Source organism: Flavobacterium sp. 9R, assembly GCF_902506345.1.
Lineage (GTDB): Bacteria > Bacteroidota > Bacteroidia > Flavobacteriales > Flavobacteriaceae > Flavobacterium.
In genome coordinates this window covers 2,725,968-2,783,638 of record NZ_LR733413.1, presented here as the reverse complement: position 1 = coordinate 2,783,638, position 57,671 = coordinate 2,725,968, and the positions used below count along the sequence as shown (strand labels likewise).

Sequence of the window (57,671 nt, the reverse complement as noted above, 5' to 3'; positions counted from 1 at the left end):
GGAGACAAATGGCTTACTCCTTACACCGATGTAGAAATCAATAAAATGCCTGAACAAGGAATTAAAAAACTAGCGGTTGTAACCCCAGCTTTTGTAGCTGACTGTTTAGAAACGCTAGAAGAAATTGCTATGGAAGCCAATGAACAGTTCCTACATCATGGTGGAGAAGAATTTATGGCTATCCCTTGTATGAATGATGAAGATGAATGGTGTGGTGTCGTAGCCAATTGGATTAAAGAATTCAAGAAAGTTTAAATTTGTTCAAGGTTTGAAGTTGCTATAGTAACTTCAAACCTTAAACTTGAAATCAAAATAAATGGAACTCTACAACTACCTCAAATCCTTACACATCATTTTTGTAGTCACATGGTTTGCAGGATTATTTTATATCGTTCGCTTGTTCGTCTACCAAATTGAAGCCGCCGATAAACCTTCTCCCGAGAAAGAGATTTTGCAAAAACAATACAACCTTATGGCCTATCGTTTGTGGTATATCATCACTTGGCCATCAGCAATTATTACTTTTTTTGTTGCTTTTTGGTTGTTACTTTTTACTGATTTAGGCAAAAGTTGGTTGCAAATGCCTTGGATGCATGTCAAACTAGGATTTGTTTTTTTATTGTATTTGTATCATTTTAAATGCCATCAAATATTCAATCAATTACAACGCAATGAAGTAAAATACACCACCAATTATATGCGTATTTGGAATGAAGGAGCAACACTTATTTTATTTGCAGTGGTGTTTTTAGTAGTGCTCAAAAATGCTTTCAACTGGGTGTATGGAGTGATTGGTATTTTTTTATTTTCAATCATTATTATGTTGGGCTTTCGTTTTTACAAGAGAATAAGAGAGAGAAAATAGTGGTCAGGGGTCAGTTTTTAGTGATCAGTTTTCAATCTTTGCCTAATAAAATTTTGCCTGTTTGTAAGTTTAAAACCGAATTATACGTTTGCAAAATAACTGAATACTAACAGTCTGAACACTGAATACTAAAAAATTATGCTGAACAACTTCAACATATCGATGCTTTCCTTGCGTACTAGGATTTTCCTATCGATGATTGTTGTTATTGTAGTTTCAAGTGTTTTGCTCGCCTCTATTTCTATTTTACAGTTCAAAAGTGAAGCACGAGATTATCATCAAGAACGTTTAGAGCGAAAGGAAACTGCCATAAAAGAGCATATTAATTATGTGCTGTCAACTACCACTTATCCGTTGACGCCTAAAAATTTAGATTTAATTTTTAAAGATAAAATTCACGAATTATCCCAAATTCACAACATCGAAATCAATGTTTATAGCCTAGACGGTCATCTTTTAAAATCATCGAAAGAGTCCTTTTCTATCGATAAAATGGCGCCGCCTATTCCAAAATACATTCTGAAACTGGTTCGTTCCTCCATTGATAAACGTTTTGTCGACATCAAAACTGTCGACGGAGTCAAAAATCGTTCGTCGTACAGCCAAATCAAAGACGACAAATTCAAACCGCTTGGCGTATTAAATTTACCTTATGTTGAAGATGATAGTTTTTATCAGAAAGAGCTGAATAGTTTCCTCATTAGATTAGGTCAAGTCTATTCTTTTATGCTGATTGTTGCTTTTGCCTTGGCGTATTTCTTGGCTACTTATATCACCAAATCGTTGAAAACCATCGCCGACAAAATGAGCGAAACGAATATTGAGCAGAAAAACGAAAAAATTGTTTTGGACGCCAATAGCCGTGAAATTAATTTGTTGATTCGTTCTTACAACGAAATGGTCGATAAATTAGAGAAAAGTGCCCTTAAACTGGCGCAAAGCGAAAGAGAAGAAGCTTGGCGAGAAATGGCAAAACAAGTAGCGCATGAAATCAAAAATCCGTTGACACCTATGCGATTAACGGTACAAAGTTTCCAAAGAAAATTTGACCCTACTACACCAGATGTCAAACAAAAACTCAATGAATATTCCGAAACCTTAATTCAGCAAATTGATATTATGAGTGCTGTGGCTTCGGCTTTTTCGAACTTTGCCTCTATGCCAGCCCAACAAAACGAAACACTAAATGTGGTGGAAGTAGTCGAACTGGCTTTGGATATTTTCAATGAAGATTATATTGTTTTTGAGAGTCAGTACCCTTCCATTATTTCAAGTATGGACCGCTCACAACTCATCCGTGTGATTACCAATTTGGTTAAAAATGCCATACAAGCCATTCCAGAAAATCAGGAAGAAAAAGCCATCAAAGTGGTCGTAAAAAGAGAACACAACCAAGTCATCATTTTGGTTCAAGACAACGGAGTAGGCATCGCAGAGCAAACAGTGCCCAAAATATTCGAACCCAAATTTACTACCAAAACAAGCGGTATGGGACTCGGTCTAGGAATTATCAAAAACATCATAGAAAATTACAACGGAACAATTACCTTTGATACACAATTAGGAAAAGGGACTACTTTTAAAGTGACTTTGCCTATAATTCAATTATAAAAAAATAGCGTTATGAATTACGAAAATATTTTAATCGAACTAGAAAACAATATTGCAATCCTTACCATCAATAGACCTTCGAAGTTAAATGCTTTGAATATTGACACTATAAACGACCTGCACAAAGCCATAAAAACACTGGGAAAAAACAAAGAAATTCAAGTGATACTCATTACAGGAAGTGGAGAAAAAGCTTTTGTAGCTGGCGCCGATATTTCTGAATTTGCTCATTTTACCATTGCCGAAGGTGCTCAACTGGCTAGCGAAGGACAAGAAAAATTATTCGATTTAATCGAAAATTTAAAAACACCAGTAATCGCTGCTATCAATGGTTTTGCCTTGGGTGGTGGGTTAGAATTGGCTATGTCTTGTCATTTCAGAGTTGCTTCAGACAATGCCAAAATGGGACTTCCAGAAGTTTCCTTAGGAGTAATTCCAGGATATGGAGGAACACAACGTTTACCACAACTCATTGGAAAAGGTCGTGCTATGGAATTGATTATGACCGCCAGCATGATTGACGCAGAGACAGCCAAAAATTATGGATTGGTAAATCATGTAGTACCTCAAGCAGAATTGTTGGATTTTACCAAAGGAATCGCTCAAAAAATCATGAAAAACTCTCCTTTTGCCATTGGTCGAGCTATAAAAGCCATCAACGCCAATTATAAAGACGGTAAAAATGGTTTCGAAACGGAAATCAAAAACTTTGGTAAATGCTTCGGAACAGCAGATTTTAAAGAAGGAACCACCGCATTCTTAGAAAAAAGAAAAGCCAATTTTACAGGGAAGTAACAAGTAAGCAGTGGTCAGGTTTTAGTAATCAGTTTGCTAAAACAAGTCTTTTTTGACATTCAAATATCATATTATTATATTTTTTTTGATATTCAAATATCATATTATTATATTTTTTTGATATTCAAATATCATATTATTATATTTTTTTGATATTTGAATATCAAATTATGGTATATTTGTGCTTTCAAAAGGATTACAAATGATACAAAGAACCCAACAACCTGCCATTGATTCTTTACTTTTCAAAGGAAAAGCCATATTAGTATTTGGTGCACGACAAGTAGGCAAAACCTCTTTGATCAAAAACACGGTCAAAAGTCATCCCTATTTATGGCTAAATGGCGATGAACCCGATACCCAATTGCTATTAGAAAATATCACCTCCGACCGACTAAAAGCGCTAATAGGAAATAACACTATGTTAATAATTGACGAGGCTCAAATGATTCACAATATTGGGCTTTTGATTAAAAGAATGGTGGACAATTTTCCAGAAATTCAAGTCATCGCTTCGGGTAGTAGTGCTTTTGAACTAGCAGACAAAACCAAAGAATCCATGATGGGAAGAAAAGAAGAGTTACAACTCTTCCCATTAAACTTTGCCGAATTAGTAAAGCATACTAATTTTGTTGAGGAAACCCGTTTGATACCTCATCGATTAGTATTTGGTTATTATCCTGAAGTAGTAAATCATCCTGGTCAGGAAGAAAAGATACTCAATGATTTAGTTGATGGTTTTCTATACAAAGACATTCTAAATTTAGATGGCATAAAAAAATCAGCCACTTTACAACGATTAGTTCAAATGTTAGCTTACAGAATTGGTAGCGAAATTAATTACAGTTCTTTGGCAAATGAATTAGGAATAAGTCGCCTGACCGTTGAAAAGTACATTGATATATTAGAAAAAAATTTCATTGTTTTTAGCTTACACGCTTTCAGCAAAAACCAAGATAATGAGCTTAAAAAAGGGCGAAAAGTCTATTTTTGGGACAATGGTCTCCGCAATCGAATCATCAAAAATTTCAATCCCATAGAACTTCGTGACGATGTAGGTGCACTTTGGGAAAACTTTATAATTAGCGAAAGAAAGAAAAAATTGATTTATGAAAATCAGTTCAAAGACACTTATTTTTGGCGCAATACACAACAAGCCGAAATCGATTATTTGGAACTAAAAAATACCGAAATTGAAGCTTTTGAAATTAAATACAATCCTAATCAAAAAGTACGATTTACAAAATCTTTCACCGAAAAGTACCATCCAAAAACAACAGCAGTCATTCACAGTCAAAATTTTTGGGATTACATCCTTTAATCTTTTTAATCTATAAAACACTACAACCTATGTCCTTCCAACCTGTATTTGCTGAATTCTGGCAAAAAGTAATCGAGAGTATCGAAGATCGCACTTTTGCTAAATTGACTTTGGCCAAAACCATTGGGGATACCGAGTTAAGAAACATTTATGCTCGTCCCATTATAACCGCCCAAAACACTTTAGAATTTTCAATAATTGCGCGCTATAAAACCGAAGAAATAGAAAGCTTCCATTCGTTGGAAGAAGCCTTTTTGGTATTGAGTCCGTATATGAATAATCCATTTTTGACGGCCTTACTTTTTACTTCAGAAATGGATTTGACATTCAAATTGAACAAAAAGAGAATAGGAAGTTTAACAGAAACTGCTCCTACGTTTAAAAATGCATCAGATGTTATGCTTGAATTAAAAGCTGGTGAAAATAAGTAATATTTTTCACTTTTTTCAGAAGATCTATAGCTACTGCATACTAAAAACTGCCAACTGAACACTAGACTTCCCCTTCCCACTCGGCATAAAACTGAGACAAGAAGTTTTCCATATATTTATGCCTTTTCGCTGCTAATACTGCACCGGTTTTCGTATTCATTTTATCAGCGAGCAACAATAATTTCTCGTAAAAATGATTGATAGTTGGCGCTTGACTTGACTTATATTCTTCCTTCGTCATATGCAAATTGGGAGCAATCTCAGGATTGTACAATGCTCTGTTTTTGAATCCTCCATAATTAAACGCTCTGGCAATTCCAATAGCGCCAATCGCATCCAAACGATCGGCATCTTGCACAATATCCAATTCGATTGAAGAGAACTTGCGCTTGGTTTTGCCGCCTTTAAATGAAATATTTTCAATGATTTGCACTACATGCAGAATTACTTCTTCGGCTACGTGTTGCGATTCCAAAAAATTCCTCGCCGTTCTTGGACCTATGGTCTCGTCTCCTCCATGAAATTTACTATCTGCAATATCATGCAATAAAGCGCCTAACTGAACGACAAGTGTATCACAAGACTCCGATTTGGCTATGAGCAAAGCATTTTTATACACCCTTTCTATATGAAACCAATCGTGTCCTCCCTCTGCATCGGCAAGTGTTTGTTTTACAAAAAGAATCGTATCGTGAATTAGTTTAGCGGTATTCATTTGGGGTATTTTTTTTATAAAAAAACTGATTTTAGAGGGTATATCCTCAAAAATCAGTTCTCTTTATGATCTTACTTTCAATCTAAAATAGTTCAAAATTAAGGATTACAATCTTGCAGGTTCTACCCATTTAAAGATATAAGACTCAGTTGGAATTACCAAACGTTCAGAAATTTTAGCCATTCTTGATGGTAATTTCATTAAATAATCTCTAGCTTTTTCTGCTTCGCTAGTTAATCCACCAATCTTATCGATTTCCCATTTATCGATTAATTTTTGCATGATATCCACATAATCATTCGCAGTATAGACACCTATACGCTGAGCAGAATCAGAAAATTGTTCGAAAGCAGAACTTATTTTTTGCCCAGATTCTCTCAAGAAATGAGCCGGCATCACAATTTTTTGCTTCATCATGTATTGAAAAGCCAACATCATTTCGCTAGGATCTACTTTGAAAATTTGGTCAACAAACTCGCTGTAAGCCAAATGATGACGCATTTCGTCGCCTGCAATCATTTTACAAAGTTTAGACAATTTTTTATCACCATATTCCTTTGCTAATTGCGACACACGGTTGTGAGAAACATAAGTAGCTAATTCTTGAAAACTAGTATATACAAAGTTCTTATACGGATCAGTACCCGTACCGATATCAAAACCATCGTTGATTAAGTGTTGTGTCGTAACCTCAACTTCGCGCATGTTTACACGCCCTGATAAGTACAAATATTTGTTCAATAAATCTCCATGACGGTTCTCTTCACCCGTCCATTGGCGAATCCATTTAGACCAACCATTGCGCTCTTGATTATCTACTCCTTCTACTTCCATCAACCAAGATTCATAAGTTGGCAAAGCTTCTTCTGTAATGGTATCTCCTACAAGAGCTACCCAGAAATCATAAGGTAAATCTTTAGCAATTTCTCTTAATTCTCTTACTTCATCTAAGAAAGTATCGCTCTCAGAATTAGGCAAGAAATCAGAAGGTTGCCATATTTTTTCTACCGGAATTAGAAATTGATCTACAAAACTGTCGACGTTTTTTTCTAAAAACTGCATCACTTCTAATCGGATGTTTTTTATTGACATGGTATTTATTTATTAAAATTGAATTTTACTTACTACTGCGGCTTCTGTTTTTTGAATCAGCTCCTCAAAGGCATAGTCTTTAACCGCCATAGGTTCATGAATCGTAAACGTTAAACGATTTCCTAAGCCCATCGGAAAAGCACCAAAACGCACCATCTTCCAAGAATTATTTATGGATATTGGCACCACATAAGCAGAAGGCGCATACTTGCATAATATTTTTAATCCGCTTTGTGCAAACTCTTTTGGTTTTCCAGTTTTACTTCGTGTTCCTTCAGGGAAAATAACGGCTGAACGGGTATTTTTTTCTATATATTCTGACAAGCCCTTGATCGTTGGAATGGCTTGTTTCGGATCCTTTCTATCAATCAATACTGAACCACCGTGTCGTAAATTATAAGACACACTCGGAATTCCGCTTCCTAACTCTTTTTTACTAACAAACTTGCAATGATAACGACGCATGTACCATATAATTGCTATAATGTCATACATGCTTTGATGATTGGCTACAACAATCAGAGGAACATTTTTAGGTATGCTATTCAAATTCTCAAATCGGTAAGTAGTGCCCAATATATTAGTACATTTTACCAAAAAGAAGTTCAAATAATCGACACTTTTTTTGTGGGCTTGGTAACCAAATACATTAAAACAAATCCATTGAATAGGATGAAAAATTACCAAACAAAGCCCAAAACACAAATAGTAAATTACGGAAAAGGGGTACGAAATTATTTTTTGCATGCTATTGAAATAAAGGGTCAAAAGTACGAATTAAATTTTTTAATGCGATTTAAATCCTAAACAATAATCCATTTAGGGTTTAATTGTACCTTTGCTTCCTAATTTCCTTCCTTTTTTTTATTAAATGGATTTCAGTTACCCAAAAGAAGAAAAGCTAAAAAGCAAAATTACCATCGGATTATTATTCACCGAAGGGAAATCGGTATCGAAATATCCTTTGCGATTGGTATATTGCCAAGAGAAAAAAGAAACCACACAGCAAATAAAAATGGGTGTTTCGGTTTCTAAAAAATACTTCAAGAAAGCCGTAGATCGCAATTACTTCAAACGCGTACTCAGAGAAACTTATCGATTAAACAAACATTTACTGATTCCGCATTTGGATGAACCCTATGCTTTTATGTTTTTTTACCAAACCAAAGAGCGTTTATCTTTCGATGAAATCAATACAAAAACGATTCAATTGTTTGAAAAATTTGTAGCACAACAAGCTCAAAAAAAAGCAAACGAAGCTAAAATTACCGATTCGAAAAGCACAGAATTGTCCTAAAAAAACGTATTCCCTTAATTATTCCTGTTTTATTACTAATTTAGAGGTCTATTTATAAACCAACACTTTCCTTATGAACGCATTTTTTCAAAAAAAATACATCATTCCTGTTTTGGCTTCAGCCTTTTTGTTTGTTGGGGTAAGTTTCAAAAATGATTTTTTTGAAATTGCGAAGCAAATAGAAATTTTTACCACGCTTTTTAAAGAAGTCAACTCTAATTATGTAGATGAGACCAATCCAGGTGATTTGATGGATAAGGCCATCAAAGGGATGTTAGCGAGTTTGGATCCCTACACCAATTACTTTAATGAAGCAGATGTGGTGAAGTTCAAAATCAACAACACGGGTGAATATACTGGAATTGGTGCGTTAATCAGTCGTAAGGAAGACCAATTGATTATCAAAGAACCCTATAAAAATTTTCCTGCCGACAAAGCGGGTCTCAAAGCAGGAGATGCTATTATCCAAATTGGAGATGTAGTTTTGAAAGACTTCAAAGACGATGCGTCACAATTGCTCAAAGGTTCTAAAAACACTAAGATTGACATTAAATATATTCGTCAAGGAAAAACACTTAGCACCCAATTGGTTTTGGATGAAGTGGAAATCAAATCGGTTCCTTTTTTCGGAAAAATTGATGCGAAAACCGGTTACATTGTTTTGACTCATTTCACCAAAAAAGCCTCCTCAGAAGTAAAAGATGCCTTGGAACAACTCAAAAAAGAAGGCGCCGAACGCATCGTTTTGGACTTAAGAGACAATCCTGGTGGACTGTTGAATGAAGCGGTGAATATTTGCAATCTCTTTGTACCTAAAAACGAAACCATAGTAACTACCAAATCGAAAGTAGAAAAATACAACAACACCTATAAAACGACTCGAGAACCAGTAGATTTGAACATCCCCTTGGTCATCATTGTAAACGGAAAAAGTGCGTCGGCGTCCGAAATTGTGGCAGGTGCTTTGCAAGATTTGGATCGTGCGGTGGTTTTAGGCAGTCGCAGTTTTGGAAAAGGATTGGTTCAGCGTCCTATCGATATGTCTTTTGGAACACAAGTAAAAGTAACTATTTCTCGTTACTACACGCCTTCTGGTCGTTGCATACAAGCTTTAGACTACACCCGAAAAGATAAAAATGGAGTAGCTACACGTACAGAAGAAAAAAATTATAATGCCTTTAAAACCAGAAAAGGAAGAACCGTATACGACGGAGGAGGCATTCAGCCTGATATTGAATTATCAGAAACACAAGTAAGCGCAGTGGCCAATGCAGTAGTGAGAAACGAGGCTATCTTTGATTATGCCACTACGTATTATTACAAAAATCCTAGTTTAGGTAATACTATCCCAACTATCACAGATGCGGATTACACTGATTTCAAACAATTTTTGAAAAACAAAAAATTCAATTTGGATACTGAAACCGAAGTAAATTTGAAAAAGACTTTGGCTGCTGCCAAAAAAGAAAAAATAGACGAAACCATTACTGCGGAATACCAACAATTACTGAATGCTATCCAGAAAAGTGAATGGAACGCTTTGGACAAAAATCAAAAAGAAATTAAAAATTTATTGCTAGACGAAATTATCAAACGCTACCAATACCAAGAAGGATTGTACCAATACTACATCAAAAGCAATCCCGAGATCAAAAAGGCTGTAAGTGTGTTGACTACTTCTGCGGAGTACAATAGTATTTTGAAGTTGTAAGAGAACGCAGTAAAAATTAGCATCAATTCTTAAACATATTAGACGTATAAGTATTCAAGTCAATGTCTGAAATTTTTGAACCATATAAGAAATTTAAGGTCGTATAAGTTAGTTTTAATGTCCTTTAAATTCTTCTCTTAATGTTTTAGAAAACAAAAAACTAGTTTAAAACAACTCTAATGTCAGTTCGAGCGCAGTCGAGAACCATTACTGCATCTCGACTGCGCTCGATGTGACAAAAAATAGAAATCTAAAAATCATAATTTACTTGATTACCCTCTTTTCATCTCGATATGCGGAATATCATCTTCTAAATACATCTCACTAATAGCCACAAAACCATGGCTTTCGTAGAACTTTTTCAAGTACAATTGAGCGCCAATCGTAATCACTGTTTCGTTAAAATGAGTTGCAATTCCTGCGATAGCGTTTTGCATCAATTCATGACCCCATTTTTTATCTCGATACCTAGCATCGACAACTACTCGACCTATTGAGGCTTCGGGAAAACTAATCCCTGGAGGTAGTAATCTAGCATGCGCTACAACTTTATCTTCATACGTTCCAAAAAGGTGTAGGGCTTTTTTATCTTTTCCGTCCAAATCCAAATAGACGCAATTTTGTTCAACTACAAAAATTTCACTTCTCAATCTTAAAATATCATACAGCTCATGAACAGTCAACGCCTCGAAGGATTTAATTTCCCATTGTAAACTCATAACAACTTTTATTTTTTTCTTTTAATTATTTGAACCGATTTAATAATCGATTCTAACTCAAACATAACATCTCTTTTTTCGTCAGCGGGTGAGTAACAAAAACCTTCTAGGACCATAATTCGGTTGTACTCTTTGTCAAAAATCACATAATTGATGAAAGGTCCAGACATAAAATCATTTTTTAATTCCCAAGTTCCTTTAGATTCAAAAGTGGGACGATTATCTAATTTTATTTTGAACAAATACGGTGCATAACCTTCACCTGTAATCATTGGAGTTTGAGCTTCGCGCCCTTTGATGTATAGCTTCCCAATGGAATCACGCATTCGAATAATTGAGGCAATGGGATTTTTGGTTTTTATAGTATTCAGAGGAACTTGATAGAGCAACAGACTCATACTCCCGCTCACAATTTCTTTTTTTAACCAAATGAATCGAGGTTTTTGAACCGCATATTCAAAATCTGAAGGTACATCCAGACGAATATGAAATTTGTTCTCTATAATTTTGGGATTCAATAACGACTCCTTATTGATTTTTTGATTGGCTTGAATTTCGCCTTCTTTAATCATCTGAATCATTTCGGGACTGTGCTTTTCTAATAAATACAAAAGCGTATCATTCGTAGTTCCCGTAAGATGAAAAACGGTTTGTGGCGTAGCGTATTGGTCTTTCTTGATTTCAAAACCAGTAGTTGCTCCTTTTTTAACCACCACAAGGGTACGGCTATCCGTGATGAAACCTTCTACTAATTTATCAGGATATTGGTTGATGGTAAATAAAGGTTCTTCCTGAGGTAGTCCAAAAACGGGTGCAGCAAGTTTGTTTCTAAGCGAATCACCCACTTCCCCATTCCATAAAGCGTCATTCATAATCACGGCAATCGTATTGATTTTACCAACCGATTCACGTAATAATGGTTCTTGTTTTTTCCCACAAGAAAACAAGAATAACGAAACTAAAAGGTATAAAAAATGGGCTTTATTCATAATTTTTATCTTATAAAATAAAACCCAAATGTAGCCCAATTTATTGTATTATCCGTTTATTTTCAACTTCATTCCGGGTTTTAAATCTTGACTGGTAATGCCATTCCATTTCTCTAAATCAGAAATAGTAACTCCAGGATATTTTTTGGAAATGCTGAAAAGGGAATCTCCTTTTTTCACATAATAATCATTCGTAGGATTTTTGGCTTTTGCCGTTGGAAACAATTCCTTCTTCTTAAATGAATCAGCTGTAGCGTTATTGGTAATGATTGCAATTTCATTTTTGGCAACAATCAACGCTGTTCCAACAGGTACTTTTTGTTTTGAAATAGCATTCCAAGCTATCAGATTAGCCGATGTTGTTCCAAATTTCTTGGCAATAGTTCCTAAATTATCCCCTTCTTGAACCGTATACGTAATGTCTTTAACTTCGGGTTTTGGCACTTCTTGAACGGCAACAGCTTGGCTAACTCCAACCTGAAAACTCATTCCAGGTTTCAAATTGCTGGCTGTAGTAGGATTCCAAGAACGCAAATCTTCTACTGAAACATTGTATTTACGAGCGATTATATTCAAATTGTCACCTTTCTGGACGACATATTGTGCAGTATTTGGTGCAACTAACAACGAATCTAACTGCGTTTCTTTAGCTTTTTCTGCGGATTTAACTCCAGCAACAGCAGTACTAGCAACAGCCATTGGGTTGGTTTCAACTCCAGGACGGGACGTTTTAATTTTTAATATTTTACCTAATGCAACCGAATTCCCTTTGATTCCATTCCAACGTTTAAGATCTGCTACGGCAACTTTATAATCGGCAGCCACTGTATTTAAATTATCCCCTTTTTTTATTTTATACCATTCATTGATAGTAGCCACATCCGAAGAATCTGAAGCTTTTCCTCTAGACGCTAAAGCAGATTTCGACCATTGCAAAGGTTGTCTTCGTTGGTAATTGTCATAAGCGGCGTAAGCATAGATTTTGTCTTCATTGGAAGTAAAAACGGCAATTTTGTTTTGTGGCAATCGTAAATAATTGGGTTGATCGCCATAAACAGGAATAACATTCATTTTATACGAAGGATTCAACAATTGCAATTCGACTACAGGAATGTCGATTAAATCCGCAATTTGTTTGAAAGAGATTTCTTTTTGAATACGAATCGTATCCGTTTGGAAGTGTTTGAAAGTGGCACGTTCTGGTTTAATGCCGTGCTCTTTATGATATTCATACAAGTACATCGTAGCTAAAAAAGCGGGAACATAACCTTGAGTTTCTTGTGGTAAATGTTTTTTAATATCCCAAAATGTTTGCTGTCCGCCCGATCGTCTTATCGCCTTAGTCACATTTCCTGGACCTGAATTATACGATGCTAATACCAAATCCCAGTCGTTGAATAAAGGGTACATATTGGCCATATATTGTGCCGCTGCTTCAGAAGATTTCAACGGATCAGATCGCTCATCAACATACGAATCGATTCGTAAATTATATTGTTTTCCGGTATGATACATGAACTGCCAAAGTCCTGTTGCACCAACTCTAGAAACCGCTTTTGGGTTCAAGGCAGATTCTACTATTGCTAAATATTTTATTTCTAAAGGAATGTTCTTTTTCGCCAAAGCTTCTTCGAAAATAGGGAAGTAATATTCTGAAGTAGCCATTAAACGAGCGAAAGCTTTTTTTCTATTTTTCAAAAAGGATTTAATCAAATTTTCTAATCCTTGATTGTATTCAATATGAAACGGAGACTTGGCATCCATAGCCGCTAGGCGCTGTTTTAACAACTCTGTGGGCAATTCAAAATCAACGTTTTGATCGGTGTTTAGGGTTTGGATATCTTTGGTTAAGTCATTATAAATATCCAAATTCGTTAGTTCTTTCATCCATAAACTATCGACTTGTTCTGTCGTAGTATGACGTACAAAAGTTTGTTTGATTGAATCTAAATAGGAAAGAGGTATAGGAGAAGGTTGAATCGATTTAACTTCAGCGACTTGCTGCGAGAAAGCAGCAAACGAGATGAGGAACAATAAGCTTAGTGTGGCATTTTTAAGACTCATATAATTTGATTTCAATGTGCTTTATTTCAGCTGATTAACCAATTGACTTTGCAAAATTACTTGGTTAAAACTAAAAAAAACCATAAATATTGTTAAATATACAATATTTATGGTTTTTAAGCCCATTTTACTTTAAAAAAATATGTTAAAGTAGGATTATTCAAATAGTAATGCAATTTTAAAAATCGCAAACTTTTTGATTATTCTAAAATCGCTGCAATTCCTGGTAAGGTTCTTCCTTCCAACATTTCTAGCATTGCTCCACCTCCAGTAGAAACATAACTTACTTTGTGTTCAAAACCAAATTGTTTTACAGCAGCCACAGAATCACCTCCACCAACTAATGAAAAAGCACCATTAGCAGTAGCCTCTGCAATATAATCACCTAAAGCAATAGTTCCTTTGGCAAATGTTGGCATTTCAAAAACTCCTAATGGTCCATTCCAAAGAATAGTTTTAGAAGCCAAGATTACTTCTTTAAAGATAGCTAATGATTTTGGTCCCGCGTCTAAACCTTGCCATCCATCTGGAATGTGTTTAACATCTACTACTTGTGTATTGGCTTTATTAGAGAAATCATCAGCCGCAACTACATCTACAGGAATATGAATTTGTACCCCTTTTTCTTTAGCCAAACGCAAAATTTCAAGAGCCAAATCTTGCTTGTCATCTTCACAAATAGAATCACCAACAGATCCTCCTAAGGCTTTCACAAAAGTAAAAGTCATACCTCCACCAATAATCATGTGGTCAACTTTATCTAAGATATTTTCGATAACTGTAATTTTAGAGGAAACTTTAGATCCTCCCAAAACAGCAGTTACAGGTTTTTCACTGTTCTTTAATACTTTATTCAAGCTTTCAATTTCTTTGGCCAACAGCGTTCCAAAACATTTACTAGTTGGAAAAAATTGAGCAATAATAGTAGTAGAAGCATGAGCACGGTGTGCTGTTCCAAAAGCATCATTTACATAGATATCTCCAAGGTCTGCTAATTTTTTAGCGAAATCAACATCGCCAGCTTCTTCTTCTTTATAAAAACGTAAATTCTCTAACAGCAACACTTGACCAGGTTGTAAAGCCGCAGCTGCAGTAGTAGCAGGTTCTCCAATGCAATCTGTAGCAAATTGAACAGGCACGCCCAAAACTTCAGAAGTTTTAGCTACTATATGACGTAACGAATATTTATCTTCAGCTCCTTTTGGTCTTCCTAAGTGTGACATTAAAATAACGCTTCCACCGTCAGCTAAAATTTTATCAATGGTAGGCTTTGCAGCTTCAATTCTATTGGCATCCGTTACATTAAAATTTTCATCTAAAGGCACATTAAAATCAACACGGATAATTGCTTTTTTATCTTTGAAATTGAAATCGTTTAAAGTTTTCATTATATATATGTATTTAATTTAAAAATGTATATCGTCTCACAAAGATACACTATTTTGGGATTTTGATTTGTAGTGCCTACTATTAAAAAATAGCTAATTAATAACGAAATCGATGTAAATTTATAAATAACACAACTAAACGGTTAAAAAAATTAAGGAATAATGGTTTGGAAAGTGTCAGTTCTCGGTTGTCGGTTCTCGGTTGTCAGTTGTGAGTTGTCGGTCGTCAGTTGTCAGTTTTGGGTTGTGGGTTATTCGATTAACAAACAAAAAAAGCCCTTTCCAAAAAAATGAAAAGGGCTCTAGTAGTATATTATTTGTAAAACTATTCGTGAACTGGATTTTGGGTACAAGGACAGTTACTCAATCCTTGGAAGAAATCAAATCCTAAGGTAACCATATGCGTTCCTGAATTGTAGGCAGCTAACTCATTCATCGTAATTTGGTAAGCATACCCAAAATAAAATCCTGATTTTTTAAAACCTACCATTGGCCCTACATTCAAAGGTTTTCCAACTTGATCATTCAAAAAACGATAGGAAGCTCCAACCCAGTAGTAGTCATCATAGTTGTTATATTTTCTATATTTAACGTTGATGTCGGTGCTAGATCTTCTATCCGACTCAAAATATTGAAAGTACATAGAAGGCTCAATCTCACCACGATTATATCCTCCATCGCTAAAAACATAACCAGTATACACTTGATAATTACGTAACAAATCCGGTTCAAGTGCAATAAATTTATCCAAATCCTTTGGCAAAATATTACTTGCATTAAAACTCACGTAAAATTTATTCAAACGATACAACAAACTGACGTCAAAGTTATTGTTGGAGGTGAAACGGTTATTATTGATAGAAGGATCAGGATTGGTAGGCGATAAATCATCTATATCAATTTTGAAATTGTTGATGTTGAATGACAAACCAAAAGACAAATATTGTTTGGAGTAATAATCCAAAATAATATGATGCGCAAAAGAAGCTTTAGCTCCTGTTTGACGCGTGTTTCCGTTTTTATCATTATACATGGAAATTCCAACACCTGATTGATCGGCAATTCTAAAATCAGCATAAACAGATTGGTTGTTTGGTGCATCTTTAATTCCGACCCATTGTGTCAATCCATTCAATCGAATTCTAAAATTATCTCCAATCCCTGCATAAGTTGGCGAAATCACAAAAGGGTTATCGGCCAAATATTGTGTCCAAACAGGCAAATTCAATTCTTGAGTGTGTCCGGCCACACCTACCAAAAGCAACAATGCAATTATACTCTTTTTCATAATATAGTAGATTCTTAGTTGGTATTGTAACGACGCTGTTGGGGCACAGCATCGTTACTACCTGTTATTTTGGATTACTTCCTTCTATCGTTATTTCCGTTATCTCATTAAAGTAAAGTGACCTACAAATTCACGATCGTCTTGAACATTTTTCAATTTCAATACATACCAATAATCACCAGTTGGCAACTCAAGGCTGTTGTATTTACCGTCCCAACCTTGGCCTTCTCTTAACGTGGCTACTTTTCTACCGTAACGGTCAAAAATGCCTATCGTTAAGTCTTTGTAATTGATAGTATTCGTTGGCGTCCAAGTATCATTATTACCGTCACCGTTTGGTGTAAACACATTCGGAATTTCGATATCAATGAATTCGAAATAACGTGTCGCTGTAGCTTCACAACCATTAGCATCTCTAACAATCACAGTGTAATCACCAGATTTATAGTAAATCAATTTATTGTTTGTGCTAAAGGTATTTCCACCATCGAATGAGTATTGGTAATTACCAGCACCACCCGTAGCCGTAGCCACTATCTCGTTCAATCCACCATCTGACAATGTTAAGGCCAAAGGCGTAAATCCAAGAACTTCAAACTGAATTGTAGTTTTCTCACAACCATTAGAATGTCTAGCCGTAATGGTATGGAAACCAGGTGCAAGATTACTGAAAATATTGCTCGCTTGGAATACTGTTGAACCGTCAAGAGCATAATCTACATCAGCTGGATTGGTAATACTCGCATCTACCGTTACAGTAACTGTACTACTTGGCGAATTGTTATCACAACCATAGGCTACAGTAGCTTTTGGATCTAAATTAACGGATTCGTCTAGCGCTACAATCCATTCCGCGGTACAGCCATTAGCATCTTTGATATACACTGTATGTTCACCTCCTGACAAACCAGTGAAGTTGAATACCGTTTGTGATAAAGCACCAGTTACATAAGTACCATTGATATCATCAAGAACTACACTATAAGGCGCTACACCACCAGTGATGTTGACATCGAAGGCAGCATTGTTATCACCAGCACATAGTTCTTGAACTTCTGAACCTGCTACGGTGTTTACAAAAATTGGTTGAGGCTCGGTAATTTCTTCCGATAAAAGAATGAAACAACCATTTACATCTTGTACAATAATCTGATACGTTCCTGGTGCTAATTGATCAAACACTCCTGTATCAAAGAACTGATCCAATCTTGGAGAAATGGCAAACTTAATTACCCCTGTTCCTCCTGAAGCCGTTACTGTTATAATACCATTGGCGGCACCATTACAAGTTACTGGAGTAACTACAGTAGTAGCCGTAACTGGCAATAAAGGTTCTGTAATAGTAACCACACCAGTGGAAGTCACAGTACAATCTTGACTATCAACTCTTACTTGATACGTACCAGCTGGTAACTGAGTAAAATTACCAGGTGTTAACTGTGTTGGAGCTGGAACAATTGGATTTCCTGTACCGTCCAATAAAGTATACACATAATTGCCTAAACCTCCTGTTGCGGTAGCCACAATCACACCATTGGTATCTCCATTACAATTGATCTTCGCATTTTGAACATCCAAAGCTACTTGTAAAGTTGGAACTGGTTCAACCTTGATATCATTAGAAACGACACTAATACAACCGTTCACATCGCGAACGAAATAACGGTACGTGCCAACAGCTGCATTGAAAGTAATGGTGTTTCCTCCCATTGGGAACCAACCAGAAGTTGGAACTCTACTGTACTCATACGCTCCTGTACCACCAGTAGCGCTAAGTGTTATAGTCGCTTGCGTTGTACAAGTTGGTGTTGTAGCCAATACTAAACTTGCCACAACCTCAGTTGGCTCATTAATTACGATCGGTGCCGAAGTCGTTCCACAACCCCATCCATCTGTTACCGTTACCGTGTAGGTTCCTGCACCTAAATTATTGAACACATTTCCACTTTGTGGTCCTGAGCTAATCATTGGCGTAGCCGAAGTCGTATTCAAAGTATATAAGTAATTCGACCCTTGACCACCTGTTGGAACACTTACTGTTATACTCGCATTGGTATCTCTAATACAAGCTACCAAAGTAGTACTTGGTGTTGCTGTAAAGGCTATAGGCGTTGGGTTATTCAATACTACTGTAGTAAATACTTCACAATCTTTTGAATCTCGCACTTTCACGGTGTACGATCCTGCTGTTAAAGCATTAAAATTGGATACCGTAGACCATGGTGTAACCACAGTAGCACCATTTTCTAATTGGAACTCATAACCACCTGGCCATCCACCAGTAGCAGTAGCCGAAATAGAACCATCATTATTACCTGTTAGACAAGTAATTTCAGTATGGGTTTCTGAAATCGCTAAGATTTCACTTGGACCTGTAATCGTAAAGTTTTTGCTAACGGTACAGAATGGCGTGTTGGTCAATACAGCAGTTATGGTATATGTTCCTGCAGCTAAATTGATCAAGTTAATTGGTCCTGCTGAAGTAGCCGTACCCGCACTTGGTGTAGGTCCTGTAACCGTATACGTAAACGGTCCTGCATTATCTACTGGAGTAGGAACTCTATCAATTAAAGTCACTCTCGCACTTCCGTTAGTATCACCTAAACAAGTCACATCTACAACATTATCGATTGTCAAGTCGAAAGTGTCTGGGTTATTCACGTAGTGTACTCCGATGATTTCACAATTCGTATCTAAGTTTCTCACTGTGATTTCGTAGTTACCTACTGGCAAGTTAGTAAAGATACCTGTTGCATTAGTTACTGCTGGATAAACACTTCCTTTAATCACCGTTGGTGGCGTAGTTGTATCATCATAAGTAACATCAACCAACGTATATTGTAAATTGGTTGCTGGTCCACCTATAGTTGTAGCCGTAACGGTAATGTTCTCTAAATTAGTACAAGTAATTGCTTGATCTACTACCACATTCACTTGATCCAATTGGATATAAGGAGCAATGTCAATTGAAGCCGTTGACGTTCCGATACATCCTTTATCGTCATATACATTTACGATATAAGAACCTCCTAAAAGATCCGCTTCGGTGTAGACATTGTTACTTCCAAATTGAACTTGAGTACCATTTTTGATAAACTCATAATTCAAGTACGTACCTGAACCACCTGTAACTAAAGTTGGATCTACCGTAATCGTAGCTAAGTTACCTGTGTTACCAGCTGTACAAGCAAATTGAACTACTGTTGGAGCTGGCACTACAATTGGTGCAGACTGGGTAACATCTATAGTTTGTGAAACTGTACACAATCTTCCAGAAGTAACCGTAACAGTATACGTACCTGCTTCCAAGCCACTGAATAAAGGAGAAGGTTGCGTTCCTGTTAAAGGAATGGTCACCGCTATTCCACCTACAGTAGTGCCTGATAATGCATAAGTATAAATTGGATTATTATTTACCGTCAACGTTGAAGGAGCCATATTAGCTGTAATGGTACCATCATTTCCTCCGTCACAAGTTACTGGAGTAGCAACTGGAACAAAATCAATAGCTGTATTAGGCAATAACATAATCACGTCGACAGATTTAACACAAGTTGTTGTGATATCTCGTACATAGAAAGTATAAGGAGTCACACTTGCTGCTAAGCCTCCAAATACATTTGAAGACACATAGGTAGTACCATTACTACTATACTCATAGTTGGATGGTATTGATCCTCCACTAGCTGTTAGGGTCACTACACCGTCTGCATTTAAGCAAGTAGATAATGTGGTAACGTCTGCTTGTAATTGTAAAGGTTCTAAAATTGTTACTGGTGCAGTTGTTTTTGCAATACAACCATTAGCATCTCTTACCCAAACATCATAATCACCAGGCGCAGTAACAGTTAATGAAGACGAAGATTGGAAACTATTGCCATCCAAACTGTATTCTAACGTACCTACACCACCTGCACCCACTGCAATGATCGTGTAACCCGTTGGAGACGGACATTGACTAACAGCACTTGCTGTAACTGTTGGCAATGGATCTAATGAAATTGGCACTGTTACAAAACGGAAACATCCGTTAGTGTCTTTTACATACACATCGATTAGATCTGGGGTTATAGCTGCAGCTGACGTTGCAATTGTAATGGTTTTTGAAGGTGAGTAGAACCCTATTGGACTTGTTCCAGTAGGCACAAAAGCAAATTCAAAGCCTGGCGTTCCGCCCACAATAGTAGTATCATCAACAGTAAGTACTGCTCCTGTAGTGTTACAATTCTGATTTTTAACGTTAACACTAAGATTAGTCAAATCTAAAGCCGCTGGCTCAGTTATGATAACAACATTAGAAGTACCAGGACAACTTGGATACGCCGTTTGAGTAACCACTACGGTATAATCATTTCCTGCAACTAAACCGTGAGGAAGTACCAATGGATTAGTCGTTGTGTTTCCTGAGCCTGTAAAAGCTGTAGGAACCCCACCTTTTAAAATGGTATAAGTATATGGACCGGAATAGTTGCCAATATTAATTTCAATTGCACCTGTTGCATTTGTAGTACAATCTACATTCGCAGCAGCACTAGCTGTTACGGTCATTGTATTGAATACTGGAACGGTGTACGCATTTGAAACAATACTACAACCTGTTGTATTATCCGTTATTTTAAATTCATAAAAACTTCCTATTAGTGTAGCAGGATAAGTGAATGAAGTAGCACCAGGGGTAATTGGTGTTATCGCACCATATGCTCCTCCATCAATAGCAACTTGATAACTGAAATTTGTAGGTGTTGCACCACCAGTAATCGCTACATTAATAATTTCTGTAGGCGTGTTGCAATCTGCTTGAGTACCTAAACTCGCTACAGCCGACACTAATTTAGGGAATGCATTGATTGTAATCACGATATCGTCAGTACAGCCATTCGCATCTTTAGCATAAAATGTTAGGTTTTGTGTAGCACCTGTATCTATAACATCAAAAGTATTGGTTGATGACCAGTTGACATTATCTCTACTGAAAGTGTAATCAGCAAGAGCTGTTCCTGCTCCACCACTTGCCCCAAGAGTCACCACCGTTACGTTTGGTGTATTGGTTGGAGAACAAGTAAAGGCAGATAAAGAAGTCAAAGAAGCTACAACTGGAGATGGGTTAATAATATTCTCTGAACCATTGAAAAGGCAAAGTTTAGCATCTCTAACAATATAATTGACTGTTACCGCAGCAAGTCCAGTAAATTCATTAGAATCTTGCCAAGTCGTTCCTCCATCAATACTATACTCATAAGGTAGAACCCCTCCAGTAGCCGTAATTTTGATAGAACCATCTGCTAAACCTACACAAGTTGGTTGCGTTACCACAGTAGTTGCAGTTGGATTAACTATAGCTGCGATATCTACAACCGTGCTTTCAACTGTACAATTATTTAAATCCGTAATTCTAAATTGATAAGTACCCGCTGTAGTGACAGGGTATGTTAAAACTCTATCGTCATTAGCAAAATTAACCGGAGCTAAATATGGCGCGCCATTGATAGATACTTCATATCTAAAATCAGGCGTAGCATCCGATGCAGTAAATAATCCATCTGATACCGTCACTGTAATTAACCCATCTGGCGAAGTCGTACAATCCAGCTCTTTGGTACGCTCTGCAATTACTGATAATTTTTTATGTAATGTTAAAGCTGGACTATTAGAAGGACAACCATTGGCATCGTATACAACAATATTTTGAGGTCCTGAACTCAATCCAGAAACAGTATAAGGGAAAGATCCCACATTTTGTGGTGATCCACCATTTACCGAAATAGTATAAGGACCTACACCTGGTGAAGTTAAGTCTACATCAAGTGAGAATGCTCCTTCAGCAGCACAATTAACCACATTTGATATAGCAATAACAGGTGAAGGATCTAGTATAACATTTACTGGTTCACCAACAATACAATCTCTACTATCTTTAACCCAAACGTAATAACTTCCTGATTCTACATTAAATGTACTAGGTGAATTCCATAAAGGATCACCTACTAATGGAGCCGTACTTGAATTATTAAGTATAAAACTATACGGCGCAGTACCTCCATTTGCCACTCCAACAATTTGACCAGCATTAGTATTACAATTGTCATTTTTAGTTGCAGAAGCATTTAAATCTAAAAGTACTGGAGACTCTGTTATGGTAAAAACAGCAGATGCACTTGTACAACCTGGATTTGAACCGCCAACTTCAGTAAACGTAATATAGTACTGCCCTGGCGTTAAGCCTGGCGAAGTTGTTATAGTTGACGGCGCTGGTGTTACTACTGATCCTGTAATTCCGGTAGTAGCATTGGTTTGGTTCCTAAATATTTCCCAATTAACGGCTGTTGCATTATAATTATTTAGAGTAAAGGTTACGCTACCAGTAGCAGTACCTGTACAAGTTACATTATTCGCAATAATAGGATTAGAAGTTAATGTAGTTACTGGAGGCACAGGACCTGCAGCTTTTTCAAAATAGTAACAACCTGTTATATTGTCCCTAACCACAAAGGTATACACCACACCTGGAGTAAGGTTTGTGAAAGTTCTTCGCATATTATTTGGTGAAGTAGCACCATCTGGAGCTAAAAAAATACTACTATACGGAAATGCAGCTAAATCGAAAATACCAAACTCATAATTTGGTGTTGGAGGAACAACCAAAGGATTAATACTCACAATGATTGTAGCTCCATTTGTACAGTCGGCTGTAGTAAGTAGATTTATATCCAAATCCTCCGGTGGAGAAAGTACTTGTATACCAGTCGTTGTCTTAGAGCAGCCTGTATTATCCGAAACAATTACTTCATAATTACCAAATCCTAAGTTAGGAAATGTATGACTGGCACCTGTAGGGTCTGAATGTGTTAAAACTACACCTGTTGTAAGGTTTCTCAGAGTATAATTGAAAGGCGCATTACCGTTTGTAATTGTATTAACTGTAATTGAACCAGCTACAATTGCCGCAGAACAAGTCATATTAACCGGGGTAACAGTATAAATTATCTCAGTAGGTTGATTCACAATTGCAAATCCTGGGTATAAACATCCTTTACTATCTCTTACAACATAAGGATAACCAAGACCTGTAGAAGCAGCGAGATTAGAATAAGTAGAAACAGTAGAAAAACCAGAACCATTGAAACTAAATTCAAATGGTGCTACACCTGCCGAAGGATTTATAGTTACCACACCATTTCCTGATTGATAACATGTCAAATCTGTTATCGATGTTGTAGCAGCAACTGGAGTTGGTGTATTAGTATTTACAGTATTAGTAACTCTTGTACAACCATTAGCATCGGTAATTTCAAATTGATATGAAGTTCCCGTTAAAGATGTAGCAGTGTAATTCAATGTTGATGAGCCTGCAGTTGGGAAAGGAATTACTGGACCAGAAAAACCTGTTCCACCAATATTCACTCTATATCCAAAATCTGCTTTACCACCTGTAACATCAACTCTAACAGTAGCTTCTGCTGGTGTTGAACAAGTAATATCTTTAGTTCTAACAGCGGTTGCTGCTAATACTTGATTTACGGTAACAACTTCAGTATCTGTACAACCAAAAGCATCTCTTACAGTAATGGTGTACGTTCCAGGCGCAACGGTAAACGTATCTAGTAAAGCACCAGTTGGAGCGACACCTGTATTGATAGAATAGGTATAAGTACCTGAACCACCCGTTGCAGTAGCCACGATTTGGAAAGAACTTCCTGTGGCAGTACATTGTCCATTTACAGTTGCACTAACTATAGGAGTCGTGTAAGGTGCAATTGTGAAATTTATTGAACGGGAACAACCATTTGCATCTGTAACAGAAGCGGTATAATCACCAGCTGCCAGATTGTTAAAAGTTCTAGTACTTTGTGTTACTGGAGCCACTACTGGTGCAGTTCCTGTAACGGTATAACTATTAGATCCCCATCCACCAGCGGTATTGATGGTGATACTTGCTGTAGCTTTAGTACAAGTAATAGGTGAAATAGTTGGAGGGGTAATAGCCAAAGCTGCACTTGGTGCTGCTACTGTTGCAGAAGCCGTTGCACTACAATTGGTCGTAGTATTGGTAATTGCTAAGATATGAGGCCCAGCAGCTAAACCGCTAATTGTAATATCAAATGTACTCCCTGTTGCTGGATAAGTACCTGTACTTGCAGGTAAAACACCATCTATAGTATAAGAATAAGGAGTATTGTTGCCAAATCCGCTAACAGTATATCTAATAGATCCGTTGTTATCACCAACGCACACTACATTGCTCACCACTACTCCACTTGCAGAAAGTGTTGGTAATACTGGTACAGTTTTGGTCGTAGAGAAAAGACAATTTTTAGCATCTCTTACTTCAAAACGATAAGTAACTCCAGGGTCTAAATTGGTAAAAGTAGCGCTAGACTGAAACAGCGTTACTGCAGCAGCCGGAGCACTAATTCTATATTCTAATGGTAAAGAACCGCCCGTGACGCTATTAATTGTGATGTCTGTTTTATTTGCAGGACAGGTAACTGGGGTATTAGTAAACGTCATTGCCGTTGGAGGCGTCAAAGCATCAATTACCATAGCTGGAGAAGAAGTACGTGAACATCCTTTAGCATCGGTAACGGTTACCGTATAGCTTCCTGCTACGCTCAAATTAGGGAAAATTCCAGTGGTATTGGTAGCAACGGTTGTTTCTACCGCCAAAACGGTTCTTTTCAAAACATAAGTAAATCCACCATTTCCATTCGAAGCCAAAGCCGTAATGGTACCGTTAGTCGTACAAGTATAAGGGGTTGTTATACTAGCTGAAAGGGTTATTGGAGTAGGTTCAAAAACAACAGCTGTACCATCATAAATACATCCTTTTCTGTCTCTGATTTGATAAGGGTACGAAGTTCCAGCCACAGATCCAGACAATGAACCATAGGTTGCTGTCCCAGAAAATCCTAAATTATTAAAATTATAAGTAAAAGGAGCTGCTCCAGTAAGTGCTTGCAAAGTCACACTACCATTGTTTAATGTCTCACAAGTTTCATTAGTTACTACTGCATTACCCGTCACAGCAACTTTTGCATTGATGGTAGCAGAAGTGGTGGTTTTACAACCAATAGCATCAGTAATTTCAAATTGATACGTACCTGAAGCCCCTGTAGTATAGGTAAAAGTAGTTGCAGTCCCTAAAGGTCCAACAAGTGTTCCTGTTGTTTGTCCCGACGTTAGTACCACAGTAAATGGTGTCGTTCCACCAGATATGGTTCCAGAGATAATCGCTTGGTCATTTGGGGCTGGATCACAATCCAAATCAGTTGTTACTTGCGCATTTGCGGTAACTTTTGCATTAATCACTTGTTGCACTGTATCAAAAGAACAACCATTATTATCGGTTACTCTAAAGACATAATTACCTGTTACAGCAGCCGTATGGGTAAAAGATAGTGTAGTAAACGTCGCGCTAGAAGCACTAAAAGCTCCACCGTTCAAACGGGTTTGGTAACTGTAAGGTGCAGTGCCTCCTGTAATAGACACATTGATTTGCGCACCAGTAGTCGGATCAAAACAAAGTGCTGTACTAGGAACAACTGCCGCAGTTAATGCTGGTGGTGCAGTTACACTTACACTTACACCAACAGGAATTTGGCAATTATTTGCATCACGAACAAAAACAGTATAGCTTCCTGAAGGAACATTGGTAAATACGCCACCATTATTACTATAAGCTGTAACTACATTTATTCCGTCTGACTGACGTAATTCATATTGATAGGCTGGTGTTCCGCCACCGCCAATAGCAGTAATAGTAGCTCCAGTGGTACAAGTAGGTTGTGTAGTAACTGAAGCACTTAATGTCACAGCAGCTGGTGCACTAATGTTTACATCAAATGGTTTAGCACAAGCCGCAACTGCAGAACCTACAGGGCGAACAATTACTTTATACAATGCGCCTGCCAAGTTAGTAACTGTTACAGGAGAAGTAAATAAAGCAGTACTCCATGTGGCTCCGTTATTGGTAGAATATTGGTAACCAGTAGTCGTATCAAAATTAGTAGCACTAATGGTTATTTCACCATTGGTTAAACCATTACACGTTACATTTTTGGTACCAGAAATTTGTGCGGTAAAAGCTTTACCAGTATCAATAGTAAGAGGAAAACTTTTAGAAGAAATACAACTTTTTGGAAGTTGAAAAACATTAATATCATCTATCAATACATCATTACCATTAATTATCGTACTATTGGAACGTACTAAAAAGGTTAAATCTGTATTATTTCCTGGATTTATCGTTAAATTGTAATTTTCCCATTTTTGACTTTTTGGAATGCTACCAGTATTTACACTTGCTCCTACCTGCACAGCTGTTGGCAAACCGTAGTCTTTCCATAATTGGATCGTCAAGTCAGGATCTCCTAAAGTAGGTCTACTTGCAACAATTAAATTGAGTGCCCAAATAGATACTCTTACATCTTGATTAGGGATAACATTTTTAATTGGCTTGCTATATAAAACTCCACCTATACCGGCTGTACCTCCAACGTTTACACAAAGAAAACGCCCTAATGGATCTGAAGGGACAGTATGATCTTTAGGATTCCTTATCCAAGCTCCACCAAAATTAGTTCGAATAGAGCTGGCAACAGCATACTCACCATCATTAATCCATTCATCTTTATTACATGCATACGATGGATTCAAATGAGTTGTTGTTTCATCAGCAAAACAATAAGCTGGGTTAATACCGGGCGATGTGGTGTATGTTCCTTTTCCAAAATCTTCAAATAATAAATTACTAAAAGTAGGAACGGAATTTAATTTATATTCTACTGAAATAGAATATGAACCTGAAGGAACATTAACAAAAACATTATTGGGTACATTGGTATTTTTAACACCATCCAAATAGTAATCAAAAGTATAAGAGGCATTAGGTGGATTAGCAACTGTAACGGTACTTGTAGCTGTTCCATCACAATTAAAATCAATTAATGGTGTAGCGTTAATTACAGGTTCAGCTGGTTCTGGGTCTAAAGTAACTGGTGCACTAAAAATACAACCGTTAGCATCTCTTACATACAAAGTATACGTTCCTGGTGCTTTGTATGCATCGTTAACCGTGGTCCAATCAGAAGCATTAGCTGGATTATTAAAATTATATTCATAAGGAGGAACACCTCCTTGTGGATTAGTGATACGTACCTTTCCTTCACGTGCAGGACCACAACCCGCCAATTCTGATACCCCTGCAGAAGCAGTTAGTGCAGCAGCAGGTTCTGTAATGGTAATATCAGGTTGTGTTTCAAAGCAGTCTACACCACTTAAAGTGTATCTTAAAATTGGTTTATAGGTACCTGGGGCTAAGCTAGAAAAAGTTCCATTGGCAACATACGTTACACCATTGTCAATACTATATGCCAAAGTATATCCATTAGCATTGGTCACGTTAAAAGTAATTACTCCTGATTTAGCTCCGTAGCATAACACATCTGTTTTAGCAATGGTAAATACTGGTTTTGGGTTGGCATCGATTCTTTGAGATATCGTTACCTCGCAACCATTACCATCAACCACTCTAATAGAGTAAGTACCCGCAGTAGTAACTACAATCTTTGGATCTGTCTGAGCCGTTGTAGACCCGTTTATAAAATAATTAAATGGAGCAGTGCCATTATTTGGTGTAACAGTAATTTCTCCATCGCTACAAGTTAAGGGTTTCGTAATAGAGGCCACAGCAGTTAGGGCAGCTGGGGCAATAATTTCGGCAACTCCATTGTAGCTACAACCATCTAAAGTGGTTACTGTATAGGTGTAAGACCCAGCATCTTTATTCAGAAATTCGTATTCTGAAGCCGTACTATTAATCACCTTTTCAATAGAAACTCCTCCTTTGAATAGTTCATAAGTATATTGTGCTCCGTTATAAGCAGTACCATATACTTTTATACTTCCTTTTGAATCATGACATAATGGTTGTGTTACGGTAGGCGCAATAGGATCAAAATCGATTTTATAAATCGAGATACCCACTACTTTAAAAGGGCAAGGGTTGGTAGCAACACCTACTTGTCTAATATAAACCGTATAAGTACCAGCAGTTGCAATACTAAAAGTATTATTGGATGTATAGCCTGAATTTTCAGATAAGCTATATTCGTATCCTGTTCCACTAATTCCACCAATTGTAATACTTCCATTATTACCGCAAATAATGTCTTTCTTAGAAACTGTAGGTTTTAAACCATTCTCGTATACATTAAAATAAAAACGACTAAAACAACCTCCAAAAGACATAGAGACACGGTATTGCCCTGCAGTGTTAGCTACGAAAGTAGCACCAGGAGGACCTGCTTGTGTCCAAGTACAAGTTGGGTCTTCATTAGCACATAAGTCCGACAGATTAGGATCAGCCACACAAGTAGTGGTTTCCCAAGTAATATTGGTAGCACCCAAATCAGATAAATCAATGTCTACTTTATCATCTTCCGTACATAAAAAAATCTTAGGTAATACTGAGCCGTCATTTGGACATACTGGAATCAAGTCAGTAACGGCATCTTTATTATCGGCATATTTAATTAATGGATTAAATTTTGCATCATATCCCTGAACAGTAATCACTTCCTCCAAATCCACACAAGGTGGAGTTGCGGTATTTTTAACGTAATAGGTTCCGGGTTGTGTAACAGTAATCGCTTGAGTAGTTCCTATCACTGGAACCCCTGTAGGACTGGTAGACCAAGAATAAGAGGCATACCCCCCACTTGCTGATATGGTCAAAGGGTCGCCACACAATACTGCATTTCTAGCTTTACAGTCGTCTACCCCCACTAAAAAATTAGTTGATTCTGGCACGCTTATATTACAGGCAGAAAAAGAAGAATAACTATCTTCACCAAATCCCAATCCTCCATTGGTATTGATTTCTCCGGTATATTTTGATTTTGCGGTGTTTTTAATAATATTATTACATGGCTCGGTTAAATTAGCACAAGTAGGTACTACTTGTACTTTAAAACGAATTGGGACACTAAGATTTCCATTCTTTTGAACTAAGTTATCCGGAATGGTAAATGTAATTGTACGGGTTGTTGCATTGTAAGTATGAGTAACACCAGTCGGCACTTGCTCAATATCTGTTGGATAATTAAAAATAGTATTAGCAGGCAATTGATCCGTTATGGTAAAACTTTTGGCATTATCATTCCCAACATTTTGAAATTGAAGTTCATACTTCAAAATATCTCCTAATTTTACAGGAGTATTTGAGGCTAGTTGATTATTGTCGTCAAAAACCTGCTTGGTCACAATAATTTTTGGTTCAATAACTTCAACTGCAAGTGCAGTAAAAAACAAATAATACCAATCTGCTCCAGTACTTAAGGTAATATTTGCACCTGTTTCACCATTTTTAATTGTAGTATTGCTTCCACCACCATTTTTAAGCTCAACTACCCCAGTATCAAAACCAAAAGTATTTAAACTATTTGGAACTCTATCTGTAAAGTTAACATCTAAGTTATTAATTGAACTATTAAAAATATTAGGAGTCAAAGGCGCACGTGGTTTTAAATTTGTTGTCACAGTTGATACACTTTCTGCAACAGAACCTGCAATTGTATTTCCAACTATAGCCATATTATCGCTTGCATCTCTATTGTCTCCTTCTAATGCTGTAAATGCTATCTTGGCCTTAACAGGGCCAGAAGGTATAGTCTTAAATCCATTAATAGGGAATGTAAATGCAGGATCTCCACCCTTAATTCTAGCAAAACCATCAAAAGATGTGATAAACTTACTTGGCTGTTTAGGATCTTCATATACCACAAAAAGAGACCAACCCGCTGAATGACCTGCAGACGTACTTTGACCTCCTTCAGAAGAAGCCACATTCCCAACAGTATAACTTACTGGCCCACCTGCTTGTACATAACTCGTTACATCAAGCATACAAGCATAAGGATTTCTTGCTGACTGTGCAGTTGCAGGACTCATAGCTCCAGTACCTCCAGAAGTACCAACGTAGTCATAGATTACATTACCTGTTAATTCAACATAACTCCCTGTACCAACTTTAAATCTTACTTTATTAATCTTAGAACGATCAGCACCCGAAGCAGAACCATTTGTTGCTGATATTGAATAAGTACCTGACCAATATAGCGCAGCGTATACTATTTTATAACAGCTTTGACTAGCTGCAGGTATCGTTAGTTTTGCACTACTAGAGTTAAAATTATTACCTCCATCTGGATCAATATTGATCCACTTCATATTAGTATTCTCGTTATATATTGAAGAGGATCCTTGAATATTATAGGGGTCGTTAGCTCTGTTCCCATTCGTTCCAAAATCTCTATTCAAAATATTATTTCCAATAACTAATATATCTCCTTTGAGAGTTTCATCATATCTTTTACCAAAAGACTTTAATACCTGCCCATACGACCCTTGTGCCATAAAAAGCAAAATTCCTACCATAGCAAAAGCATTGGATAGGAATCTTTTTTTATTAGTTGGCTCAAAAAGCATGGCAACAAAAATAGTCTTGAAGAAAATACACGTCTTTTTAGAAAAGAGTGTTAGGAGATTCAAATGTGGCATTTTCAAAATAGTAGGTTTTTTCATGGTTTTGGCATTGTATTTTACCTCTTTACTCCATTCTTTTTGGGGAGAAAAAAATGGAGTGAAAGAAAGTCCTATTTATAATTTTGTTCCAATATATATTGTATAATCGTTATCCCTTCAAGATTCCATTCTTGATAACAACTTTCCCGTTTTTAATTCCTCTTAGCATTAGTTTTCCACTTTTACAATTACCATTTTACTAGTAGATGGATTACTTGCTTTTGTTTTCATTTCTTGCTGTGCTTCTTGCAAATTATCGAACATTGTACTGTAGATATAATAACTACTAGTGTTGGCGTCATAATAGAAAGCCACATTTTTCATTCCTGAAGCAACGGCTTTCGTTAAGAAGGCGTCACGTTTAGCAATATCTTTATGTACCGCCATAATCATGTAATAGCCACTTGGTGTATTCGATACACGCTTCATAATTTGCATGTTCGATTGCTCTTCACCAAAATCAAAATCACTTTCTTTAAGTGGTGTTGCACTTACTTTGGTGGTTTCTTTAATACGTTTCAAAGTAGCTTGATCTTGCGCCAATCGATCGGTATCATTCAACGAATTCGCACGTTTGATTCTACGTTTTTTCTCAATCTCAACTGCTACTTTAATATTCTCTAAAGTTTGAACCAATTTGCTATTGCTTTGAACACTAGCTGCTTGTTCCGCTTTTAATTGATCAATCGATTTTAAGTAACTTACACTCAAAGCATCCGTTGCGCTAGCTCCTTTTTTGATACGATCATCAAACAAGTTCTTGATTTTTGCGATGTTATCCTCTTGCATTTTGTTCAAGGCCGCGATTTGAGATTTCAACGATTCGATAGCTGCATTATCGTTAGAGGTGCTCTTAATTTCTTGTGGCTCTCTCACAATTCCTTGCTCACTCAAATCATTTTCCTCTTTCATGTCTCGCAACTCTTTCGCTTTATTGGCTACTTTTTGATCCAACTGTGCGATTAACGATTGTTGCATTTTGCTAGATTCCTCAGCTTGTTTCGCTAAATTATCTATTGCTTTGGCACTTTCATCTTTAACTAAAGGAGCCGCTGCCGCTAATTTAGCCAAACGTATTTTCTCTGCTTCTGCATCCGCTATAGCTTTAGCATCCGCTGCTAATTTCGCTAGACGTAAACGTTCTGTCTCAGCATCCGCTTTGGCTTTAGCTTCAGCTGCTGCTTTTTGTGCGGCTTCTGCTTCTGCTTTGGCTTTAGCATCTGCTGCTAGTTTCTCTTGACGCAAACGTTCTGCTTCTGCATCTGCTTTGGCTTTCGCATCAGCTGCTGCTTTTTGTGCGGCTTCTGCATCTGCTTTGGCTTTTGCATCGGCTGCTGCTTTTTGTGCAGCTTCAGCGTCTGCTTTAGCTTTCGCATCGGCTGCTAATTTCTCTTGACGCAAACGTTCTGCCTCAGCATCCGCTTTAGCTTTCGCATCGGCTACTGCTTTTTGTTGTGCTTCAGCGTCTGCTTTCGCTTTTGCATCCGCAGCTAATTTCTCTTGACGCAAACGTTCTGCTTCAGCATCAGCTTTAGCTTTAGCTTTCGCATCAGCTGCTGCTTTTTGCTGAGCTTCTGCATCTGCTTTCGCTTTTGCATCCGCAGCTAATTTCTCTTGACGCAAACGTTCTGCTTCAGCATCCGCTTTAGCTTTCGCATCGGCTGCTGCTTTTTGTTGTGCTTCTGCATCTGCTTTAGCTTTAGCATCTGCAGCTAATTTCTCTTGACGTAAACGCTCTGCTTCAGCATCGGCTTTCGCTTTCGCATCGGCTGCTGCTTTTTGTGCGGCTTCAGCATCTGCTTTAGCTTTAGCATCTGCAGCTAGTTTCTCTTGACGTAAACGTTCTGCCTCAGCATCCGCTTTAGCTTTCGCATCGGCTGCTGCTTTTTGCTGTGCTTCTGCGTCGGCTTTTACTTTTGCATCCGCAGCTAATTTCGCTAAACGAGCTTTCTCTGCTGCTGCTTTTTGTGCTGCTTCTGCATCCGCTTTAGCTTTCGCATCAGCTGCTAATTTAGCCTGACGTTGACGCTCTAATTCAGCTGATTTCTGTTGTGCTTCAGCATCTGCTTTTACTTTTGCATCTGCTGCAAGTTTAGCTAAACGAGCTTTCTCTGCTGCTGCTTTTTGTGCTGCTGTTGGTACGGCTGCTTTAGCTTTTGCTTCAGCATCAGCTTTGGCTTTCGCCTCTGACGCTAATCGTTCTTTGTTCAATCGCTCTTTTTCAAGAGCTGCTTTTTGTTGGGCTTCAGCATCTGCTTTGGCTTTAGCATCTGCAGTTAATTTCGCTTTGGCATCAGCCTCTGCTTTCGCTTTAGCATCAGCTATTTCTTTTAATTTAGCCAAACGCATTTGTTCTCTAGCTGCTTGAGCTTCTTTTCTTGCTGCTTCTAAATTAGCTTTATCCACAGGGGATAATAATGTACTTTGTTTAGGCTGAATAGTAGAAGGTTTAGAAGGTGCTTCACTTGGTTTAATTAAAGCGCCTTCTTCCTCATCATCTCCATAATAATATGTTTTGTTTTTGAACTTATATGCTAAAACAATGTCATGTGAAGAACCAAAGGCATCAAAACCTCCCATTCCTTTCTCAAAATTATATTCAATAGATATACTTGAAGTAATGTTCATACCTATACCTGCAGAAATGCCATATAATGTATTATAGCCTGCCTGTGCCCAAACACCCATCGGAATGGAAAACATGGCTAATCCAGAAAGAACCGTTTTGTCTTTTTTAAATTCAGATCGAACTAAAGTTGAAAATTTACTTTTATCAAAAAAGCCATAAGTGTCCAAATAACCTGTGTACATAATATGTGCTTGAACCGCTTTTTCAGGATCATCCTGAAGCATATTAGAGGTACTAAAATTATAACTTACAATATTATTTAAAGCTAGACCAAAATCAAAAAAAGTAGTACCATAGTTAATACCAGGACTAACAGTCAAAAGAAAATTGGAAGGAATATTGTTTAAAGAAGGATCCGCTACACCATTTGCAATAACTTTTCCAGCATCTAATCCGCTTTTATAAGCACTTAAATTAAGTCCAAAAGTCAGATTGCTATCTTGTTCTAAAACTACATTATGAGCAAAGTTTGCCAAAGCACCAAAAGTAGTAAGCACACCGTAATTTTGCTTAAAAACACCCAAACCTATACCTTCATTTTCTAAAAATCGGCCTGAATAACTAGCAAAATAAGTAGTGGGAGCATTATCAAATTGTACCCACTGTCTTTTACTAAATATACTAGCGATAGTACTTTGTTCACGTACAAAACTAAAAGTAGGGTTTACTACAAAACGATTGTACTTTAAAGAAGTACGAATAGGTAGTGTAAACGAAACAACCCCATCCTCAGCTTGTACAGCTTGAGCATAGAGTTCGTGGTGTATACCATAAAAAAAAGCAATGAATAGTAAAATTTTCTTCATATTATTTTATCACAGTTATTGATCCTTTTTTTACCTTTTTATCTGGTGTTGTGATAATATAATAATAAATGGGATTCACGTTTTTAAAATCAATAGGGCTGGTGATTGTAGGCCAATCATTTTGATAATCTTTGGTTTGCAAAACAACTTCTCCTAAGGCACTTACTATCATTACCTCGGTATCTGTTCCACTCACATAGTCTAAAGGTAAAATCCAAGTATCGTTTATAAAATCTCCATTCGGACTAATGATATTTGGAATATTAGGTACATCTGGAAATGGATTAGGATCTGTAGTATAGGTTACTTCAAAAGCCAACTCTTTCGTTACAGTACAACTTCCTGGTTGAGTAATCGCGACTTTATAACTCCCTTTTGTGGTAACAGTATAGGTGTTCGTAGCAACATTAGGAATTTGTGCTCCATTAAAAAACCATTGATAAGTTGGATTAACAGCAGCAGTTGTAACAATAACATCAAGATTTTCGCCTGGTACGATTGCATTAGTAGCATTGACATTTAAACTACTTGAAAACGTGATTTCTTGCAAATCTATACTTGCATTCGCATCACAACTTCCAAAGCTAACTTTTACACTATATTGTCCAGGAGTTGTCACTGAATAGGTTTGATTAGTTGCATTGGCAATAGCAATATTGTCCTTATACCATTGATAAGTATTCCCTTTGGTAACCGACAAAACTGTTGGGCCTTGACTAGTACAAAAAGGATTACCCAAACTAGAGGTAATAATTGCTGTTGCTCCAGAACTAGCTGAAGTTACGGTAACACGATTGGAATAGGAGTCAGAAGTACACGTTCCATAATTGGTCTCTGCATAATAAACTCCGGGAGTGGTTACTGTATAAGTGCCTCCTGTTGCAGAAGCCACTTTGGTTGGCACCACAGTTGGTCCATTGTCTCTAAACCAATTAAAGGTAAGTCCTGGGTATTTTAAAGGAGAATCATTGGTTCCTGTTCCCGGATTATCAATCGAAAGTACATACGAACCTCCAGAACAAAATACCACGTTAGAGATACTGTTGTTGATGGTAAATTGACTGTCCTGTGGCTTGTAGTAAGCTGGAAAAGGATTTGAAAGCTGACTGGTCGCTGCTGGTGAAGTACTACGAATACGCAATCTGTAAGCTTCTCCACTAGTCGTAACTGGAACTGAAAAAGTAATTTTGGCAGGCGAAGTCGTTATAGCTCCCGCCACAGAAGTATGGACTACTGTAGGGGTAGCAAAACTTCCACTACCATCAGACATCTCCACAATAAATTGATTGGACGCATTAATTCCGCTAGTTGGCGTGAAACTAAAGTTAACATCAAAAGTATTGAATGATGGATTTGCACAAATCTGAGTGAATGGGAAAGTAGGTTTTCCGATTACTATTTGTGCCTGAAGTTTATTTAAAAATGGGGTTGAACCTATTACTAAATAAAAAAAAAATTGTACCAAAAAAAAGACCTTATTGTACCTTTTCATGCTTAAATCTGGGGGTTTTTACAAGGTTTTTAAATAAAAAAAAATAAAAACTTCGGTTGTTGGGGGGCAACCAAAGTCATTATTTTTAAAAACAATCTAGTTGTTATTTGAAGCTGTTATTTTTGAAATTCTTAATCTGAAATCAGGTCTTTTCTCATTTGAGAAATCAATAAATGCCTCAGCATTATGCTTTTTATCATATACATTAAAGAAAGCACTATTACCATACCAATTCTCTAATTCTTCATTTTCAGGATTAAATTCGGTGAAAATATTTCCTTTACAGAAGTTAATGTACAATTGTTCTAATTTAATTTTTTTCAAGTTTGGTGCAGTAACTTCCATTTTTGCATCCAAAACTACCGCAGGATTGAAACCTGAAATGACACTTTTCTTCAATTCTAAAAAGGTGTTTTCGGCTACACGTACTGCATCTTTAATTAAACCATTTTGCATATCAGCTGCTAAATCTTCACTATCATTAACGAATGTAAGATTTGTAGCCACTACATTTGTTTGTTTTTTATTAAAATCAACTTCACTTTTTTGTTCATAAGAAGCTAGGTCAAAACATCTTGAGGCAGAAGTATTGCTAGAAATATAAGAAGAACGAATTGCCAATGAATTATCTATTTTACATTGAACACCATAATTGAATTTGTAGTCAATTCCGTTGGCTTTCAATGAAACCATTTTATTCATTACTACATCTCCACCATATACTTCAAAGGAATCACCTGCAGAAAAACTGACCATTACATTTTCAATGACAGTTTTGTTTCCAACACCTCCTAAAAACAACCCATTAAAGTTACCGCTTCCTCGTACTTTTTTACCTGCATACTCAATACGTACGTAACGCAAAATTCCAGATGAAGCAGCAGGATTGTCACCACCGTAAACCGTCAGAGCATTATCTAAATCGTAATTGACTGAAGCTACGCCACCAAATTTATTGATTGGAGCATCCCCTAAAATTACTATACCTCCCCAATCACCAGCCTTTTTAACACTGCGATTAGAAGTAAAAACAATAGGATCAGTTTCTAGACCTTCAGCATTGATTGATGCCCCTTTAGTAATTACTAATGCTGCACCTGACTGAAAATCACCAATAATCACCGTACCTGGCTCGATTGTCAAGACCGCATTGTTATCTACATACACTGCACCTTGTAAAAGATAAACATTTCTTTTTAACAACTTGGTGTTGGTAGAAATATTTCCAGCTAAGATTTGATTTGGCTCTCCATAATCTACTTTTGCGGGCTTGAACTCAGTCCAATTGCTCAACCAATTTGTAGAACCTATGATACCTTTTTCTTGTTGTGCCTTAGCACCACAAAAAACTAATAGCAACAAAGATAAAAATTGAATACTTTTTTTCATAAGGTTAAGATTTAGGGTGGATATTTTTTTCACTCCTATTAAGTGACACAAATTTAAAACATTGTCTAAATGAAATAAATCTGTGCTCTTTGAACACTTCTAGTTTTCACCTAGAGTATTCAATGATTTTAAAGTTTCTTCATAAAACAAAATGGCAGAAATTAAATTTCCTTTATCTGCATAAGGAACCATTTTTCTTTGGAATTCAACTGTAACATCCAAGAAAGAACTCATACTGTCTGCCTGTGCAGTTAATGCTTTACTATTGGTAGCATCATCAGGAATCCCTAAATCAGTTAATGTAACTCCTGGCTTAGTTACTAAAGCTATGTAGGGTAAAGTTTTTACCAAAACTTTAATTCTTTCAATGTACAACTCTAAAAGAGGCCCTTTTTGCAAATTTTCCAACTCTGGTTTTGTGTGATACTTCTTAACTAGAGCTGTTCTACTAATAATACTTTGTGGTATTTTAGTTTGAGCTGATGCAAAACCTACCACAAAAAATAATACTAATCCAAAAAAAATAATTTTCCCTTTCATGTCTTTCTTTTTTGTTAATTAAAATGTTAATAACAAAAATAACGAAATTAACTTAACTCACAACTTTTTACGATAATTTTATGAATAAAAAATAGTACAGATTGAAAAAAAACGTGTATTTCATCGATAAAAAAGAACTTTAAGACCTTAATTAACAGGTGTTTGTACGTAATACACATAATAAGATTTAATAAGATTGTTGCTTAAAAATACTTAAATTTTAACATCTTAAAAATGTTAATAACAGTAAATATTTACAAATATAAAAAGCTGATTTACAAGTCCAATTCGATTCTATTTAAAGATTACTATATAAAATTTCGGTCTCTATCAATTTCTATTATCTTTGCTTTATGCAATTTTCATCTATACTAGGACAGCAACCCATTAAAGCACATTTGATCAAAAGTGCAGACACCGGCAGAATTCCTCATGCTCAATTATTTATAGGGCCTGAAGGATGCGGTACTTTATCAATAGCAATTGCCTATGCACAATATATTTTGTGTTCCAATACAAATGGTGAGAATACAAACGGAAATGAAAGTTGTAATTTGAAATTTCAAAATTTAGCCCATCCAGATCTTCATTTCATATATCCAACAGTAAGTACCGAAGAGGTTAAAAGCAAGCCCAAAAGTATTGATTTCATAACAGAATGGAGAGAATTTGTTACTAAAAATCCATACGGCAATCTTTTGGACTGGTATTCTTTTTTAGGCGTACAAAACAAACAAGGCGAAATTAGAGTAGATGATGCTCAAGAAATTCTTAAATCTTTGGCTCTAAAATCGTATGAAGGCGGACACAAAGTAATGATAGTTTGGATGGCAGATAAAATGAATACTGCTGCAGCCAATAAATTATTAAAGCTTTTAGAAGAACCACCTGAGAAAACAATTTTTTTATTAATAACTGAGAATGAAGAAGCAATAATTTCTACTATTCGCTCTAGATGTCAAGCCATTCATTTCAATGGCGTTCCTGAAGAGGTTATTATGGACACATTAATAAATCAACATAAATTAGATCAAAAATCAGCACAAAATCTAGCACATCAAGCACAAGGAAACTATAATAAAGCCTTGCATCTATTGCATCAAGATGGTGATGATTTGGTTTTTGAGGAATGGTTTGTTGTTTGGGTTAGAGCCGCTTTTAAAGCAAAAGGGAATGCTGCTGCAATTCAAGATTTAATACAATGGAGCGAACAGATTGCGCAACTAGGCAGGGAAAAACAAAAAAAATTTTTAGAATACTGTATTGAATTTTTCAGACAAGCTTTGCTACTCAATTATCAAGCCCAACAATTAGTTTATTTTGAACCTAAAGTAGAAAAGTTTAAATTAGAAAATTTCGCTCCTTTCATTCATAGTAATAATATCAATGATATTTTCACTACACTTTCAGATGCATTGTATCACATTGAAAGAAATGGTAATGCAAAAATCATTTTAACCGATGTATCTATTCAATTAACTCGATTATTTCATAAAAAATAACTATTATGCACAATACAGCCTCACTTCTATTATTAGTTTTTTTGGCCATTACTTTCATCCAATCAGCATATGATAAAATATTTTATTGGAAAGATAATGTTAGCTGGCTTAAAGAACATTTCTCTAAAACAGCTTTAAAAAATCAAGTGCCATTAGCGCTTGCACACGTATTATTCCTTGAATTGATTTCAGGAATTTTATGTATCGTTGGCAGTATAGAACTGTACTTAACCAATGGAAAACTTTACGGATATTACGGCGCCTTATTTTCTAGTATTACGCTATTAATGTTACTGTTCGGCCAACGTTTAGCAAAAGATTATGACGGAGCAAGAACAATAGTAATCTATTTCATCCCATCAGTCATAGCCGTATACTGGCTTAATTAATTCAACACAATTTTATTTTTACTTATATGATTCCAAAACATCCATCAGAATCTCTAACCATTTTAACCGACCTAGTTTTACCAAGCGAAACAAATCCTCTAAACAACCTCTTTGGTGGAGAATTATTAGCCCGTATGGATCGCGCGGCCAGTATTGCTGCACGCCGACATTCTAGAAGAATAGTGGTAACAGCTTCTGTAAATCACGTCGCCTTCAATAGAGCAGTTCCTATTGGCAGCGTAGTTACCGTTGAAGCGAAAATCTCTAGATCATTCAAAAGTTCAATGGAAATATATATAGATGTTTGGATTGAAGATCGAGAATCCGGCCAACGCAATAAAGCAAATGAAGGTATCTACACATTTGTAGCCGTTGACGATACTGGAAGACCCGTAGAAGTTGCTCCAATTATTCCAGAAACAGAATTAGAGAAACAACGATTTGATGCCGCTTTGAGAAGAAAACAATTAAGTTTGGTACTCGCAGGAAAAATGAATCCTCATGATGCTACAGAATTAAAAGCCTTATTCAGTTAATAAATAGTAGTATTGTTTTTTTTGATTGGAATATTAAAAGACAGCTTTACTAGCATAAAAAAAAAGTGTATTTTTACCTAAACACTCGTTATTACCTTAAATAGTAGTAACCTATACGCCTATAATTAGTTATAAACCCAAAAATTTAGATGAAAGAAAAGATGAGTTCAGACAAAGAAGCCAAATTAAAAGCGTTACAATTAACGCTTGACAAATTAGATAAAACCTACGGAAAAGGCACTGTAATGAAGATGGGCGATAAGGCCATTGAAGAAGTGGAAACAATTTCTTCAGGTTCATTAGGTGTAGACTTAGCCTTGGGAGTTAACGGATATCCAAAAGGAAGGATTATCGAAATTTTTGGACCTGAATCTTCAGGTAAAACCACACTAACATTACACGCCATAGCTGAAGCACAAAAAGCTGGTGGAATTGCAGCTTTTATAGATGCAGAACATGCTTTTGACAGAAATTATGCTGAAAAACTGGGAGTTGATATTGAAAACCTTATCATTTCTCAACCTGACAACGGGGAACAAGCGCTTGAAATTGCTGAGAATTTAATTCGTTCTGGTGCAATTGACATTGTAGTAATTGACTCTGTTGCTGCCTTGACTCCAAAAAGTGAGATTGAAGGCGAAATGGGAGATTCAAAAATGGGTTTACATGCTCGTTTGATGTCACAAGCCTTAAGAAAGTTAACAGGAACCATTAGCAAAACACATTGTACTGTGTTTTTCATCAACCAATTAAGAGAGAAAATTGGTGTAATGTTTGGTAACCCAGAAACAACAACAGGTGGTAATGCTTTGAAATTTTATGCTTCCGTTCGTTTAGACATTCGTCGTTCTACTCAAATTAAAGACGGGGAAAATGTTTTAGGAAACCGAACCAAAGTTAAAATTGTAAAAAACAAAGTTGCACCACCGTTCAAAGTAGCAGAGTTTGATATTATGTATGGTGAAGGGATTTCTAAAACTGGAGAAATTCTAGATCTTGCTGTTGAATTCGAAATTATTAAAAAAGCGGGTTCTTGGTTTAGCTATGGCGAAACAAAATTAGGTCAAGGTCGCGATGCTGTAAAAACACTCATCAAAGATAATCCAGAATTAGCAGACGAATTAGAAATAAAAATAAAAGCACATATCAAAGAATTGGCTAGCGAATAGTTACTTCTAAAAACAATAAAGCTATTTACTCGTGATACCTTCATCGAATAAATAGCTTTTTTTATACCATAAAAGTAAAAAAACTAAAGTATAAACTTACTTTTAAACTCGCTGAGAATTGGATAAAAAAAAATAATTTGTCCAGATTACAGAATATTGAAAAAACAAGCGGGTTTGTGCTTAAGAAAAATCATTCAAAAATAGCTTAACTACTGAAATTAAGTAACTTCTTGAGTATTACAGAACGTGTTTTTTCTTTTATCTCTTTACGTAAATCACTATTCAACCCTTTTGTTACAATAATTGAATGGATATGTGCCCTCATCAATCCTGGACTCCCACTAAAAAAAGTATAAGAAAAACGTTTTTTATTATCTGGGAAAGTTATCGGTAAAATAGGAATTTGATGTTCAATAGCTAGTCGAAATGCCCCATCTTTAAATTCGTCCAAAACTATAGACTCATCATCAGGCACACCTCCTTCAGGAAAAATACACACACTTAATCCTCTTTTAATCCTTTGTTGAGCAGCTTCAAAAACATCTCTTCTACTTTTGGCTGAACCACGATCAACAAGAATACAAGTACGTTTATAAAAAAATCCAAACAAAGGAATTTTCACCAATTCCTGTTTACCCACAAAAACAAATGGATTTTTAATAATTGCTAACATCAACATGATATCTACCATCGATGTATGATTGGCTACAATCATGTAACTCGTTTTTGCCTCTAAAACAGGTTCTTGATTTACTTTATAACTAAAACCCATTCCGAACAAAATAACCTTTGCCCAAATACGAGCCATCTTAAAAAAATAAGGATACCCACTTTCTGTAAGAATGGAAATAACCAAAAAAGGAAACATTATCAAGATAGGAATGGCCATCAGAATGTAAAACCAAATCCTCCAAACTATCCAAAAAAATACTTTAAAAATTCTCATGGTTTCAAAAGTAAGGAATTTTGAATACCAATTGTAAAAAAAATCAAGCAAGAAAAGTTAAATCAAATATTATTTTGGAGACAACCAAGGTTTTGGATTGACATAATGTACGTTCTGACATAAAGTGAATTTCAAAATGGTCTTGCCGTCAGAATTGGTACGAATGGTTCCCAAACTTTGCTTTGTAGTTACTTTATCTCCCTTGCTTACATTAATAGTACTCAAGTTTTGGTACACGGTAAAATAATCTCCATGCTGAATCATAACCGCTTTGTTATTTGAAATAGCAATAACCGAAAATACTTCTCCTGCAAAAACAGCTCTTGCATGAGCGCCATTATAAGTCGCAATAGACAATCCGCTATTTTGGATGGTTAGGCTTTTGTAAACCGGGTGAGCTTGCGTACCAAAACCTAAGAAAACAGTTCCTTTATCAACTGGCCAAGGCAATCTACCTTTGTTAGCTTTAAAATTATCAGAAACCAATTTACTTTCTGAGGTCAATTCCATTACTGTAGATGAAACAGGAGCAATAGCTACAACTTTGGATGGATTGTCTTTAACAGGAACCACAATTTCTTTCGCTTTAGCATCTTTCTTACCGCCACTTTTGGCTTTTTCTGCCAATGCTTTTTCCTTAGCCAATCTATCAGCAGAAGCCTTCTCTTTGGCCAACTTGTCTTTGAGCGCTTTTTCTTTTGCAGCTCTTGCTAAAGCCGCTTTTCTATTGGCTTCGGCTATGGCTTTACGAATCAATCGATCAATTTCTCTATCAATAGCACGAGCTTGTTGTTGTTTCTTTTTAATGTCCGCTACAATTTTACTTTTGTCTTTTTGAAGCAAAAGCACAATCTTTTGTTGTTCGTTTTTAGCCACCTCCAATGACTTTTTATCTTTTTCATTTTCGGCAATAAGGCGTTCTTTTTGAATTTTTTGAGCTTTCAACTGTTCATAATAGCTCATTAATTCTTTTGATTTGTGTTCAATTTCTTTGCCTTGTGTTTTGCGATAACTCGCATATTGCTTCATGTATTGAAGTCTTTTATAGGCTTGCAAAAAACTAGAAGACGACAGTATAAACATCGCCTTACTCTCTTCTGAACGACTCTTGTAGGATTTGAGAATCATCTCAGCATAATCTACTTTTAGCAAATTCAATTCATTGTCCAAACGGTCAATTTTCAACTCGTTCGCCTGCATATCATTGCTCAACAATTGCGTTTGTTTCTCGGTAGTTTGAATTAAAGTCTCTTTGAGTTTTATTTTTTTCGTCTGCAAATCCATTACTTCAACGGCCGTTTTTTCTTTCTTTTTTACGGTCAGTAACTTCTTTTCGTTATCAATAATCTCTTTTTGAATCTTAGCTTTTCGGAGTTCTAGATTTTCCTGTTGGGATTTTTGAGCAAATACAAAAGTGGTAAAACCAAGTAATACTAAACTAAAAAGAGACTTAGGCATGTAGCTTTATTTTTTTTGCAAAAATAGTTATTTCTAAAGTAGAATTAAAAAAAGCACTATCTAATCTTAAGAGAAAATAGTGCTTTTAGTATAACTTAAAAATTGATTACATATTGTACAACCAACTTGCTGGATTATTATAGGTAGCATTTTGAGAGATGGTAAATTTAAGTACCGTCTTCCCTTCGCTATTGGTTCTAATTTTTCCTAAATTTTGTTTAATCCCCACTTTATCTCCTTTAGAAACCGATACAGAACTCAAGTTTTGGTAGACCGTAAAACAATCTCCGTGCTGAATCATTACCGCTTTATTTACTGGAGAAAGCACGATAATATTAGTTACTTCACCGGCAAAAACAGATCGTGCATAAGCTCCTGATTCTGTAGTAATCTCTACACCACTATTGTTGATTACAAGAGTTGGATAGACTGGATGAGGCTGTTTACCATATCCCAAGGAGACAAAGCCTTTTTCTACTGGCCAAGGTAACTTGCCCTTGTTTGCCCTAAAGTTATCGGCCAAAATTTTAGCCTCAGCTGTTAATGCTATTCTTGAGGACGAGCCACCTGTCGCCGTTCCGTCCTTAGCCGCTTTTCTATTAGCCTCGGCAATGGCTTCTCTAATCAATCGATCTATCTGACGGTCTATGGCTTTGGTTTCGGATTGTTTTTTACGAATCGCAGCCATAATTTTGTTTTTATCTTTCTTGATAGCATTGACCAAACGCAATTGTTCTTTCTTCTGTTTTTCTAATGCTAAGCGCTCTTTTTCTCTTTCGGCAATAATCTTTTGCTTTTCCTTTTTCTGAATAGCTAAACGGCCGTTATAGTCTTGCAATTCGAGTGATTTGGATTTAATTTCTTCTCCTTGCATTTTGCGGAAACTCGAATATTGCTTCATATATTGCGCTCGCTTGTAGGCTTGCAAGAAATTTTCTGAAGACAACAAAAACATTGCTCTACTCTCTTCAGATCTGCTTTTATAGGATTTGACAATCATTCGAGCATAATCTTCTTTGAGTATTTCTAATTCTTTTTTAAGTTTATTGATTTTAACTTGGTTAATGTACATATCATTTCCTAAAACCTTGGCTTGCTTTTCAGTGGTCTTAATTAACTTTTCTTGCAATTTGATTTTGTTGGCTTGCAACATTACCACCGTTACTGCCGATTTTTCTTTTTTCTTAACGGATTGTAATTGCTTCTCATTTTCCCTAATTTCTTGTTGAATCTGGGCTTTGCGTTGTTCTAATTTTTCTTGCTGCGATTCCTGCCCCCAAACCAATGAAGTCAAACACAAGAAAAGTATACTTAGGAGAAATTTTGGCATATCAAAAATGTTTTGATTCAAATTTACTTAATTAAAATTCTTTTATACCCACTTGGGACACTATATGGAAAAGAAAGTGCTTCGTTTACTGTTATGGTGTTATAATTGAGTTTAATTTCGGTTTTCCCTTTGGGCTGTAGCGCTACTATTTGAACATTAGAAGGTAAAGCTACATTTGTATGTTGCTCAAAATTACCATAAGCAACTTCTATACTTCTACCCTCTTTGGCTTGGGCAATTTCTTGCTTCTGAAGAACGAATTTTAAGGCATCAATAAAAAAAGATTTTTGGGTATTCTCATTAGACAAATCTTCTAGTTTATACTTTTGATCTGGCTCAAGGGTTTCTTTATATTTACCTTTCGTCAAATCGTCTATGGCTTGTCCTACCAACAAATTTTGAATTTTTGAATAATCCAAATCGGTTCCAAGCCATTGGCTCAAACCTTTAAAATCGCCTTCAAAATAACTCCCATTAATTTTTTCGTAATAACTTACTCCTTCTGGAGTAATTAATGCTTTGGCCATAGTAATTCCCAAAAAACGAACACTCACTAATATTTGTTCATCTTTTTTTATCTTAATTTCTGCCGTAACATTTTGTGACATCTTTTCATCAGCGTAATTCGCGCTAGATTTGATGTACAAAGTCGAAAAATCATTTTTGTTTTGGTATAATTTTTCGATGACAGAACTAGTAGTATTCTTGTTTTCTTTTGGTACAGCCATCACCACACCCGACTTAGATTTACAAGAAATCAGTGTTATGAGAACAAAAAGTAATCCGTATTTCTTCATTATTTCTTTTCTTTTACTAATTGATTGGCTTTGGAAAAAAAGAAGTCTTTTTTAGCCATATCTCCAAGACCATTGAATGTTTCGCCTAATTGAATATAAAAATTAGCTTCTAAAACTGGATTTTCAATCACATAATCTATTCCAGTTTCTAACACATCTTTTGCTTTTTTAAATTGTTGTAATTGGTTGTATCCCAAACCAGCATAATAATAAAAATGAGGTTGCGACGGATAACGTTCTAACAAGGATTGTGCCTTTTTGGACAACACCTCAAATTGTTTCATTTCGGTGTAAGACTGTAGCAACAAGATAGGCGTTTCTAGTGGCAAATTAGGATCTGTGGCTAATGCCTTTTCATAATATTTTGCTGCTTTTTCCCATTGTTTTTTGTTGTAATAAAAATTACCAACTTCTTTGGCAACAGGAACCGTTGGATCGGCCTCCAACATTGTAATTGCTTTTTCTAAATCAGCATCGTATTGTGGATTTTTTCCAGCGAAAAGTAAAAACTCATTCAATACCCGATGCTTTATTTTAGTGTCGATTTTTTTACTCGCCAAAACTACATTCATCGATTGAACCGCTTTCGGTCCGTCATTTTTTTCTATATGAAATTTAAACAAACTCACTTGCGCCCACTCCGAAGTAGGAATTTCTCGTTCTAACTTTTTGGCTACTTCGAGCATTTTTTCTACTTCATTATTTTTGGAGTAGCGATAGATCAAGTCAATATAATTGGATTCCTCTTTTGGAAATTTTTCAATCTGTCCAATCAAATGCTCAATTTCAGTATTCTGATATTTCCCTTGCGATAAAATTCGTGCTTTATAGGCTTCTCGTTGATCTGTTTTTCCAACCGACTCATTCAATTGGTTGATTAATTCCAAAGCTTTGTCGTATTGGTTCGTAGCCATATACAAAGTCACCAAATCTTCTTTAAAATTTGGATCCAATGGAATTAACTTTTGGAGCACCAAAATACCTTGAGTATACGATTTAGTGGCATACGTCACATCGTACATTCCAACCCAAAACCATTTATTTTTAGGGTCGATGCTGGTTGCTTTTTCGAAAGAAGCATAAGCACTTTCATAATTTTTTAACGCTAAATAGTTTTTGCCCAACTCATAATGGACAGCGGCATCATCGGGTTGCGACTTCAAGCATTTTTCAAGAGATACAATAGCTTTATCATAATTCTCGATTCCCTTTTGCTTTAATGCTTCGTAAAAAGAATCTTGAAATTCGTTGGTAGCCATAGCAATCTCTTCCGGTTCAGCTTGTGCCTGAACGAAAGTTGGAATTCCAAAGAATCCCATAACTAAGATTGCTACAATGCTACGATTCATTTTACTTTATTTTTTATTCTAAAACCGAATAATCTCCAATACTTATGCTTGTGAAATTCCCATCATAGGTGACGTGATTTCCAATCATCGCATTATCTAAAGTTGCGTTTTTGATATGAGCGTGCGTTTGAATCAAACTGTTTTTTATGGTTGAATCAAAAACGTGGCAAGCTTTTCCTAAAGATACATTAGGTCCAATAGTTACGTTCGATAAAACAACATTCTCCCCAATAAAACAAGGAGGAATAATAGTAGCATTCTCTAATTTTGCTGAAGGATCAATCAAATTAACACCATCTTGCTGCAAGAATCCAAGCATACGACCATTGGTCTCAACAGTTACGTTTTTGTTTCCACAATCCATCCATTCGTCTACACTTCCGGTTTTGAAAACTTTACCATTGGCCATCATTCCTTTGATACCGTCGTTGATTTGGTATTCACCTCCATTTTGGATGTTGTTGTCCAAAACGTTTTGCAATTGTTGTTTTAAAACTTCCACTTGTTTGAAATAGTAAATTCCGATAACGGCTAAGTCACTCACAAACTCTTTTGGTTTTTCTACCAATTCTACAATTTCATTTTGAGCATTTAGTTTTACTACACCATAGGCTTCTGGCTCATCCACTTGTTTTACCCAAATTACAGCATCGGCTTCTGAATCTAACTCAAAATCGGCACGAATTAAGGTGTCCGCGTAAGCAATTACAGCTGGCCCAGATAACGATTCTTTGGCACACATAATAGCGTGACCAGTTCCCAACGGTAAATCCTGACGGTAAATAGAAGCTTTCGCGCCTAATTCTTGGGCTAATTCTTGTAAACTTGACACGACATCGTCTCCAAAAAAGGCTTCGTCTCCTAAAATAAAAGCAATCTCTTCTATCGGTTGTTTTAAAATTTTGGCAATATCTTCTACTAATCTATGTACGATTGGTTTACCTGCAACGGGAATTAATGGTTTTGGAACGGTTAAAGAATGTGGTCTTAAACGAGACCCACGTCCCGCCATTGGTACTATTATTTTCATTATATTTTGTATTAAGATTTTAGAATTAAGTATTAAGTCAAAACAAAATACTCTTCAGATTATTTTTTACTAGCTTTTGTTCAAACACTTTCTTTGAAGACTGCGAACTGAATACTAAAAGCTGAACACTGTTTACTATTTTACTCCTGTGCTACCAAATCCTCCTGCACCTCTTGTGGTCTCAGATAATTCGTTGACTGCGACCCACTCGGCGCGTTCGTGTTTGGCGATTACTAATTGAGCGATGCGTTCTCCATTTTGGATTACAAATGTCTCATTGGATAAATTTACTAAAATCACACCAATTTCCCCTCTATAATCGGCATCAATTGTTCCTGGAGCATTGAGAACGGTGATTCCGTTTTTGGCTGCCAAGCCACTACGAGGTCTTACTTGTGCTTCGTAACCTATGGGTAATTCAATAAACAAACCTGTTTTCACGATAGCTCTTTCTAAAGGTAGCAAGGTAATGGGTTCGGTTATATTCGCCCGCAAATCCATTCCCGCAGAAGCGATGGTTTCGTAATGAGGTAATTCGTGTGCGGATGTATTGATGATGTTGATAGTCATTTTTTTAAATCTAAAAGTCTTGATTACTACTTGGCCCTAGCCCTGATGGAAGCGGCATCCTGTGGTCCTGGGGTTCAGGACCACAGATATAGCGTACAGCAGGAAATAGCTCCTTTTTATTTTTTTCGTTTAATAATATTTAAAATTGTGGTTTTCTCATTGTGATAAATGAAATAAAGAAACGCAAGCAATAACGGGATTCCTACGAAATAATTCTCTCTAAATCCGTAAAAAGAAATCACCGAAAACACAATAGAGATCCCTAAATAAGCACCTATTTTTTCCATATCATAAGGAATAGGATAGTGTTTTTTGCCCAAAATATAGGAAATCAACATCATACTTCCATAAGCCGAAATCGTAGCAATGGCGGAGCCGTAATAGCTAAATGTTGGAATCAAGATATAGTTTAGAAGCAAGGTCAAAAGTGCACCAACTATCGAAATATATGCTCCAATAATTGTCTTGTCCGTTAACTTATACCAAACCGAAAGATTGTTGTAAATCCCTAAAAAGAAGTTGGCCAAGATAATCAACGGAACCACTTTCATGGCTTCCCAATACGATTCTTCCTTTAGTAATAAAAATTTTAAAATATCAGCAAAAACGATTACTCCCAAAAGAATCAAAGAACCAAAAATGACAAAATATTTGGTAATCATCGCATAGGTTTGTGGGGCGTTTTCATTACTAGAATGACTGAAGAAAAACGGTTCAATACCTAATCGAAAAGCTGTGGCAAAAAGTACCATAAAAAGCCCTAATTTATAACAGGCAGAATAAGCTCCTACTTCGGATTTGGCAATGTTGTCCGGCAACCAATAGCCTAATAAAATTTTATCGAAATGTTCGTTTACCGCAAAAGCAATTCCTGCAATTAAGATTGGCAAACCGTAGCGCATCATTTTTTTCCAAAGTACCGCATCAAAATTACGTTTTAAGGAAACATAATTAGGTGAAAGTACTACAAAAGTGAGCAAACTCGCTAACAAATTAGAAACGAAAATGTAGCCAATTTCGAAATTATCGATATACATATTCCCCAAAAGAGAGTCTGGATTATCGGCATAAATTATAGGTAAAACCAATAAGAAATACAGGTTCAGTGCTAAGTTTACGACTACATTCCCTATTTTGATAATAGCATACATCATAGGGCGTTTGTTAGCCCTTAATTTTGAAAAAGGAATAATCACCAAGGCATCTAAAACCAAAATCCAAATGGTAAACGTAATGTACTGCACATCTACATGAGCCCATGAGGCTAAGGTGTTTCTAAAAATCAAAGCACCAAACAAAAACAAAATGGAAGACCAAAAAATAGAAATAGTACTTGTGGCAATGACATTTTCTTTGTCGGTTTCGGCACTGTAGAAACGGAAAAAGGCGGTTTCCATACCGTACGATAAAATTACGTTGAAAAAAACCATCCATGAGAGAACGATAGAAACTTCGCCATACTCTGCTGTTGGTAAAATTCCAGTGTACAAGCGCACCAATAAAAAACTGAGCATACGAGGTAAAACAGTTGCTAATCCGTATATCGCAGTTTGTTTGAATAGACTTTTATATAATCCCAAAGTAGTTTGGTTTTGATTTGACTTAAGAAAACAAAAATAGCGAATTCACGGTTGACTTAATAAAAAAATTTAACCATAAGGATTACGGTTTTATTTAAACATTGAAGCCATTGAAGTCTTTTTGGGATAGCAACTGTTATTTGAACCATATAAGGTCATATAAGAATAGTAGCCGTTTGATTTGGTGTTAAATTTAACTACAAAGTGCGCAAAGGGAATTCACTTTTATTAAAACCTCTCTTAGATGACCTTATATGGTTTAAAGTTTTATGAAAGCCCGTCTTCGTTGATGATTTTCAGAAAATGAAAGCCTTTTGGTACATACCCTTGGTTGTAATAAAAACGATGCGCATTGAAGTTTCCTGTAAATGCATCCAAAACAATCATCGTGCAGTTCGTGGCTTTGGCTTTAGCATCAATATAATCGGTCATCATTTTTCCAATACCTTTGGCACGATGGTCGGGATGCACTACAAAATTATCGATTTCGATATACTTCCCAGACCATAATTTATACCCTTGCCAAAAACCCGTAATTCCTAAACAAACTTCGCCTTCAAAAACAGCAAGCTGTTTATAGTTATGCGGAATCATTTCGGCAAGATAAGTATCGTATTTTTCAATAGTAAAAGTGGGGTACAAATGACGCATCATATCAATACGAGCTAGCATCTCTTCTTTAGTGCTCAATTCTCTAAGTTGAATTTCCATAGGTAATTTTAAAAGTGTAAAATTAGAGAAAAAAGGGATGAGATGGAAAGATGTTGGAAGGTGAATTTTGGGAAAATCTAATCGAAATTTTTGAATTTAATAGTTCTCAAGTATAAATTTTTACTAAAATCACAGCATATAACTTAAATTCACATAAATAGATTTCATTTTAAATATTTGATTTATAGTTGTTTAAAAAATACAATTCTCGGAATTCGCGGAATTACGACACGGAATTCCGCGAATTCCGACAACAACTGTTTGCACAACAACAATTAGTCCCCTAGTTTTGAGTTCAGGAAAGTGAAACCGTTTTTAGTAAGACGTTACACAAAGTGCTTTGCTTTTCAAAAACATAGTAGCTACAATTTTTGAGATACTAATTCTCAAACAAAATCAATTCAAAAATTAATAATACAAACGCAAAAACATGAAAAAAACCTTAATAAAACCATTAGCATGGTTAACTTGTATAGCCATTCTTACCAGTAGCTGTAGTAGTGAAGAACCTACAACACCGCAAACACAAAATACAATAAACAAAGAAATTCCTTTTTCATCAATAAAAATGGACGAAAATGGTCAATTAAAAATGAAATTTGCTGAATCACTTGCTAATGCATTAGTAGCGAATAAAGATTTACGCAGACTCGTAAAAGAAGAAGCCCTAAAACAATTTGACAAGGATTATGATGTAATGTACCAATTGGTCAAAAAAAAAAGCCTCACTCCAATAGATTATAACGGAAAAAATAATGGAAAGATTGACAAAAGCATTCTTAGCAAATCTTCTCAAGCCACTACTTTTAGACAAGCACTACTTCCCTTTTTTAAAAATGAAGCAGAGTTACTTGAAATTGAACAAAAAATACCGCTATTAACCATCTTTGTCCCAGATTTGCCGCTAGGCACCTTCTCAGCGGAAACATGGGATGTTAATGATGAAAATCAGGTTCCAGATGTAGCCCTTCGTTTAAATACCACAAATGACGTTCCTGTAATTGGCAAAGATGGGAATAATTACGTGATTGAGGCTGAATTAACGCCAGGATTTCCTATTATTGTAATTAAAGAAAATGAAAGAGTAAGAGTGAAAAAAAACAGTAACAATAAAACAGCAAAACTAGCCACAGTTGGTTTCGAAGATTTTGAGTATATTGATGATAATTTTGATCCTGATGCTAACTGGGTGCCCACTCCAATAATAAATTATACAAACATATCTGACCCATTATTAGTTGACGCATATTCTATTTGGAACGGTAATGATGGTTGGCAAAGGGACTACATTTATCACGGATTAAAACAAGGAGTACTGCAAGGGCCACTAAATAGAAATTATTCAGAACATATTGCAACATTTAAGTTACAAGGTGATCCTAAGGTCGCTTTCAACTATATTTCAGTGAATAGTACGCCAGGTGAAATTGATCCACAGCAAAATAATGAGTACAGATTAGGTGGGTCGGGATGGACTGACGGAGCTTTTGAATTTAATGTATATTGTTACCTTGGATCTAAACCTAATGCAGCAGGAGAAGCTAAAATCAAAAGCTTCGGTTTTAAACCTGACGATTTATTTGTAATGACTCATACCAAATTTACAAGAGGATCATGGCCTTCTAAAAAAACTTGGTTCAGAACTGAAATTGTTACCACCAAAGAAGTAAATTTTCGTGACCCAAAATATGGTCAGAAAGTGGAAATTTATCCGTGGGATCTTTCAATATACGGTGCTGATTGGGAATTTAAATTTGAAGAATTTGATGCAACTGTGCTACAAAAAATAGGCGAATCTGTAGATACTAAAATAGCTGTAAATGTCAATGGTGAAATGTCAGGAAGTATTTTTGAAATTATTAAAGTGGGACTAAAATGGGGCGTTTCTAAAGAAGTAACAAAAACAAATACATACAATTTAGAATTTACAACATCGAGTAATCCTTTAGGGAGTTCAATAATTTCATTTTATAATAACGCTGTAAATAAAAATCCGACTACTGGAGCATTAATTCCACGAACCTACACAACTGGACGTGTTGAGTTTAGTGTAATACCAATACGTGTACAATGGTAAAAAAAACAAACTTAATCCCTTCTCAAAGCGATAGCTTTGGGAAGGGGCTTTTAAAAATAGTTTTAGTATTTGCTTCCTTTTTTATAGCTTCCTGCAACGATGATGCAGTTGAAGCTCCAACAGACCGATTGTTTACAATACAACTAGGAGATAAAAATTACAAAGTAATCAATAAATCGGTTGGTGCAATAAAAGATTGTGAAAGACTTTCCATCGGATTTGGTTACGATCAGCCTGATGGATGGTTTTTTATTAATTTTGATATACTAAAAAACGGAGCATTACATAAAGCAACACTTGTAGATTTTGCTATCAGGGGAGGTGACAATAGGTTTGAAACAGCAGATTTTAACCCTGTTGCATTACTAAAAATTACAAATTTTAAATATGACGAAGCTACAAACTACGTGCATTTTGAATATAGTGGCGAAGTAATTCAAGTTCAATATAATCCTAGTGATTCAAATAAAACTTTCCCTCGAAGGTACATTCAAGGCGTGGTTACGATTACGAATCTTGATAACTACAAATGTAATACTTTTTTGCCTACTGCTCAATTTGAAACGCCTTCTCTAACCTTTATTGGCACTAGAGCCAATGCAACACATGACCCTAGTTTAAGTAGTAATCCTTATATACATCGTTTTTATTCTAACAACGGTTATAGAATGTTTTTTAAACTAAAAGACGATTTTTGGAGTTTGGAAAAAGGCAAGATCTACAATTTTGATCAAAATACAGTTGAGAACAGAATAGACTTTCAATATTACATAGGCCAATTGAGAGCAACACAAACTTTTGATTATGACGAGAATGATTGGAAAAAATACCAGACAGCAGGTAGTTATACCATTCAGGAGCATAAAATAGTAAACGGAATAAAAGTAACCAAAGGCGTAATGAATCTACAAGTGTATGACAATGGTGCATTAATTCATACTATAGTTAACGGTACCTTTGAAGGTAGTAGCTTCTAATTCTTTTTGCAAAAACTAATGAAATATTCTTCCCCAAAAACTTACGCAACTGGAAGAATAGAATTTGAGATAAGCCCCATACGTGTACAATGGTAACAAAAAACACAATACCCTCTCAAAGTAGATACTTCGAGAGGTTTTTAATCAAGACAATTCCATTGTTTATATTTCTATTATTATTTTCCTGTACTGATGACGAAGATGCAATTGTAGTAAATCAATCTGTTGATGTTTTAATAGACAATAAACAATTTCAACTTATAAACAATGATTTTTTGATAGTTGAAAATTGTAACGATTTATTCATTGACTTTATCTATGATAAACCTGAGAATCATTTTATGATGAGTTTCATTCTATCAAAAAAAGGTGAATTGAAACATATCAGTTTATTGGATTTCAGAAGAAGTAGTAGTTTTTATCGAACTCCCGATTTTAATCCTCTACGATTAATGGCTATAACGAATTTTAAATATGATGATATAAAAAAGTCTATATTTTTCGATTTTAATGGTGAGCTGATAAAAACAATTAACGGGATCCAAGATATGGATACCCCTAAAGAAAAATTAAAAATTAAGGGAACCGTTAATACTAATAACATCAAAACTGAAGAGTGTTCTATCTTTATTCCTGATTTGACCTTTGAAATTCCTGAATTAAAATTTGTTACAACCAAAATAAACGCAAGTTTTAATCCCAATATCAGCACTAATAGCTATATTTTTCGTTATTATTCCAACAATGGGTATAGGATTTTGATAAAATCGAAAAACGATTTATGGAATTTGGACAAGGGGGTGTATCCTTTTAACGAAAATAGCGCAGAAAACAGAATCGATTTAGAACAATATATAGGTATAATTAGGGCCAGCGATTCAGGAACTTATAGTAGAGATATTGACTGGAAAAAATATCAAACTGCTGGTAGCTACACAATACTTGAACACGTTATCATAAATGGGCAAAAAGTAACAAAAGGCGAAATGAATCTAAAGGTTTATGACAATGGAGTTTTAATACACACTATAACCAAGGGTAAGTTTGAAGTAACAGGATTCAATTAAAAAAATCTATTGTATTATAAATAAAAAGGGGTTGATTCTAAAAATCAAGCCCTTTTTTTTAATCATTTTTCATCTCCTGAGTTTTATAAAATCGATACAAATGGTCGTATATCAGGAGCTCGTATTGCCGTTGGCGTGACGTAAACTGTCGATTAACCATCATGTGGATATGACTGCTTAAAAAATCAAAAAGAGGAATCTCCAACTGAATCTTTATCTTGGAGCTTAACAAAGCAGTTGCTGTCATTTTAGTTGCTATGAAAGGAGTTAGCACTCCAAATGGCGCGTCTGTTTTGCCTAATAGCAAGCCTGTAATTGCTACTTCACGGTTACGGTATTGTTTATCTAGCTCCTTATTTGTTACTGCATCGGCATTAAATTCTTTTTTGAAATTCAATTGCAACTGGCGCATCAGTTCGTGTTTTTCAGCTATGGACAACTGAAAACTTTCTAAAAAAAGATGAATTGTAAACAGCCCAAACAACAGTTGTGTTGCTACCTCAAAATTGGGTTTGTGCTTTAAATACGCTACTATCAACTCACTATGATACCCAAACAAAGTCTCCGAATCCACCATAGTACTTTCTCCGTACCGCTCCAATTCCCGTTGATAGGTATCCGTTTGTACTTTCCAAACTAAATGGCTCACCATCAACGCCTCAAAAACAGGATGGAAGGCACTTATAATGGTAGCTATTGCTTCTGGCTGAGTCACCAAAAAGCGAAGACGAAGATGCGAATCAGGGTCGTTATACCGAATAAAAAACCATTTTTCGATTACCTTTTGAGCTTTTAACTGTTCAATTACAGGAGCAAATTCTTGCAATAAAAGTAAGTCCGCTGTTTGTACACCAGTATAAATTTTATAATACAACCATTCACTGCCTAAGCAAAACTCCCTTTTCATGTTACTTTTTCTTTATAAAAGGATAAAATAATCTGATTGGTATACCTTTCTTCTGCTGCATTACTAACCGCTGCATTCTCCATAAACAGAAACTCTTCCAATATAATTTGGGGTTGTTTTTTTACCGCATTAATCAATAATTTTGCACCTAGCTCTTTATCAAAATCTAATAGCAAGGTATTATCAAATTGTATCCAATTCACCCATCTTGGTAACTGTCTTTCCTTTTTCCATTTTGTAAATACCTCAAAAAAAACAGCTTCAGGTTGCTGTGTTAAAAAGGAAATTTCATCGGCAGTAACTACCCATTTAGCTTTACTAAGTATTACCTTTTTATAAACGACCCTAGGAAAATAAGAATAATGAGAAAGGAGTACGCCCCAATCAAAACTATAAATAGGTTTATCATTTTGACCATGCAAATCACACAAGAAATGATACAAGGGTAAGGATTTACTAGCATAGTTGTGCGCATTCGATAAACAAGGTATTACTGTTTTATTATGTTTTTTCGAGCGCAAAATAACGGTATTGTTTTGAATCGATACCATCAAATCATCAAGACCAATCTGATACGCTTCGCTTACACCTGAATGTGACAAATATGGAATTTCATAAAGACGCAAAGGCGGTCTTTTTAAAATATTTCCGGTTCTTGATTCTGGAATATGAACGACCTCTGCTTTAATTTGATTCGAATCATACGCTTGTTCCTTAGCCACAATTTCTGTTGTCAAAGTAGCGATAGCTTCATTTCCATTACAAAAACGACCCAGTATCTTCGCTGCACTCACATTACCAGAAGATTCCAAAACCACTACATCCTCCTTTAACAATTCAATCATCACTGAAAAAGTAGTAGGCGCCTCTTTCCAATTGCAATCAAAATCAGGAAAATCTTTTTCTGTGAGTTCTAAGAAGGTTTGCTTTTGTTGCACACTCGTTTGCAATTTTTGCTCCAATATTCGATCATACGCAGACCACGTTTGGATTTCAGTTTTGTTTTTATTTGTAAAATGAAAGGATTCCAAAAGCTCGTGTGTATCATTTCGCTGATTCGATACTGGATAACCTAACCCAATTTCGGTATCTAGGACCAAAGCCAACGGCATTTCCTTTCCCTCATAACGACGTAAAAATGATTTTATGAATCCTTCTAGTGTTTGACTTTTATGCTTTTTTTGTATGCCATTAAGAAACGCCAAAGCTTCGAGCGTTTGACGATATACTTTTGGATGTATTGTGTTTATACTAGCCGAAGTCGTCAAATCTGTTTGAAAAAGATACTTTTCATCAAAAGTCACATTGGCTTCCGTCAGTACATTTTTTATAGTAGTATAAGTAGTAATTGAAGGAACAAGTGTATCGTCTAAACTTTCTATTTGGTGTTTAAGCCTTTGGAAAAAAGTTGTTGTTTTTTCAAAATTTGGAACACGCTCTAGTATCGTATGTATTCTATCCCATTCTTTTTCTGTGGTTAAAGCACCGTCCAAATCGCTCACTAAAAACTGAAAATCAATCAATTGATTTACAAAGAATCTAGCATCTTCCCAC

Annotated in this window: 39 protein-coding genes (2 of these 39 cut by a window edge); 15 read left to right on the top strand and 24 right to left on the bottom strand. The window is 35.9% G+C overall.

The genetic code is table 11. The features are described 5' to 3' along the window. The 6 genes from hemH to FLAVO9AF_RS12330 form a co-directional block, all read left to right on the top strand. Positions 1–255, top strand: the final stretch of a protein-coding gene (gene hemH / locus FLAVO9AF_RS12355; protein ID WP_159689184.1) for a ferrochelatase. Its footprint begins 762 nt before the window's first position; 255 of the gene's 1,017 nt are visible here — the last part of the coding sequence; the start codon falls outside the window, past its left edge; its stop codon occupies positions 253–255. Between the two features lie 61 nt (positions 256–316). Further along, the gene (locus FLAVO9AF_RS12350) at positions 317–865 is read left to right on the top strand and encodes a CopD family protein (RefSeq protein WP_159689181.1); all 549 of its coding nucleotides are present in this window, start codon (positions 317–319) and stop codon (positions 863–865) included. Between the two features lie 138 nt (positions 866–1,003). Next, positions 1,004–2,476, top strand: coding sequence for a PAS domain-containing sensor histidine kinase (locus tag FLAVO9AF_RS12345; RefSeq protein WP_236552319.1), 1,473 nt, complete (start codon positions 1,004–1,006; stop codon positions 2,474–2,476). A gap of 12 nt (positions 2,477–2,488) precedes the next feature. Beyond that, complete coding sequence (locus FLAVO9AF_RS12340) at positions 2,489–3,271, top strand: enoyl-CoA hydratase/isomerase family protein (RefSeq protein ID WP_159689179.1); 783 nt, start codon at positions 2,489–2,491, stop codon at positions 3,269–3,271. Between the two features lie 202 nt (positions 3,272–3,473). Next, complete coding sequence (locus FLAVO9AF_RS12335) at positions 3,474–4,592, top strand: ATP-binding protein (protein WP_159689176.1); 1,119 nt, start codon at positions 3,474–3,476, stop codon at positions 4,590–4,592. Between the two features lie 29 nt (positions 4,593–4,621). Next, the gene (locus tag FLAVO9AF_RS12330; RefSeq protein WP_159689173.1) at positions 4,622–5,023 is read left to right on the top strand and encodes a hypothetical protein; all 402 of its coding nucleotides are present in this window, start codon (positions 4,622–4,624) and stop codon (positions 5,021–5,023) included. A gap of 61 nt (positions 5,024–5,084) precedes the next feature. Here the strand turns inward: FLAVO9AF_RS12330 and FLAVO9AF_RS12325 are convergent, their stop codons facing one another. From FLAVO9AF_RS12325 to FLAVO9AF_RS12315, 3 genes are all read right to left on the bottom strand, one after another. After that, positions 5,085–5,738 (bottom strand): HD domain-containing protein, encoded by a 654-nt coding sequence (locus tag FLAVO9AF_RS12325; RefSeq protein WP_159689171.1) that lies wholly within the window; start codon positions 5,736–5,738, stop codon positions 5,085–5,087. 105 nt (positions 5,739–5,843) lie between these two features. Continuing rightward, positions 5,844–6,830, bottom strand: coding sequence for an acyl-ACP desaturase (locus FLAVO9AF_RS12320; RefSeq protein WP_159689168.1), 987 nt, complete (start codon positions 6,828–6,830; stop codon positions 5,844–5,846). Positions 6,831–6,842: 12 nt separating this feature from the next. After that, entirely contained in the window at positions 6,843–7,577 is a 735-nt protein-coding gene (locus FLAVO9AF_RS12315) for a 1-acyl-sn-glycerol-3-phosphate acyltransferase (RefSeq protein ID WP_159689165.1), read from the bottom strand. Positions 7,578–7,701: 124 nt separating this feature from the next. Between FLAVO9AF_RS12315 and rnpA the strand changes: the two genes are divergently transcribed. Both rnpA and FLAVO9AF_RS12305 read left to right on the top strand, forming a co-directional pair. Further along, positions 7,702–8,127 carry a ribonuclease P protein component gene (gene rnpA / locus FLAVO9AF_RS12310; RefSeq protein ID WP_159689162.1) on the top strand — a complete coding sequence of 142 codons (426 nt, stop codon included), beginning with the start codon at positions 7,702–7,704 and terminating at the stop codon, positions 8,125–8,127. Between the two features lie 73 nt (positions 8,128–8,200). Then, a complete protein-coding gene (locus FLAVO9AF_RS12305; protein WP_159689159.1) occupies positions 8,201–9,838 on the top strand; it encodes a S41 family peptidase in 1,638 nt (545 codons plus the stop codon). A gap of 272 nt (positions 9,839–10,110) precedes the next feature. Here the strand turns inward: FLAVO9AF_RS12305 and FLAVO9AF_RS12300 are convergent, their stop codons facing one another. The 10 genes from FLAVO9AF_RS12300 to FLAVO9AF_RS12255 all read right to left on the bottom strand — a co-directional run bounded on the left by FLAVO9AF_RS12300 (position 10,111) and on the right by FLAVO9AF_RS12255 (position 37,722). After that, the gene (locus FLAVO9AF_RS12300) at positions 10,111–10,557 is read right to left on the bottom strand and encodes a GNAT family N-acetyltransferase (protein WP_159689156.1); all 447 of its coding nucleotides are present in this window, start codon (positions 10,555–10,557) and stop codon (positions 10,111–10,113) included. Between the two features lie 8 nt (positions 10,558–10,565). Beyond that, complete coding sequence (locus tag FLAVO9AF_RS12295; protein WP_159689153.1) at positions 10,566–11,546, bottom strand: DUF4837 family protein; 981 nt, start codon at positions 11,544–11,546, stop codon at positions 10,566–10,568. Between the two features lie 48 nt (positions 11,547–11,594). After that, positions 11,595–13,610: a LysM peptidoglycan-binding domain-containing protein gene (locus FLAVO9AF_RS12290; protein WP_159689150.1), complete on the bottom strand. Its 2,016-nt coding sequence runs from the start codon at positions 13,608–13,610 to the stop codon at positions 11,595–11,597. Positions 13,611–13,810: 200 nt separating this feature from the next. Then, the gene (gene pgk / locus FLAVO9AF_RS12285; protein WP_159689147.1) at positions 13,811–14,998 is read right to left on the bottom strand and encodes a phosphoglycerate kinase; all 1,188 of its coding nucleotides are present in this window, start codon (positions 14,996–14,998) and stop codon (positions 13,811–13,813) included. A 325-nt stretch (positions 14,999–15,323) separates the two neighbouring features. Beyond that, the gene (locus FLAVO9AF_RS12280; protein WP_159689144.1) at positions 15,324–16,286 is read right to left on the bottom strand and encodes a type IX secretion system membrane protein PorP/SprF; all 963 of its coding nucleotides are present in this window, start codon (positions 16,284–16,286) and stop codon (positions 15,324–15,326) included. A gap of 99 nt (positions 16,287–16,385) precedes the next feature. Then, a complete protein-coding gene (locus tag FLAVO9AF_RS12275; RefSeq protein WP_159689141.1) occupies positions 16,386–30,866 on the bottom strand; it encodes a T9SS type B sorting domain-containing protein in 14,481 nt (4,826 codons plus the stop codon). A 168-nt stretch (positions 30,867–31,034) separates the two neighbouring features. Then, positions 31,035–34,301, bottom strand: a complete 3,267-nt coding sequence (locus tag FLAVO9AF_RS12270; RefSeq protein WP_159689138.1) for a type IX secretion system membrane protein PorP/SprF — start codon at positions 34,299–34,301, stop codon at positions 31,035–31,037. Between the two features lies 1 nt (position 34,302). Continuing rightward, positions 34,303–35,793: a gliding motility-associated C-terminal domain-containing protein gene (locus FLAVO9AF_RS12265; protein WP_159689135.1), complete on the bottom strand. Its 1,491-nt coding sequence runs from the start codon at positions 35,791–35,793 to the stop codon at positions 34,303–34,305. A gap of 96 nt (positions 35,794–35,889) precedes the next feature. Continuing rightward, positions 35,890–37,182, bottom strand: a complete 1,293-nt coding sequence (locus FLAVO9AF_RS12260) for a hypothetical protein (protein WP_159689132.1) — start codon at positions 37,180–37,182, stop codon at positions 35,890–35,892. Positions 37,183–37,281: 99 nt separating this feature from the next. Next, positions 37,282–37,722, bottom strand: a complete 441-nt coding sequence (locus FLAVO9AF_RS12255; protein WP_159689129.1) for a hypothetical protein — start codon at positions 37,720–37,722, stop codon at positions 37,282–37,284. A 353-nt stretch (positions 37,723–38,075) separates the two neighbouring features. Between FLAVO9AF_RS12255 and FLAVO9AF_RS12250 the strand changes: the two genes are divergently transcribed. The 4 genes from FLAVO9AF_RS12250 (at position 38,076) to recA (ending at position 41,318) form a co-directional block, all read left to right on the top strand. Continuing rightward, a complete protein-coding gene (locus FLAVO9AF_RS12250) occupies positions 38,076–39,224 on the top strand; it encodes a DNA polymerase III subunit delta' (protein WP_159689126.1) in 1,149 nt (382 codons plus the stop codon). 5 nt (positions 39,225–39,229) lie between these two features. Next, the gene (locus FLAVO9AF_RS12245; RefSeq protein ID WP_159689123.1) at positions 39,230–39,613 is read left to right on the top strand and encodes a DoxX family protein; all 384 of its coding nucleotides are present in this window, start codon (positions 39,230–39,232) and stop codon (positions 39,611–39,613) included. A gap of 26 nt (positions 39,614–39,639) precedes the next feature. After that, complete coding sequence (locus tag FLAVO9AF_RS12240) at positions 39,640–40,149, top strand: acyl-CoA thioesterase (RefSeq protein WP_159689120.1); 510 nt, start codon at positions 39,640–39,642, stop codon at positions 40,147–40,149. A 161-nt stretch (positions 40,150–40,310) separates the two neighbouring features. Further along, the gene (gene recA, locus FLAVO9AF_RS12235) at positions 40,311–41,318 is read left to right on the top strand and encodes a recombinase RecA (RefSeq protein ID WP_159691088.1); all 1,008 of its coding nucleotides are present in this window, start codon (positions 40,311–40,313) and stop codon (positions 41,316–41,318) included. A gap of 205 nt (positions 41,319–41,523) precedes the next feature. Here recA and FLAVO9AF_RS12230 read toward each other — a convergent pair whose 3' ends face one another. From FLAVO9AF_RS12230 to FLAVO9AF_RS12190, 9 genes are all read right to left on the bottom strand, one after another. Beyond that, positions 41,524–42,264 carry a 1-acyl-sn-glycerol-3-phosphate acyltransferase gene (locus tag FLAVO9AF_RS12230; RefSeq protein ID WP_159689117.1) on the bottom strand — a complete coding sequence of 247 codons (741 nt, stop codon included), beginning with the start codon at positions 42,262–42,264 and terminating at the stop codon, positions 41,524–41,526. Positions 42,265–42,333: 69 nt separating this feature from the next. Then, positions 42,334–43,722, bottom strand: a complete 1,389-nt coding sequence (locus tag FLAVO9AF_RS12225) for a murein hydrolase activator EnvC (RefSeq protein WP_159689114.1) — start codon at positions 43,720–43,722, stop codon at positions 42,334–42,336. 106 nt (positions 43,723–43,828) lie between these two features. After that, entirely contained in the window at positions 43,829–45,052 is a 1,224-nt protein-coding gene (locus FLAVO9AF_RS12220; protein ID WP_159689111.1) for a murein hydrolase activator EnvC, read from the bottom strand. Positions 45,053–45,075: 23 nt separating this feature from the next. Continuing rightward, on the bottom strand, positions 45,076–45,849 hold the full coding sequence (locus FLAVO9AF_RS12215) for a DUF4292 domain-containing protein (protein WP_159689108.1): 774 nt from the start codon (positions 45,847–45,849) through the stop codon (positions 45,076–45,078). Further along, entirely contained in the window at positions 45,849–47,198 is a 1,350-nt protein-coding gene (locus FLAVO9AF_RS12210; protein WP_159689105.1) for a lipopolysaccharide assembly protein LapB, read from the bottom strand. Before FLAVO9AF_RS12210 ends, FLAVO9AF_RS12215 begins: the two co-directional genes overlap by 1 nt. A gap of 13 nt (positions 47,199–47,211) precedes the next feature. Next, complete coding sequence (locus tag FLAVO9AF_RS12205; RefSeq protein WP_159689102.1) at positions 47,212–48,228, bottom strand: sugar phosphate nucleotidyltransferase; 1,017 nt, start codon at positions 48,226–48,228, stop codon at positions 47,212–47,214. A 135-nt stretch (positions 48,229–48,363) separates the two neighbouring features. Further along, a complete protein-coding gene (gene dut, locus FLAVO9AF_RS12200; protein WP_159689100.1) occupies positions 48,364–48,798 on the bottom strand; it encodes a dUTP diphosphatase in 435 nt (144 codons plus the stop codon). A 116-nt stretch (positions 48,799–48,914) separates the two neighbouring features. After that, positions 48,915–50,378 (bottom strand): lipopolysaccharide biosynthesis protein, encoded by a 1,464-nt coding sequence (locus FLAVO9AF_RS12195; protein ID WP_159689097.1) that lies wholly within the window; start codon positions 50,376–50,378, stop codon positions 48,915–48,917. A gap of 267 nt (positions 50,379–50,645) precedes the next feature. Continuing rightward, on the bottom strand, positions 50,646–51,089 hold the full coding sequence (locus tag FLAVO9AF_RS12190; protein WP_159689095.1) for a GNAT family N-acetyltransferase: 444 nt from the start codon (positions 51,087–51,089) through the stop codon (positions 50,646–50,648). A gap of 430 nt (positions 51,090–51,519) precedes the next feature. Here FLAVO9AF_RS12190 and FLAVO9AF_RS12185 point away from each other — a divergent pair, with 430 nt between their 5' ends. The 3 genes from FLAVO9AF_RS12185 (at position 51,520) to FLAVO9AF_RS12175 (ending at position 55,210) form a co-directional block, all read left to right on the top strand. Then, entirely contained in the window at positions 51,520–53,166 is a 1,647-nt protein-coding gene (locus FLAVO9AF_RS12185; protein ID WP_159689092.1) for a hypothetical protein, read from the top strand. Then, positions 53,160–54,143, top strand: a complete 984-nt coding sequence (locus FLAVO9AF_RS12180) for a hypothetical protein (RefSeq protein WP_159689089.1) — start codon at positions 53,160–53,162, stop codon at positions 54,141–54,143. The genes FLAVO9AF_RS12185 and FLAVO9AF_RS12180 overlap by 7 nt, the downstream gene beginning before the upstream one ends. 158 nt (positions 54,144–54,301) lie before the next feature. Continuing rightward, on the top strand, positions 54,302–55,210 hold the full coding sequence (locus tag FLAVO9AF_RS12175; protein ID WP_159689086.1) for a hypothetical protein: 909 nt from the start codon (positions 54,302–54,304) through the stop codon (positions 55,208–55,210). Positions 55,211–55,268: 58 nt separating this feature from the next. Here FLAVO9AF_RS12175 and FLAVO9AF_RS12170 read toward each other — a convergent pair whose 3' ends face one another. Next, a complete protein-coding gene (locus FLAVO9AF_RS12170; protein ID WP_159689083.1) occupies positions 55,269–56,117 on the bottom strand; it encodes a thiopeptide-type bacteriocin biosynthesis protein in 849 nt (282 codons plus the stop codon). After that, positions 56,114–57,671: the 3' portion of a lantibiotic dehydratase family protein gene (locus tag FLAVO9AF_RS12165; RefSeq protein ID WP_159689080.1), read on the bottom strand. Its footprint extends 644 nt past the window's final position; 1,558 of the gene's 2,202 nt are visible here — the last part of the coding sequence; its start codon lies off the right edge, out of view — the gene reads right to left on this strand; it ends in the stop codon at positions 56,114–56,116. Before FLAVO9AF_RS12165 ends, FLAVO9AF_RS12170 begins: the two co-directional genes overlap by 4 nt.

Coding starts and splice junctions, on each gene's coding strand:
- recA (WP_159691088.1), top strand. CDS start 40,311: ATGAGTTCAGACAAAGAAGCCAAATTAAAAGCGTTACAATTAACGCTT.
- FLAVO9AF_RS12185 (WP_159689092.1), top strand. CDS start 51,520: ATGAAAAAAACCTTAATAAAACCATTAGCATGGTTAACTTGTATAGCC.
- FLAVO9AF_RS12315 (WP_159689165.1), bottom strand. CDS start 7,577: ATGCAAAAAATAATTTCGTACCCCTTTTCCGTAATTTACTATTTGTGT.
- FLAVO9AF_RS12290 (WP_159689150.1), bottom strand. CDS start 13,610: ATGAGTCTTAAAAATGCCACACTAAGCTTATTGTTCCTCATCTCGTTT.
- FLAVO9AF_RS12210 (WP_159689105.1), bottom strand. CDS start 47,198: ATGAATCGTAGCATTGTAGCAATCTTAGTTATGGGATTCTTTGGAATT.
- dut (WP_159689100.1), bottom strand. CDS start 48,798: ATGACTATCAACATCATCAATACATCCGCACACGAATTACCTCATTAC.
- pgk (WP_159689147.1), bottom strand. CDS start 14,998: ATGAAAACTTTAAACGATTTCAATTTCAAAGATAAAAAAGCAATTATC.
- FLAVO9AF_RS12220 (WP_159689111.1), bottom strand. CDS start 45,052: ATGCCAAAATTTCTCCTAAGTATACTTTTCTTGTGTTTGACTTCATTG.
- FLAVO9AF_RS12260 (WP_159689132.1), bottom strand. CDS start 37,182: ATGAAAAAAAGTATTCAATTTTTATCTTTGTTGCTATTAGTTTTTTGT.
- rnpA (WP_159689162.1), top strand. CDS start 7,702: ATGGATTTCAGTTACCCAAAAGAAGAAAAGCTAAAAAGCAAAATTACC.
- FLAVO9AF_RS12320 (WP_159689168.1), bottom strand. CDS start 6,830: ATGTCAATAAAAAACATCCGATTAGAAGTGATGCAGTTTTTAGAAAAA.
- FLAVO9AF_RS12265 (WP_159689135.1), bottom strand. CDS start 35,793: ATGAAAAGGTACAATAAGGTCTTTTTTTTGGTACAATTTTTTTTTTAT.
- FLAVO9AF_RS12190 (WP_159689095.1), bottom strand. CDS start 51,089: ATGGAAATTCAACTTAGAGAATTGAGCACTAAAGAAGAGATGCTAGCT.
- FLAVO9AF_RS12255 (WP_159689129.1), bottom strand. CDS start 37,722: ATGAAAGGGAAAATTATTTTTTTTGGATTAGTATTATTTTTTGTGGTA.
- FLAVO9AF_RS12335 (WP_159689176.1), top strand. CDS start 3,474: ATGATACAAAGAACCCAACAACCTGCCATTGATTCTTTACTTTTCAAA.
- FLAVO9AF_RS12345 (WP_236552319.1), top strand. CDS start 1,004: ATGCTGAACAACTTCAACATATCGATGCTTTCCTTGCGTACTAGGATT.
- FLAVO9AF_RS12280 (WP_159689144.1), bottom strand. CDS start 16,286: ATGAAAAAGAGTATAATTGCATTGTTGCTTTTGGTAGGTGTGGCCGGA.
- FLAVO9AF_RS12230 (WP_159689117.1), bottom strand. CDS start 42,264: ATGAGAATTTTTAAAGTATTTTTTTGGATAGTTTGGAGGATTTGGTTT.
- FLAVO9AF_RS12350 (WP_159689181.1), top strand. CDS start 317: ATGGAACTCTACAACTACCTCAAATCCTTACACATCATTTTTGTAGTC.
- FLAVO9AF_RS12275 (WP_159689141.1), bottom strand. CDS start 30,866: ATGAAAAAACCTACTATTTTGAAAATGCCACATTTGAATCTCCTAACA.
- FLAVO9AF_RS12240 (WP_159689120.1), top strand. CDS start 39,640: ATGATTCCAAAACATCCATCAGAATCTCTAACCATTTTAACCGACCTA.
- FLAVO9AF_RS12325 (WP_159689171.1), bottom strand. CDS start 5,738: ATGAATACCGCTAAACTAATTCACGATACGATTCTTTTTGTAAAACAA.
- FLAVO9AF_RS12215 (WP_159689108.1), bottom strand. CDS start 45,849: ATGAAGAAATACGGATTACTTTTTGTTCTCATAACACTGATTTCTTGT.
- FLAVO9AF_RS12340 (WP_159689179.1), top strand. CDS start 2,489: ATGAATTACGAAAATATTTTAATCGAACTAGAAAACAATATTGCAATC.
- FLAVO9AF_RS12225 (WP_159689114.1), bottom strand. CDS start 43,722: ATGCCTAAGTCTCTTTTTAGTTTAGTATTACTTGGTTTTACCACTTTT.
- FLAVO9AF_RS12295 (WP_159689153.1), bottom strand. CDS start 11,546: ATGAATAAAGCCCATTTTTTATACCTTTTAGTTTCGTTATTCTTGTTT.
- FLAVO9AF_RS12205 (WP_159689102.1), bottom strand. CDS start 48,228: ATGAAAATAATAGTACCAATGGCGGGACGTGGGTCTCGTTTAAGACCA.
- FLAVO9AF_RS12250 (WP_159689126.1), top strand. CDS start 38,076: ATGCAATTTTCATCTATACTAGGACAGCAACCCATTAAAGCACATTTG.
- FLAVO9AF_RS12330 (WP_159689173.1), top strand. CDS start 4,622: ATGTCCTTCCAACCTGTATTTGCTGAATTCTGGCAAAAAGTAATCGAG.
- FLAVO9AF_RS12270 (WP_159689138.1), bottom strand. CDS start 34,301: ATGAAGAAAATTTTACTATTCATTGCTTTTTTTTATGGTATACACCAC.
- FLAVO9AF_RS12300 (WP_159689156.1), bottom strand. CDS start 10,557: ATGAGTTTACAATGGGAAATTAAATCCTTCGAGGCGTTGACTGTTCAT.
- FLAVO9AF_RS12245 (WP_159689123.1), top strand. CDS start 39,230: ATGCACAATACAGCCTCACTTCTATTATTAGTTTTTTTGGCCATTACT.
- FLAVO9AF_RS12170 (WP_159689083.1), bottom strand. CDS start 56,117: ATGAAAAGGGAGTTTTGCTTAGGCAGTGAATGGTTGTATTATAAAATT.
- FLAVO9AF_RS12305 (WP_159689159.1), top strand. CDS start 8,201: ATGAACGCATTTTTTCAAAAAAAATACATCATTCCTGTTTTGGCTTCA.
- FLAVO9AF_RS12180 (WP_159689089.1), top strand. CDS start 53,160: ATGGTAAAAAAAACAAACTTAATCCCTTCTCAAAGCGATAGCTTTGGG.